Consider the following 57,671-nt stretch of genomic DNA (forward strand, 5'->3'; position numbering starts at 1 on the left):
CGCAGCAGCCGCGCGGGCACTTTCAGTGCTGATACTCAAACGTTCGGGATCAATTTGATAGATCGCCATCTTCTTTTCCTATTTTAACAATAACGAAACTCTAATTACCGGCCAGCCGCTGCTGTTACAGAGCAAGGTAGGGATCGAAGTCTTCTACCAGAAATATGAGGGGATGCCCCCCTATTCCGCAATGTGACATATCCATCCGACGCTGACAAATACATGATTTGGATCAATGACCCAGTCTCCGACCAAAAGTTTCGCATTGCGCGACAATTGAATTTACCTCTCTAGATCGCTGAAATCCCTGATTCCGCGCTGAGGAACATGGAGATAACGAACCATCTTGGACCCAATTGCGATCTGTTACCTAATTTACAGTGGTGCAACCCTATTTCTGCCAATATTACTGGGTTAATCGTTTGTGAGTTCTTGTCCGTCGACTAAGAGTTATTCCTGTTTATGCCCAGTTTGTTCATTGTTGGTACTGGTTACGTCGCGGATTTGTATCTGCGCTCACTCAGGCTCTACCCTGAAATCGAAATTGCAGGATGTTATGACCGTGACCCCAGTCGTCTGGCCGCGTTTTGTGAACATTGGTCTTTGCCGGCAATCGACAGCCTGTCTGCTTTGATGGAGCAGGGCGAACAGGGTGATGTGTTGCTGAACCTGACCAACCCGTCCTCGCATTACGAGGTTTCCTCCGCAGCGCTGAAGGCCGGTTTTCACGTCTATTCTGAAAAACCATTGGCGATGCAAATGGAGCAGGCGCATGCACTGACCGAATTGGCAGAAAGCCTAAATCTGCGCCTGGCATCGGCACCCTGCAGTTTTTTGGGGGAAGCTCCGCAAACAATCTGGGCCGGGCTGCGCGCTGATTTGCTTGGACCCGTCCGGTTGATTTATGCTGAGATGGATGACGATTTCATTTCGCAGGCTCCCTACGGGAAGTGGATGTCTGAAAGTGGAGCTCCCTGGCCCGCGAAGGACGAGTTTGAGACCGGATGCACGTTGGAACATGCCGGTTACTACCTTGCCTGGCTGCTACCGATGTTCGGGCCTGTCAGAACCGTTGTGGCGGCCTCGGCCGGGTTGGCTGATGTTTCGGATGTCACGACAAATGCGGCACCGGACTTTTCCGTGGGAACGTTGTTTTTCGAGAGTGGAGTGGTCGCGCGACTGACATGCTCGATCTTGGCCGTGCACAACCACGAACTCAGGATCATAGGCGACAAGGGCGTGATCGAGATGGACGAATGCTGGAACAACTCCGCCCCTGTCCGCTTAAGGAAACGGTTCAATTTGCGTCGGCGGCTAGTAAATGCGCCGGTGGCGCGGCGGCTCAAGCTCAAGGGCCCAACTCATGCCAAATTGGGTCGCAAGGGAGCCGCAACGATGAATTTCGCCCTGGGTGTTGTTGAACTGTTTGATGCCATCCTCGAAAATCGCCCCTGCCGGCTTTCCTCCGATCTATCGCTGCATATGAATGAGGTTACTCTGGCCCTACAAAACGCGGGAGAGCACGCCGGGTCGGTCACAATGAAAACCCGCTTCGATCCAGTGGCCCCGATGCCCTGGGCCGAAAGTCTGGCAAGCTAAACTATGTACGATATCTCGGTCATTATTCCTGCCAATAACGAGGAGGCCTACATCAGTAACTGTCTTGAGGCCGTTTTGGCACAAGTGACTGAACAGGCAGCTGAAGTGATCGTATCGGCAAACGCCTGCACCGACGCAACGACCGAAATCGCCATCAGCTATAGCCAACGTTTCGCTGACCGGGGCTGGCATCTAACTGTACTGGACTCGGAAATCGGTGGAAAGCCGGGGGCGCTGAATAGAGCAGATGAAGTCGCGACCGGGGACATCAAGGTCTATCTTGATGCTGATGTCGTCATGTCTCCGCAGCTTCTGGACGAATTGGCGAAAGTGCTCAATCGTCCCGATCCCGCCTATGCCAGCGGAGCGCTGACCGTGACACGAGCCAAAAGCTGGATTACCCGCGCCTATGGGCGTATTTGGACCCGCCTTCCGTTCATGACAAACGGCGTGCCAGGGGCCGGTCTGTTTGCCGTCAACGCTGCGGGCCGCAAGCGTTGGGACCAGTTTCCTCAGATAATCTCCGACGACACCTTTGTGCGATTGCAGTTCACACCGAAAGAACGCTTGCCAGCGGAGGCGCCTTATTACTGGCCCCTAGTTGAAGGATTCACCGCGCTGGTGCGTGTGCGAAGGCGACAGGATGCGGGTGTGTCCGAACTTGCTCGGCTTTATCCCGGCATTTTGGACCGTGAGGGCAAGGACCGGTTGACAGCGGGTTATCTTGCGCGTCTCGCCCTGACTGACCCGGTCGGCTTCGGGGTCTATGTTGCAGTCAGCCTTGCGGTGCGCCGTCGGAACAGTGGCGAATGGAGCCGGGGCCGATGAAACCAAAACAAGCCCTTTCGCAAGCTTGGGATGTAATCATCATCGGCGCTGGCATGGGCGGCGGGCTGGCAGGGCGTCGCCTGACCGAGCGCGGCCTGTCGGTTCTGTTTCTGGAAAAAGGCGTGGCCGGCTATCGCAATGAACGCCAATCCTATTCTGATGGTGGCGATCCACTGGCCCGGCGGTTGCGCGGTTACTGGCCCAAACCGGTGGAGGCGCATGACGGTTCTAAAGTCTCACACTATTTCGCTCCGCTAGGCAGTGGAGTTGGTGGATCTTCTGTCTTTTACGCTGCGGCGCTCGAGCGACCGGAACCGCATGATCTGGACGCAATGCCCGGCTTGGACCACCCCACCGGAGGATGGCCTGTCGGGTTCCAGTCCTTTCTACCTTATTTCGATCAGGCTGAAGACATCCTTTATGTGCGCGGTGGCGTTGATCCCTTGTCGTCTGTCCCATCTGTCAAACTGCATCCAGCACCCGAATTCACCCCCGAAGAACAGGCGATGATCGAAGATTTTTGTAGTCGTGGGATGCACCCCTATTATTCGCACATTGCCCGGAAGGCCCTTGAGGGGTGCACCAATTGTCTTGCGGGTAAATGCCCGCGCGCCTGCAAGATGGACGGCCGTTCGGCCGGAGTCGAACCCGCTCTTGCCAGCGGCCACGCGGCCTTGATCACGGAATGCGATGTCGAGGAGTTTTGTGAAGATCAACCCGGCCAGATCACCAGCGTACGCGTTCGTCATGAAGGTGAAAGCTATATGCTGAGGGCTCGCACTTATGTTCTGGCCGCCGGTTCCTTTGGCTCGCCCACCCTTTTGTTACGCTCGACCGGACGCGATGCGGCGGGATGCGCCAATTCAAGTGATTGGGTCGGACGCGGCCTGATGTTTCACATCGATAACTTCTTTGCCGTCTGGCCCCGGCGCGGCGCAAAACCCATCGGCAACAGCCGGGCTGTGTCCACCCGAGATTTTTATGTCGTGAATGGCGAGCGTAACGGTCTTGTTCAATCTATGGGCTATGAAGCAAATTACGGCACTATCCTGCGGTTTTTGCTGATGCAATATGAACGCTCCCGCTTTGCCAAATACAAGAAATTGCGCCGTCTTTTGAACTTCCCCGCCTTGCTGGCGGAAAAACTGTTCGGAAATGCGGATGTCTTTGTTGCCCAGATGGAGGACTTTCCGGTTCGCGAAAATCGCGTGATACTGAACGCCAAAGACCCCGAGGTTTTCACTTTCGAATACAAGGTCGCGCGGGATGTGTTTACGCGACAGGTCGGTTTACGCCGTGCCATCCGTCGGGCGGTTGGCTGGTGGCGGATGATGTTTCTGTCCATCAAGCCCATCGTCAATGTTGGTCATCCGCTTGGCACGTTGCGCTTTGGAAATGATCCGGCAACATCGGTGCTAGACCCCGATTGCAAAGCCCATGACCTGCAAAACCTGTATGTAGCGGATGGGTCGTTCATGCCGACATCCATGGGAGTGAATCCTAGCCTGACAATCGCCGCGAATGCCTTGCGGGTGGCGGACATCATCGCGGACCGGGCCGAGCAGGCGAAACACAAAACGGAGGCTACATGACAGATACAAGCGACCGTATTCGCGAAGGAATTGCCGTTGTCACTGGCGCAGGTGCGGGGCTGGGCCGCGAGCTGAGCCGAAGGCTTGTTGCCGAAGACGTCCGCGTTGCTGGGATCGGGCGCAACCCTGACCCCTTGTCCGATCTTGCGGCCGAATTGGGCGACGCGTTCATGCCGGTCACCGCAGATGTCGCGGACCCAGAAGCCGTTGCGCATGCGTTCAAGGACATTGAGGCCGCTGCGGGGGTTCCCACTATCCTGATCAACAACGCCGCCGTCTATCCCCGCCGGGACCTTCTGGACGAGACACCTGAAAGCTTCATGCAATCGGTGAACATTAATCTCGGCGGTGTATTCTACTGCTGCCATGCAGTCCTGCCTGGAATGGTCGAGCGCGGATACGGGCGTATCGTCAACCTCAGCACCTTTGCACATATCGCACCTGCCCCAACAGCGGCGGCTTATTCTGTGACCAAAGGGGCAGCGCAGACTTTGACCAAGTCGCTCGTGGCCGATCTTTCGGATCGCTTCCCCGATATCGTCATCAACGACTGGATTCCCGGAGCACTTAAAACGCGCATGGGCATTCCCGACGGGATCGAACCGGCAGACGCGGCCAAATGGGGTGTCAGGCTCGCCCTGTGGCACGATCCCATGCTCACCGGACGACTGTTTGACCGGGATATCGAATTCCTCGAACCGATTTCATTAAAACGAAAAATTTTGAACAAGGTCACAGGCAAAAAGCGTGTACCCCTGCGCCTGTCATGACCTCTAATTAAACGGCTGCATTCGCGGACCGTTGGAAAGGGATTAGAATGCGCATTGGACTAGTCACGCCCTCTTGGCCTGCCAGCGTTGCTGCAAATGGCATCGCCACCGCCGTTGCGCATATTGCTGATGGCCTGAAACATCACGGCCATCAGATCACGGTAATTCCCCACACGGGTGCGGCCCCTGATGACCCGGATGTGATCAATCTTCCTGAGCCGCGCGCGTGGACATGGTCCGAGAAACTGATTGGCCGATTTGGCCGCAATACCGCCTCGATCCCCATTCGGGCCGAACAGATCGCGCAGGCCGTGAATCAGGCCATCAAGACACGCGGAATCGAAGCCCTGATCATGGAAGAAACCAACGGCATCGCTGGCATGGTGCAAAAACATGTGCCGATCCCTGTGATCGTTACTCTGCATGGGCCTATTGAGCTATACACCGACTTTCTGCCGGAAAAACCGGACGGATGCGTCATACGAACCCGGGTCAAACGTGAGGCTGAGACGTTTCGAACCTGCAGAGGAATTACCTCGCCCTCCAAAGCCGTGCTGGACCAGATGATCGCGCGCTATGGTGAGCCTGCCTGTCCCACCGCAATTGTCCCCAACCCAATGCCAATGGCCGCCCCAATCCCAGAAAAGGCGATCCGCGAGACGATCCGCAATATCCTGTTCATCGGCCGCTATGACTCGATCAAGGGCGGGGATACAGTGCTAGAGGCATTTCAACAGATCGCCGAACAGGACCCAAACGTTCGGCTGACCTTCGTTGGATCAGACCCCGGTGTCCCCCTGCCCGGGCAGGTGCTGCAGCACATGGATCAGGCCTTGTTGGCCTATCCCGAGGCCATTCGAAACCGTATCGACTATCGAGGGCAGTTGGACCGGGACGCGATCGACACCCTGCGGATGCAACACGGCATCACGCTCATTGCGTCTCGGTATGAGAACTTCCCCTATGCTGCACTCGAGGCATTGTCCTGCGGTGCGCCAACGGTGGCGACGGCAGTGGGCGGCGTTCCCGAGATCGTTGAAGACGAGATATCTGGTCTGTTGGTGCCTTCCGGTGATCCCGAGGCTATGGCAAAAGCCTGTCTTCGCCTGATCGCAAATCCGGATCTAGCCGTTCGGCTAGGCGCCAAGGGCCGAACCGAAGTTGTGGACCGGTTCCAGCCTGAAACAATCGCGAAAGACGTCGAGGCCCTTGTCCAACAGGTTTTGAACGACGTGTAACCCGCGTTCAGGTCAAAGCCTGCACAGCCCAGGCCATACCCCAACCCACCAACGCGCCCGCTGGAACCAATGGGATCAACCTGACCTCGTGCAGGAGTGACACCCAGTTTTCGCGTCCCCCCTTGATGAGTAACAGGATGATCTCGGGGATGCGGTGCAAGGCAACCACGAACAGCGCTGCGGTGATCGAGTTAAAGCCCCAAATCGCAACCGACAGACCGATCCAAACGGTCGCGGCGCTGACAAGGCTCAGCATCGTCATTTCCCGGAACCGGCGCTGCGCGCTATATGCCTCGCGCAACAGGCCCGGTCCGATCAAAATTAAACCAATGGCGAGGATCTGAATCATACCGGCCACATCGGCGTATCGGTCATCGTAGAGAATACGCACAAGTGTCGGCGAAAACGTCATTAACGCACCGGCACCGAACATCGCCAGACCGTCAAAAAGAATGCGATAGCGGTAATACCGACGACGCAACTCCTCAGCCGCATTGTCCTTCTGCAAGGCGGTAAAAACCTGCAGCCCCATCTGCGCGTGGATGGAATTCAAAAAGGTCTGAACCATATCCACGATCTGACGCGCGATGTAGTAAAATCCGAAAGAACTGGCGGACATGGCAAAGCCAAGAACAAAACGATCCGCCATAGTCATCACTGCCGTCAGGGCGGAATGGCCGATAATCCACTTGCCGCGGTCAATGATCACGCGAAAGTCTTTCCTGTTCCAGCGCATCCGCATCGCCGGGCCTTTGAACATTATGTAGCTGAGCGAAACCGTGATCAGGGCATTCGCGAAGTTGCCAAGGACCAAGGCCCAAATGTTTTTTAGCCAAAAGGCAAAGGCAATGGTCAGTACGGTTGTGCAAACCACAGTAATCAGCATGGCAATGCTGACCTCGCGGAATTTCATCTCGCGCTCATAGACAAACTTTGCGGGCGAAGCGAATCCGTTGATGATCGAAAACCCGCCAATCGCGGCTATCGCGTATGGCAGTATCGGGTCGCCATAGCTGGATTGGATATCAAACAGCTGTGCATCTTGGCCCCACGCGACACAAAAACCCAGAAGGACGCACACCAGAAGTATTAGAACCCCACGCAAAATTTGTGCAGTCCAGCATGAACGCAGGAACCCATCATCCAACTCGCCTTCGCGAGTCAGGATAAGCGACCTAACCCCAAGATCGGAAAACATCTCAAGCACAAAGATAAAGGTCATCACTACCGCGAAGACCCCAAAAATCTCAGGCGTCAATATCCGCGTCAGAATAACGGTCGAAATGATCCGCGCCAGCACCTGCATAGCGAACACCATCGTTGACAGCGCTGCTGAGGCCAGAATCTTGTGCCTCAGACTTTCGCGGTCGGGCAACAGCCCGGATATGCGCTGGCTAATGAACTTCATTCCTAAACCCGCAGCACGCTAGAACCCGAATAGGTTGGCATCAGTGATGCCTTTGCGGACAAAGGCATCGCGGTCCGACTCGGGAGCCCAGCCCAACACCTCTTTGGTGTGCTCATTGCTGAAAGGTGACAGATGTCCCCGCGATTTCCAGTCGCTGTAAGACTGATTTTTCAGATCGCGCAGACCCACCACATATCGTTTGAGAAGGTATTTGACGCTGCCGGACAGATAAAAGGTCCAGAACGCCCCTTTCTTGACCTCGATCCGCGCGCCCAAGGCCTGATGGATCGCGTCAAAATAGTCTCGCGCGCTCATCATTGGTTCGCCGATGAGGTTGAACGACTGACCCACGGCCTCGTCCTTGTCGATCATCGCGATCAACGCGTCTGAGATGTCGTCGATCAACACGAAAGGTAGGATGTTGTGCCCATCACCCCAGATCCGCACAGCACCGGCCCCGTGCCAGCGCCCAATACCCCAATGTTGCAGCGGCCCGCCTTCGCCGATCACAATTCCGGGGCGCGCGATCACCAGCGGCAACCCTTGCGTTCTGTGCATCTCCAAAAGCCGCTTTTCGCACTCAGCTTTTGACCGGGCATAGAGGTTACGGTCGCTCATATCGTCACCAAAGCTGGTCTGTTCGGTGATTGTTTTTGCCGGATCGGACATGTCATAGGACGCAATGGTCCCGGTATAAATCAGCCTTTTGACACCGGCCTTCTGCGCCGCTTCGGCCACACGAACGGCCACACCGACATCGTTTTCCAGACAGCCCTCCCATGTGCTATCCAGCGACTTGGCAAGGTTGTAGACAACTTCGATCCCATCCATCGCGGCGACCAAGCCATCTTTGTCGCGCAAAGAAACCGCAACGGTTTCAACCTGATCCGCAATGTCTTCAAAAGGTCCGTGGCGACCCCGGCTGAGCACCCGCACCTGACGGCCGGTTCTTACCAACGCACGTGTCAGATGCCGTCCGATGAAACCGGTGCCGCCTATCACCATGACAGTGGGTTTCAAAGGAACTGTTGGAACAACCGGGTCTGGGAAAGCGGTATATTCATCAGGGATCAATGCCGCAGTTTTCTCGATAGCCCCGATGACGGCACCGGCGGCCTCGGCCGAAAACCGGGCATCCACCGGTGTTTTGGACCGGATCGCTTCGTAGAACCGATCGAACGCTCCAATAAAGCTCAGCGCGTATGGGGATTTTCGGTTCAGCGAACTCAGTTGCTTGGCACCATTGACTATGCCTTCGCGCAGATGCTGACCTGCTAGACCCATTTGCTGACGAAATGGATTGATGACAATGTCCGATGTGTTCTCGCGCCGGATGGTTAATGTGTCGCTAGCATAGTCAAGCCGCGCCATCGCCGAAGACCCATGCACCACAACCGACCGGTCGTCCATAGTCTCGACCAATTCCAAATTGATCGTCAGATCGACATGCCCGGCCCGCGCTTGGATTTGCAGGCTTTGCGGCCGCACCTGACCGCCTTGCAAAGCCACTGGCTTTCCGACCTGCAACCGAAGATCCTGAAGCTCACCAAATAGATCAACCGCAAAAGCATAGAGGTGCGGGCCTAGTTCGAACAACAAATTTCGTGTTTCTTGCAGCATCCAAAGGCCATAAGGGCCGGATCGCAAAGGCGCTAAGGGAAAACGCCAGTTGAACTCGGCACTGTTGATGCGGCCCAGCGCGCCCGATCGACAGGTTTGTTTTAACCTCTCATACGAAGGCACGCCCAGGAAGTTATGACAGACGGCGGCCACACGCGCGGCCTCCTCGGCTGCCGACGCAACCACCTGGCAATCGGCTTGTGACAACGCAAAGGGTTTTTCGACCATAACGTGAAACCCCAGCTCAAGGCAGCGCTGCGCCAAATCAGCGTGGATATGCGGTGGGGTCAGGATATGGACCGCGTCACAAACATCGGCAGCGGCCATCTCCTCAATCGAAGTGAACGACTGCAAACCATAGGTGCCTGCGAAATCTGATGCCGCGCTAGGTGAGACATCACAGATCGCTGTGAGGGCAATACCTTTGCAGGCCCGCAATGCATTTGCGTGCCAGGTTGCGATATATCCGGCCCCGATCAGGCCGACACGAATTTGGTTAAGAGACATATTCTTTTTCAACATAAATAACTATTTATACTCTATTATTTTCATGGGCGCCGCCCGTTTTCGGCGCCACAGATAGGTCAGCATTCCAATTACATTGGGCAGTTTGGACAAGGTAAGTAGAACGGACTGGCGCAGCGCGGACTGGCGCGTTAGCCCGTCACGCATGAGCCCCTTTGAGGTTCGCAGGTACGAAAGGATATAAACGACCAACACCGCCAGCGTGATCCAGATGGAGAGGGCAAGCCCGAGCAAGGCGACGATTGGAAGGAACGCACCAAAGAACCAGACGCGCTTGCGTTCGCGCGTGAAATACTCACGATGCAGATCGCCGACCTGCGCGAACCCGTGCCCGGTGCGCACCGCGCGCTTCCACCATTGCGAAAACCGGGTCATCTCGGCGTCATGGCGGGTCATATTCAGCGGCAGGCGCTCGATTTTCCAGCCGGCCTTGCGAATGCGCAAACAGAATTCGTCATCCTCGGCCGCAATAACTGTATCATCAAATCCACCCACGCCGTCAAAGGCCTGAACCCGCACCATCATGTCGCCGCCGCAGGTCAGAATCGAACCCGCAGGGCGGTGCCATTCGAAATCACACAGCGCATTGTAGACGCTCGCGTCAGGATGGATTTCCGCCCTCCAACCGGTCACAATCCCCAAGTCAGGGTTGGCAACCAACGCTTCGGATGCCGCCTGGACCCACCCGGTTACAATTGCGCAGTCTCCGTCGATGAACTGAACAAAATCCAGCGGCTTGCGCAGCTCCTTCAACGCCGCATAGCCCGCGTTGCGGGCCCGTGCCGCGGTGAATGGGCGGGACAGGTCAAGCTCGACCACTTGTGCGCCTGCTTTGGTCGCCTGGTACACGCTGTCATCCGAAGAATTCGAATCCACATAGACAACAGCGGCTACACCTTCAGGCACCGACGCCAGACAACGAACCAGTCGTTCGCCCTCATTGCGACCAATCAGTACCAGACCAATTGAAGGTTTTTCACCGTTCATCTGGAAGCTCCTGATCTGTCGTGTTGATAAGCTTAGCCAAACGGCTGGCTTCGGTCTTCTGATTGAACTCTGCAGTTACCTTGGCCCGGCCTTCCTGTCCCATTCGAGCACGCAAATCAGCATCGCTCAAAAGGTCTCGCAGCCGCGCAGTAAGTGCATCGGCGTTGCCAGGCGGCACAAGGTAGCCGCTGACCCCATCCTCGACCAATTCCGAAATGCCGCCAACGCGGGTGGCAAGCACAGGCAGACCGCTGGCCATCGCCTCCATCAGCGTCACCGGAACACCTTCGGCGAAACTAGGCAGAACCAGAACATCGGCTTCAGACAGCATATCGGCCACCTTGCTTTGCGAAAGGTATCCCGCAAACTTCACAACCGAACTGAGCCCGAGCGCATGTGTCCGCGCCTCAAGATCGCCGCGCTCTGGCCCATCACCAATCAACGTGACGCGCAGGTCCGGGACGTCCGGCGCTAAACGCGACAGCGCTTCCAGAAGAACCGGAACGCCTTTTACGCCCGCCAACCGGCCAATAAAGAGAAGATGCGGGCGCGAGCGTTCAGACGTGCCTTGGCTTAAGTATTTCTCAGGGGTTATGCCGCAGTGAACAATTTTCAACTTATCCCAATGCTGCGGATCTGAAAAAACCATGCACTGACTGCGGCAGAAATCGCTAATACAGGCAATAAACTTAGCCTCTTCGATTTTTGCGTCGATCCGCCAGTGTTTTGGCTCGAAAAAAACGTCCGGCCCATGGATTGTGAAGCTGAACGGTATGCCACTGACGCGGCTGGTCAGCATGGCCACCGTACAAGTCGCCGTAGCGATGTGATTGTGAAGGTGACGCACGTTCCGGCGAGCCAAATGGTCCGCCAGCACAGCGGCTTCGGCAAAATAGAAGAGCTGATACAAAAGACCTTTCAAACCGGCGGGACGCGTCCTAAGGGCCAGCCCTAGGGAAGCAAAATACCGCCCCGGGGCCTTCACAAGCGCCTTTAGATGGCACCCGATCAGGCGCAGCGGTGATTTCGCAGCAGCAATGACGTAAAACGTTTTCTCGAACTCTGCTTGTTGTTCAAGGCCTACATGATGCTCGACGCCCGTTTTGCGGATCGAGCAGGTTTCAACCTCGATCCCTTGATCCCGCAACGCAAAAATCTCTCGCTGAATGAACGTGTCGGTGGCACGCGGATACTCTCCAGTCAAATAGGCGATGGGTTGAGACGTGCTCATTGCTTCGACCCTTCGGGCAGCGATTGTGTCATCAGCTCAGCAAACGGTTTTTGTTTTGCGATATCAAAATGCTCATGCAGGCGGGTCGTCTCAAACCGCAGCGGTTTCATGCGCGCATGCAATGTGGCCGAGCGCAATAGCCCGGGCAATTTTGTACCAACGACGGGTACCTTCTCCAACACTCTGCCAAAGGCGTCCAACAGACGCCAACTGACCGGAACCACGAAGCGCGGCCATCCTCCTTTGCGCAGCGCAGCAATATATCCGGCTCGATCAGGTCGGTCATCATCGATCACATTAATCACCTCGACACCGTCGGCAGGGGTTGCCGCGGCTTGCACCAAAACTTGCGCAGTATGACTGACGTAGCTAACCGGAACCTCCCCGCGGCGTTCCATTTCCAGCAGCACAGGCCCGACCGGATACCCAAGATGCCCGTTCCAAAGATGCCCCGGTCCAAACACCGCCCCGGGGCGTAAGACCCACAAGTCAAATCCTGCGGCCTTAGCAGCTGTACGTACCTGCTGTTCCTGTTGCAATTTCAGCCAGCAATAGGCATCACGCGACTGTGGCGCGGATTCAAGCGGGCTTTCTTCGTTCAGCACAGCCCCCGGAGGCAACTGTTTACCATCATAGACTGATAGCGAACTGACCAATACCAAACGCGGCGCAGGCGTGCATGCCGCCATCGCAGAGAGTACCGATCCGGTAATGGCCTTGGTTTCCACGACCTGGCGATCAGCCGGCCCACTCATTATCGCCGCCGCGTGAATAATCGCGACACAACCCGACAACTGTTTCGCCAAAACGTCAGCCGCGTCTGGTCCGGCAAGATTCACCTCGACGACCTTAATGCCATGATCACTATCCCAGAATTGAGGAGCAGTTGCTGTATTGCGGACTACGGCGATCACTTCATAACCCGCTGCGCGGGCCGACTCGACGGTTTGACGACCGATGAAACCCCCTGCACCGGTTATACAAATCTTAAGACTTTTCATGACGCTATCACCAGACGTATGCCCTTGTGGCGTCTTTGCCTCAATTCAATTCCAATATCCACGTCACCAATCAACCTGACAAAATCAAAACAACTCAACCCTCTGCCTAAACGGGGAATTTGTCTATTTCGAGGGTTTTATAGAGTGAATCTACATTTATTCGAATGGCCGCGACCAGATTTTCCCTCGCCTCTGAAAAATGCGCTTCAATGCCAAAAAGTTGTGCTCTTGCAGTCGCAAGCGACTCTTTTACATAGAGACATTGAGCGCGGACCGAGTTGAAACGTTGATCCAGACTAATCCCATGCTGCCGCAGCGGTACTTGATTGGAGTTGTTTCGCCTAGGTGTCGGTAGTGGAAGAGGCGATGCTGAGACGCCTTATCAGGATGCCGCGTTGATTGCCCTATGCCACGCTGAAAGTCTAATGGCGTGAGACTTCGAAAAATTGGCCTGATCGCTACCATCAATCCGCGCTACATTTGTTTGAGAACTGTGCCGCAATCCGCGTTTATTCTGAGTTGCGCTGACGCAGAACAAGACTGTCCGCCCAAGGGCGCACATCAACGTGTGTCCAGAAATCTCGCTGATCCAAATACGGATTCCGAGGCTTGCAATTAGATGCTTCACCTTACTGAGCAAAACCCGAACGACGTCAAACTCGGCTCTCCCCAATAGGATTTTCTTTGAATCAGAACAGTTGAGAGGATTTACGGCGTCACTAGGGTGGGCACAGCAACTCCAGCAGCAAGGAAACGACGACGGTACGTCCGTCGCGAATAGATCAAACCTTGCGAAGTATTCTGGTAAACCGGTTTCTGCCCACACTCTGGCCAGCTTGGTGGTCACCTTTCTCAGCGGTACAGATGGGCAGCCAAGCCTCTTTTCAGATGCGAGCGTGGCTTATGTCTCTGCCAAAACGATATATCGGGAATCAATTTGCTTGGATAGAGTGTCGGTAGAAACATTCGTCCTATACACAATCCGCAGAAACTCACCGCGGCCGCGTAGGTGGCAACGGCAGCTCCCAATGAAGCGCGGGAAATAATCGCAACAACACTCAATGCGCCTCCTGTCATCGAAACAGCCAGTATTGATCAGACGATCATCGCACTTTTGGTCTCCCTAAACGTAAGAATACGCATAGAGTCATGCGGCAGGATGAGATAAAAATTAAGTTGTGGTTCGAAAGATTCCCTCCGCCGGGAACGTTAAAACCAGCACCCCTGGCGGAACGTGGAGTCGCCCTGAAAAAACGGGGTAACTTCGACACAGTCGGTAAGAAATCATCGTGGTCATAAAGAAATTTCAGCAATGTGCCGCCAAAAGAGGGTACTCGTTTCTACAGCTACGACATTCAGTATCCTTCAGCAGGGATGAAAGAGTTTGGATATGAAATCAATCTACACGTTGCTTGCTTCGGTCTTGATTAGCCTTCTGGCCATACCAGCAATTGCACAGGAATACCGGTTTCAACCGGGGGACACATTGCGAATTGAAGTGTTGGAAGACGAGACTCTGAATCGTGACATCCTTGTAGCTCCAGATGGACAGATCAACCTGCCACTGGCTGGTAGCTTGCGGGCTGGTGGTCGGACGGCCGAACAAGTGCGCTCCGAATTGGCCGGCCGGCTGGCACCAAATTTCGCTTCACCCCCAAATGTCTTTGTTTCACTAGCCACGCTTAACGTTCCGGTACCACCACTGCCTGACGAAACTATCAACGTTTATGTAATTGGCGAGGCAGGCTCACCCGGCCGTCATTCACCTGTTCGAGGTACGACCCTTTTGCAATTTTTTGGCGAAATGGGCGGCTTCTCTCCCTTTGCTGCGACCAAGAGGGTTATGCTCCGTCGGACTGACAATTCGGGACAGGAAAGGGTGTATCAGTTCAACTATGATGCGATGCTGGACGGAACAGGGACCGGCGGGGCCACAAGACTGGTGGATGGCGATGTCATCGTGATCCCGCAACGTCGTCTGTTCGAATAAACCGGAAAGTATCTGACTCTTGAACTGCAATCATGTCCAACATGCCCTGCTAGTCGGTGCCACATGTGTCGTGGCACTTTCAAGCAATAGAGCTATTGCACAATCTGTTGAATTGGACCCGGGCGGCACGCAGTACGAATTAGGCATCGGCCAACGGGTTGAATCCGGTCGAAACCTTGGCCTGGATGTACCTGAAGAAGGACAGGGTACAATCCTATCGACCCTTTTGTCCTTTGGCATATCTAGCGAAACCCCGATCCAAAGTTTCAGTTTAGACGCGGTCACCGCTCTACGTTGGTCCGACCTTCCGGACCGGGGCAGCGAATTCGACATCGGCGATTCGATATTTGATCTCGACTACGGCCGCGAAAGTGCCAATTCTGGATTAAATCTTGGTTTGGATTTCTCAAGCTATGATATTGGATTTTTGAGATCTTTACGAGATTTTGTCGATGAGGACGGTGTCATTGACCTCCCTTCGGATTTCGACGACCTGACAGGTGACGGGACACGGAGAGAATACGCGCTTTCCTTCCAAATGGACTTCGGACGTCAGGACTTGGTAAGTTACTTTTTTAGATTTGATACGTCGAATCTGGATTACATCGATCAGACCAATCCCGACCTATTCGATGAATCCAACGTCAGCGCTAACGCTGGAATTGGTTTTCTCCTTTCACCCAGCACCACTGCTAGCCTGGACTTTTTTGCCGAGCAGTATGACCAAGACGATCCTGATGAAACCGATCGACGGACTTGGGAGGTAGTTTTTGGACTCTCACAGGAAATTGACGAAGCAAATCGATTTGGCGTTACACTGGGCTACACGGATATCGACGAACGAAATGAAATCTCGGACGACATTCTGGTAAGTGGCATTATTGGTAGCATCAATGCAGAAAGAGATTTGCCCAATGGCAACGTCTTTTTCACGGCTGAATCCGAAGTCGGCACCGCTGGACGACTGAACCGCGCGCGTGTCGGGCGCAGTCGCGACGTGGCAAATGGAAGCTTTAGCGCCAGTTTGGGCGTCGCTGTTGCCGGCGATGGAAAAACCGAACCGATTGGCAGCCTTTCCTATATGCAAGAATTTGGTGAGGATGAGGTGCGAGTGTACTTTGATCGCAACGTCGTCAATACAGCTGATGACGTTTTTCGTGACGAATACATCTTGGACGTCGGCTACATCTTCGGACTTGGGCCGTCTTCACGCCTTGGGCTCGGAGCGACGCATATCCTCACCGACGATACGGCGGTTGACCCGCGCACCCAGCGAACGGACTTAAATGCTGTGTACAGTTATGAACTGGAGTCTCAATGGATTATCAATACCGGAATCAATTATAGAGTCCGTGACGAAGACGGGCTTGGGCGAGCCGAGAGCCCTCTTGCTTTTTTCGCGATTGGACGCAACTTTGCGTGGCGCCCATAAGTCGGCAAATTCCTTTCTGAGTTTCGGTTAAAAATCTGGCGCTAGACCTAGGCGCAGAATTTGTAACTGGTGTGGCGCACGCTACCGCTAGACCCAAAGCGAGACATCGCAACAATTTGGAATTTGCCGCTTTCAGACCGATTTGGCGACCTCAAAGCCATCCATAGTTGGTACGGCGGATCTGAACGATTTGACCCCACCAATGTACCGGATGCGACGTTTGACGAAGCGATAGTTGTCAATCCAGGAACAAAAAAGGAGACATGTGCCAGTTAAATATGGGGCAATTGGGGTTGTGCCGTGCCGCGCCTTGGCCATGCCCCTCACGAATCTCCCGGGCACTAGGTTGCACTGGCCGTAGGCCGGTTCTTTGAGTTGGATTTGCGGCTTTCACGCAGGCGGAAACCTTCGTCGTTCATCTCAATAGTATGGCATGGTGATTGAGCCTATGGAGGATGGCCCCCGTTTGGCCCTAAGTTCCCAAAGTTTCCGTCCATTCCTCGAATGGCAGGATTGATGTGATGACTATCGAACCACGTTCATAGCGTTGGCTAATGACCTCGAACAGCAATTCGGTCTAGCGTGCTGCACAAGTCGTTGCCTATACGTGACCAATACTTCGAATTGGCTGCGGGGTGCTGGGCTGCCTTTCAAATTCAACGCGTCGCGGCAGGATAGGTTGGCGAATGCAAAGTCCCGCGCGACGAACCGGGCGGAATACAACGAGGCGCTCCGCCTTCGTGGCGATGTGCGGTCTCGTTTGCCGAGGGCACGATGTCTGGATGGTACGCCGCACGCAACGCCCATATCGACATAATCGCCGAGAAAGGTCGTAGAACTGGAAGAAGGCCGCCGGCTATGGCCAACGGCCACGCGGCGAGGCCCATACCGGGCGCTAAAAACAAGTTAACGGATCAGAGCTGCGCAGCCGCAATTTGGAGACAAAGACAACCGAAACTGAGATCGCTGTCAAAATTCTCAACCGCATGGCTCATCTCGGTCATGCCACCTATAAACGTGTCGCACAACGAACCGGAGAAAGGAGCAAATGCAGCCCTAGCGCTATTCGGTCAACGCGGTCCTGACCCACCTAAATTTTTGCGTCAGAATCTCTCAGAGGATAGTGGTTGAAATGTTAGTATTTTGGCTAGGCTTTGTTCATTGATTTGACTTAAATATTTTCGCCACAGGTCTAAGGAGGCGCAATTGTGACGACACGACGCAACGTGCTTGCAGGTAGTCTGGCAACGGTCGCGTTGTCCGGATGCGGCTGGCGCGGACCCGATCGTGATGTCAGCGCCGAGGGCTTACCCGCAGTTCCGGTGGATATCCACAATCACATTTTCAATGCCACCGACGTACCTATCCCCGGATTTCTGGAACAGGTGTTGCTCCGTGACCCTGAAACCCCAGTCCCGGGGAGACCCTCAGTGGTGCGATCGATGGTTGGTTTGATTGTCGACATCGTGTTGGCCGCGCAGCGTACACCAACTGCGTCGCAGGAGCTTGAGGACATCGAAGGGCTGGAACGCCTAGTGATGCGCGATGGCGGCGATCTGTTGATAGAAGACCGAAGCGCCGTTGAAACCGGCTTACGCATACTCGAGGACAAAGTGGATGCGGCCGGGCGCAGGCGACTGGGTGCGTTTACTACCACGGGTACAATGCCAGACGAAACCGGTGATGAAGAGTTGTTTTCACTGTTGGCGGCGGAAACGAATGTCGCCGTGAACCCGGTTGGACTGGCTGGCAACATTCGCGAGGCTGGGCGCGAAGGAGAACAGGCGCGCCAGATGGCCGATGCGATCTATCGCGACGAGACCATCCGCGAAGCACCCACTTTCAAAACGCTTTCAAAACGCACCAATCCGGATCAGAGTTTGGCGCAGACACTGCTTTGGGCAGGGCTGCTGACGCGCAGTCGCGTGGATATACTTGGTGAATTAATCCGCCTCTACGCACATCAAAGCGTCAATGCTGATCCCAACGATCCCACTGGGTCAAACGGGATCAAACTGTTCTCTCCATCGCTTGTTGATTTCACATATTGGTTGCGTTCGGGGCAAGACAGCGATGCCGATCTCACTGGGCGCGACATTACTGACCAGATCACGCTTTTGTCGAAAATGTCGAAACTGGAACGCGGTGCCCTTTTGCTGCCGTTTGCTCCTTTTTGCCCACTGCGGGCCGCTTATTACAAGAGAAACGGCAACCCGAACTGGTTGGGGACCATACAGAACGCCGTCGAGAGTCAGGGTTTCGCGGGCGTCAAGCTTTATCCACCCATGGGATTTCTTCCACTGGGCAACGAAGAATTTGACAAGCCAGGCGCACGAAGGCCTCGAGCCATGACAGACCTTGGTATCAAGGGCGCTGAGATCGATACCGAATTGCGTGCTCTTTACGATTGGTGCGCCGCCGAAGATGTTCCGATCAAGACGCATGGCAACAACTCGTTGGGGGCGGATGCTTGCACCGGGCAGAATGCCTCGGCTGCAAACTGGCGCCCAGTATTGGAGACCTGGGCTTGGCGCAATCTTCGCATCAACATTGCCCATTTCGGCGGGTTTGACGAGGAAAGGTTCGAGGGTGATGACGGTTGCCCGACCGAAACAGAGGCTTACGAACGGCAGGCTGCCGCACTGATCGCGAAACATGAAAATCTCTATGTTGATCTGGGCTATTGGACCGACGTGACTGGTAGTAACCGGGACAGATCCACGGCGGTCACAAGATTACTGGATGCACTTCTGCGGCAGGAAGGTAAGCTGAAGCACCGGCTGATGTATGGCTCTGACTGGACGATGCTGGGCCGCGAGGACCAACATGCAAGCTATTACGACGATGTGCGAATTGCATTGAGCAAAACCATTCTGAGTGAAGATGAAAAGGTCGCAATTCTGGGGTCCAACGCATTGAGGTATCTGGGGCTGGACCGCCGGGGCAAACAGTATGATCGGCTGACGCAATTCTTCAAAAATGCCCCACAATACGCGACGGTCATCTCGCTGATACGACCATCTTCGAACCTGGCGGCACTGGCCCGCGACGCATTCGGACAGCGCTGACCATTCGGTTGGTGTTGACGGATACGGCACCTTTTTTTGGAATTTTCCAGATCAGCAGAAGAATGTGCTAGGATAGGACAATTTTTCGGTGTCTGCACTTCCTGTCTTGATCCGGGCCGCACGCATAGCGCCGAACGCTAGAGTGTGACCCGCGTGCAGTCTCAGGTCAGGTCGACGTTTCCCGAGCTAAGACATTTTCGCCTTTTTACAGAAATAAATTGGAGTAATTGAAATGAAACTCAGTCTGCTCAAACAATTTCTCTGCACCGCGCTGCCTTGTCTCGCTTTGTCGCTACCTGTCAATGCGCAAACAGTTTTTCTGGACCAGGGAGCTGACTGGACACCGGAAAGCCGAGAGAAATTCTATACTCAGGATCAAGGATCGCGCCTAATTCCACTGGCCTGGATCGACGCGCTGACTATTCCGAGCGGAGAACCCTTCTTGCACGACGGCCTGGCGCGCTATGGTTATCTTACCAATCCCAACGGGATCGATCCGCGCATTCCCGTGGGCTTTACAGTCGCCGGATCGCCAGATCATCTTGGCATGACATGCTCAGCCTGCCACACGCGTCAAATCGAGGTCAACGGGACCCCCTACCGTGTCGATGGCGGGCCGGGGATCGTCGACTTCCAGAGCTTTCTTGCCGACCTCAATGCAGCGATGGCCGCCGCGGTTGCAAATGACAGCTCGTTCACCGCCTTTGCAGATGCAGTTCTTGGCGCAGGCGCGACAGACACTGCCAAGGCCGAACTGCGTGTCGCTGCCGAGCTGTGGCACCTGAGGTTTGACACGATCATAAGCCGGTCGCTACCGGACCCGGCCTGGGGTCCATCGCGGCTGGACGCGGTGTCGATGATTTTCAACCGCGTTGCCGGTTTGGATATGGGCGAGCCGCCAGATTATATCATCGCCGATAATATAGCTGTCGCGGATGCGCCCACTCGCTATCCGTTTCTGTGGAACGCGGCGCGGCAGGATCGGACTCAATGGCCTGGTTTTGCCGAGAATGGAACCGACCTGCTGGGGTTGGCGCGTAATCTTGGTGAAGTTTACGGCGTGTTTGGAATTTTTCACCCCGAAGTTCAATCCGGAGCATTTCGACTTAATCGGAACTACGTGAAGGTTAATTCTGCCAATTTCGACGGCCTGCGCCGGCTTGAAGATCTTATCTGGAAAATTGGCCCGCCCAAATGGCCTTGGGAGTTGAACCGTGGTCTTGCAGAACAAGGCAAAGAGGTTTTCGACCGCGACCCCGAAAACGGAGGGTGCAAGGAATGTCACGGGATTAAACGCGGCGACCGGCTGTGGACATGGGCGACGCCGGTTCAAGATGTGGGCACCGATACGGCCGAGTGTCGCATTCTGGCGCGTACCGTGGATACTGGTGTAATGAACGGGGCACGAATTCCGGTACTCGGCGTGGACCTTGGCGCGCGCGCAAGCGCTTTCGATCTGCTGAGCGCTTCGGTAATCGGCGCGATCATTCAAGATATCCTTAGCGTCGGAGATCAGTCGACGGTAGCACTGACGGCGGAACCTGAGTTGCCATCAGGCGTCGTGGATGAGCTAAAAGGCGCGTTCCGTCTGGACAATCCTAACGCTTTGACCGCCGGAGGCTGCGCCTATGAGGCCCGCGTTCTCGAAGGTATCTGGGCCGCCGCGCCTTACCTTCACAATGGCTCTGTCGCCACGCTGGATGATCTTCTGAAACCGGCTGACCAACGGCGGGCGTCGTTCAAGATTGGCCCCAATTACGATATTGAGGCAGTGGGTCTGTCGGTCGAGCAGGATCGTTTCGACTATGAGCTTCAAACCACCGATTGCAACGATCTTGGCAGCGGCAACAGCAATTGCGGCCATGAATACGGCACCGATCTGACTGATGATGATCGCCGCGCACTGCTGGAATACTTGAAGTCGCTGTAGCGTGTACCTAATCGCCAAGTGTTGAGTTTGTCCCTTCCGATGTCGCGCCATCGGAAGGTGATTGGACTATGCCCTGTTGCTGCAGCCAATCGGTTATACCGCTCATCCGCACGGCGCGGTTTTCGGTCCATTCCTCAATCTGACCATCGTTGAACCCATAGTGATGCAGGCCGACCAATACTCCGTTCGCATTGAACACCGGCGAGCCGGATGAACCGCCTGCGGTATCGCATGTATGGCTGAAATCCGTTTCGTTTGCCCGACCATCAACCGGTAGTGCCATCACAGTGCAGTTGATGAAGGAAATCTGTTTTTCGTTGCCGCCGGGATGCTGGATGATCGCCAATTCCTCGGATATCACCGCATCGGTGGCCACCGGATCGATTTTGTGAAAGCCGAACGTGTCGCCGGGAGTGCCATCCAGCCGGATCAGGCTGGCATCGAGCTCAAAATTCACCAGCACTTCCTTCACTTCGGCACAGTCGAATTGCTGACCGAGTCGAAGGCGGTTATCAGCGGTTCGTTCGTATCCGAAAACCGCAATTGCGCTGCGGCAGGTAGCGGCGTCCGCCACGCAGTGCTGGTTTGTCAGAAGGTGGTCCCGGTTGATCAGGGTCCCGGTACAGCTGCGTGGTTTGCCACCCAAGAAAAAGGAAAGTTTGGCCACTGGTGCGCCCAAGTCGCGAATAGACTGCGGCACGGCCGCGTCATTAATATGCGCGGTTTCATCCTCACCGCCCCATATCGAATAAAGCGTGCCTGTTTCTGTCTCGATCGCCATTTCCTCAATCATCAATGACAGACCGTCAGGCCGTGTGTCCGAAAGCAACGAGATGACGACCCGCCCGCCGGGGAACATGCCGGTCCAACGCCCATCGGTTCCGATATCGGCAATGTCGTAGGACCGCGCGACGCCGTCCTCGCCTTCCAATTCGATTACCGCCGGCAACTCTGTGCCTTCGACCACGCGAAGAAACAACCGTATCGATTTCGCACCGACTTTGGAAAAGTCACTGCGCCACCAAATCGGACCATTGTCCCGAAAATCGTCACCGGTGATGTTTACAGACAGATCAAGTATGCGGCCATCCACATGTGGCTCAATTGCCTGTTCCTGCGCCGCAGCAGAGCTGCACATTAGCGCCAGACTGATAGCCGCCAGTCGTCTCACTCTAACAGTGCCGAAGTGTAGTCCACGACATCTCCTAAGCGGAATTCGATCTCATCTCCACCACGCGGCTTGATCTTCCCCTGATGACTCAGAGTGTTCAGGTTGCAGCCGTCGACCCGCCGGAGTGGCTGATACCTGTTGTCCAAAGTGTCGCCCACATAATTGTCGTTCACGTACAGGATATATCTGTCGCGATTGGGCACATAGATCATTCGCCGGATCGAACCCCAGGCGTATTTCGTGACATCGCCGCTGGCTTGTAGGCATTGGATATGATCAACCGGAATCGCCTTGAGGCTGCCCTTGTAGGAGACCGGCCCGTTTTCTTGCTCGACAACGATCTGAGTGTCCACAACGTTGATGGCCCGACTTACGTTCAGGCGACCGGATTTCAGCTTGCTCTGCAGGCCAAGAAAATGATCGGCGGTGTATATCAACCGATCCTTGACGATCTTGGGGGCAAGCTTTTGCTCAATCAGATCAGGATAAAGGAATTCAGCCGCCGAAAAAATAAGCGACGCGGCTGCCGTTACCTGAGGAGCAGCCTGGGAGGTTCCGGACATGCGGCCCAATCTGTCGCCGGGAATGGTGCTGAGTACGTTGTCGGCGATTGCACCAATGTGAAACTCGCTGTTGTAATTTGAGCCTTTGGTCTGATCCCGCTGCCAAAGGGAAGGGTTGCTTGGATCGCGGTCAAGCCCAACAACTGTAAGAACGTTGTCGAGCTGATGCATGCAAGCCGGAAAAATCCGGCAATCTTCGCTGACATCTTTGTTTTCATTCCCGGCCGCTGCCACCACAAGCATCGTACTGTCCAACGTGGCGATTTGGTCGCGCAGAAAGTCACTGCTGCCGACTTCTCGATCAAAACCCCAGCTCATATTGGCGATGCGCACGCCCTGGAATGCGTTGCTCTGTAGTTGTTGGATTACATTCAGGATGTCCGCGGGCGACGTGAACTCGCGGTTAATCGACCCAAAAATAACATTGGCTTCCGGATTGAGACCGACGATACCACGCTGGTTCATAGGCGCGGAAATCAGGCCTACCACATGCAAACTGTGATCTCGGATTGGATGTGGGGCAGCCTCGATCTCGCCGCAAGTGTTGGTCCCCTCTGGCAGAGCGTCCAACGTCAGATCGCAGTGAGTCCCCGCGCCGTCGGCATCCAGCACCAGAATACCGACATTGCCGCGATACTCTTCTGGTAGTTCCTCCTGTTCGGCGAATGGATGCTGGATAAGACGGAACAGTTCAACCTGCTGATCAAACAGCGGCTCATCTCGCACACCAAAATCGCTGGCTCCGCCGATGCTGACGATGTTGCGTTCTAGCGATTGGATCGCCAAATCCGTGCGTGAAATGTCCGGCGCATGGCTTTCAAGTGTCAACCCGGACTGTTTTGCACTGGGACCAGCGAATTCCGTTTCATTCTTGGGTTGCTCATCTCCCATTTTGCTGAGCAGATCATAATATTGCGACTGCTCTTCTGGGCGCAACGGAACTTGAACTGAAAGCCCTGCCACCGGCAAGACCACTGTCTGTGATGTTGATCGGGTTTTTTTACCATAGAGTTGCGGATTCAATCGCTCGACCAGTGATTGGCAATCCGTCTCCCAGGCCGAGCAATCCACCATGTGACTTGGCGTATATTGCTTGGGCACCCAGTCCGAGGGCACTTGGGTTTTGGTCAGTAAGGTGTAGGATGAGAAGTCATAGTCCGGAATACGCACTTTCAAATCCGGATGCCCTCTGAACCGCCATCTTGATGGCGAGCTTTCCAAACCGCCTACATGGGCTGACAAGTCGAGTAGCTGTTTTTCACTGACCGGATAGCGTTCGCGGCTGCAGATATGTGTATTGAGATCGCACAACACGTTGTCCAGATTTTGCGGGAAGTATGCACCAAAAAACACGCCTTCCTGCCGCATCAAACGTTCTAAAAACAACCCTTCTGGGTTTGGAACCTCACGTGTGGCCAGGTTCCCCGTGTTGTAAAGTGTCTGATAAAGAAGTGAAATTTCGGCTGCTATTTTTACTTCGTCACCTGGCGACGAACGCCAGTCAAGTTCTGCCAAAGGACGAGCCGTGACGATTTCTGCTAGTGCCGGCGTTCCTGCACTGGCCAAAGCAATCATCAGAACACGTAACATTTTCTACCTCCTCAAGGAGCAACAAAACTCAGGTCCAGCGAGAAGCGAGCATCGGCAAAGCCATGCACCATGACGGATGCGACGCTGGCATTTATCGGAACATCAACGTCGCAAACTTCTTCAGGCCCGTCGGCGAACGGTCGACAGTCAAACTCGCTGAGCGCCGCAAGCGCGTCGAATTTAAGATAGAGATCGGGATCTCCTTCGCCCGACTGGCGCACGACAAAGCGTGTCCCTCCCACAACGTCAAATGGGCCAAACCTGACACTTTCGTCTCGCGCAACCGTTACCGGCCCCTCAGTGAGCGTCGTGGGCTGTCCTGACCCGCCCAGCACGGCAGGTGTGCAAATCGTGGTGTCGATGACAAATCCAGGCGCGGGTCCGTAGAGGCAGGCAATCCCGTTCATGTCAGAATGTGTGAGCGTTAGCGAGAAATCCCCCTGACCGTTGCAATGCGGGTAATGCATAACCGACAACGCGTCGTAGTCTGTAACTTCGCGCCAGTCCTGATCTTCGAAACAGGTTCCGGCATCGGGGCGTGTATGTTCGTGCCGGAAGCCCAACACATGACCAAGCTCGTGTCGCAGAATGCCTCGTAGTGTCAGTGCTCCGTTGGGATCGAGCGTAAACGAGCTTGGATCCATTGCGACCGTGCGTCCCGACCTCACCTCGTTCGGGAAGAAGGCGACGGCCAAAAACTGACCGCCGAAATCGAACGGGCTCACGTCGAACACGACATTGTTGTTCGAGGGCGTACAGGAACTGTCTTCGGTAGCCACGTGAATGAAGTCGATATCCGCCGCTGCTTCCCAAGCAGCTGTAGCACCTGCCATTTCCGCGACCATCGCGGAATAGTTGGGGCCGAAACCTGTATCTACACAGTAGGTCAGCGCCCGTTTCTGCGCATTACTCCACAGCAGATCAAGCCCGCCTTCTTGCGCCACGATAAGCTCTGGCACTTGGTCCCCTGTTGGTGGCACGACCAGAACATTTGCTTCGAAAAATTCACGCAGACGCTTTTCCCCTCGGATCGGAACATCGCCGTTAACGACCCACAGGTTGAGATTCTCGAAATACGGAATCTGCGCCTTGAACTCTTCAAAACTCATTCCTGCAAATTGCTGGCGCGCTTGTTCGGCCAACTCACCCGAGGTGGCCCTTCCCTCTTCGGGTGAAACCGCTTGCGCATAGGCAGGTCCAACAATCAGGCAGGATAAAACAGAATATAAAAATACACGCATACTTAGCCTCCGCAAATAGTAGAGGATGACTTGCCTGGATGAATAATAATAGTGCAGGCCTCTTTCTACAGTATATCACAAACCTTGGGTTGAGTCGTCCTTTGCCATGAATCCTCAGCCCCACCACTGGCTACCTACGCTCTGTGATGCGTTGAAATGGAAGTTAATTGCTAAATGCTCCCGAGGTTTCCAGGGAAATCAATACGGTCCCGTCTTCCGCATCAAACCGGATTTCATAGCAATACTGATCCTCAACCGGAGCCTGACGGGGCAGAAAAAACCTGCGCGGCGCATCTCCTGCCTGGCTGTTGAACGGTGTAGCAGGAAAGAACCCTATTCGATTGCGCACTTGGTTCTCTAGCGCGACGACCGAGAGATTTGCGTTTTGAGACCTTTGCGGATCAAACATGTCGACAACCAAAACTGCCCGCGCTGATGGATCGGGCGGGGCTTGGACACAGATCTCGGTCGTGTCACCCGGCCCCAACCGCAGTTTCTCGGCTTTATCGCCTTGCGCGAGCCAAAGCGCGGTTCCTGCAAGCAACAATCCAATCGCAGTAATCATCAGGCGCATTCAGGGTCAGACAATCGCAAGCTCCACTTCTTGCACCGAGACAGCCGACGCCTCGGCTGAGCCTTGCAGGGGCACCGGAACAAGTTGCACCGAAATACTGTCACCCGACAACGCTCCTTCGGCGTCAAGTCGGCGCAATGCGCTGGTCAGGTCAACGGCAACCGATCTGTTCATGTCCATGCCATCATGGGTCTTGGTCGGCCCGAAGAACCCAACAGATGTCACGAAGTTGGGGTTGCCCACGGCCTGCGTATCGGCGCCAGCCTCTGGCAGATTCACGAAGACCCGCAATTGCGTGCCATCATTGGTCGGCAGGAGTCCTCGCAGAAACGCGTAGACCCGCTTTTCTTGTGCGCCAGCTGCTGTCAGAGCGTTGCTTGCATTCGGGTCGATCGCGGCGTTGAGCCGTTGCACATTTGCACTAAGCTGAACGTTGGCAGATTGGCCGGGGTCAATTGTGGCTTCAACCTCCTGCACCTCGCGCTGTACCAGTCCGGTCGCCGATCCCGGTGCACCATAGAGGTTGGCAAGATAGAGGTACCGCCCCGGATCGATGGGATCGACAACAGGTGGCGGCTCCAAACCGTAGGTATAACCCAGTGGAACCACCTCAAGCAGTTCATTGACCGTATCGGTATAGCTGTTGCCGTCAGGATCAAAGAAATTGTCTGTAAAAGGCATGTCCAACCAAAGTTGATCGCTGCTGTTGGCATTGCCGTTTGCGTTCCATTGATCCCAGATTCGGTCAATGTTGCAGTGATGCATTTGGAATATCGGGTCCTGTGGTGAAGCGCCAGAACACATGAACGGCCCCAAAACGATGCAATGCACGTTGTTGTGTGGGTTACTCTCCAACTCGCCCTGCGTTCCATTCATCATGATCCACATTGGCGAGGTATCGACTTGGCCGGCCGGACGAGATGAGCCGAATTCCTCGAAGGTCTGGCTTCCATAGATTGTGTCCATGACGTCTTGTCCGGTGATATCCTCACCGAGTTCATCTCCGGTGCCAAGATTCCGGCCTTCCACGAACAATGGGTTAGGCTGACCATCAAATTCGGCGTCACCAAAGGCAGCCGGGAATCCGGGGTTCGCGGTCCAGTCCCAATAGGGCATCGCGAAATCGGTGTTTCCGGTCAATGCCCGAGCGGCCTGTTCGTACATGCGGATGTAACTGCGATGCCATGGAAGGAAATACCAGTTCCCGTGCGGACACAGGTTGAACCCCACTGTGAAATCTCCGTGGATATTGGCAAAACCTTCCCAACTCACATTTTGACTGTCCCGCGTTGGGTCCTTCATCATGGTTACGAAACTGCGCAGGGTAACTAGGTCGGGATCATCAAGATCCATATCGGCTAGGCTGCGCCGTAAAGGTGTCCCGGTCTGCGCCGCTGCCCGCAAGCCGGGCAAAGTACCCGAGAAAACTACCGCGCCATAGGCGGTGGTGCGTGCTAGAAAAACTCTGCGCTTCATGGTCAATCTCCTCGTTGAAAATTCTCTATTCTTCCCTCGCGTTTTTTCCGGCCGCATCGGCTCTGAAATAGCATTGGGTAGATCGCCGACTGAGGCGGTGCCTGACGAGATAGAATTTGAACAATTCAACTGTCTGGACGGAACGGGTCAGCCCCGATCTTACTTGTGAAAAACGCGTAAATTACGCGGCCACTAGTTTCTTGCCGCCGACGAACTCAAAGATTTATCAATCTCAATCGGCTGCAACCGGCAGTTACTCATTGATATGATACCACACGCACCAGTTACCTGGCCAAGGTTTTCTCATTGCACGGTTTGTCGGGTCAGTTGGGCAGTGGCCCGAGCCAGCTTACGTCATTGTGTGAAATGGAAGGCCGATATGCAGCTATTCGTTAAGGGGACTGCAACTTTGCGAGCGCCCCGCAGTCCAATCGAAGGACCAGCCACGCGCCGGAAACGATTTGTGCGACACGCTCGACCGGATCATCGCTCAATAACCTGATGGGTTCTTCGTTTGCCAGTTCCAAGCTGTTCTACAAACGTCGACTAGATCTTTCTCAGCCCTCCATCCCAGCAATTTTTGTGCTTTGGTTACTTTGGCAAAACTGCGCGCCACGTCACCTTCGCGTTTTCCTTTGATTTGGAAGGGGATTTCTCTGTTTGATGCTTCTTCGAACGCTTTCACCATTTCAAGAACCGTAACGCCTTTTCCGGTCCCGACGTTGATTGCTTCACATCCCCGGTTATCGAGAGCAAACTTAACTGCTTGAATATGGGCTGCCGCCAGATCATCGATATGGATGTAATCACGTTCGCCCGTGCCATCCCGCGTTTCATAGTCGTTGCCAAAAATGCTGAGTTCCTTGAGGCGGCCAACGGCAACCTGAGAAATGTAGGGCAGGAGATTATTGGGAATGGTGCGCGGATCTTCCCCGATTTCGCCGGATTCATCCGCTCCAACCGGATTAAAGTAACGCAATAGAACAGCGCTCGCGTCTGATTGTGAAGCAACCCAGTCGCGTATGATTTCCTCAATAAAGTACTTTGTACGACCATATGGGTTGGTGGGGTTTAGTGGATGATCTTCATCATAGGGGAGGTACTGTGCCTCGCCATAAACAGTAGCTGAGGATGAGAAGACAATTTTTTTGCAACCGAAACGCTGCATGCAATCAAGAAGGCCGATGCTGCCGGAAACATTCTGGTCGTAGTAAAGGAGTGGTTTTTCGTTGGATTCTCCAACCGCCTTCAATCCTGCAAAGTGAATGACCGCATCGGGGCGAAACGAGTCAAAGACCGAGTCAAGCACGTTGGGCTCGCGATAGTCGCCGACATGGGTCTCAAAGTTCGAATTGCTAAGTTTTTGAACCCGGCGCAACGCTTCAGGAGAGCTGTTGGAGAAGTTATCTAATGCCATTACGGAATTTCTGCCATCTTGCAGCAGCTTTAACAGAGTATGGCTTCCGATATACCCAGCGCCGCCGGTCAAAAGTACACGCATTCTACCTGCTTCCTTGTCGCTTTGTCTTGCCAGAGCGGTTCCTGAGCCCCAAACGTCCATACACTAACGTTTTTGTATCCGCCACAAATTGGTTTGAGCTGGGAGCGGACGACATGTCCATTGTCATCGCACTAGAGGTTTATTGTCTGACGTCTGCGCCACTGAGACAGTTTAGGTCGATCTGATAAGAAAGGGTTTCTGGCACATCGCGACCGCCCAAGTTGCTATCAATCAAACTGGCCAGCTCATCCCGCGCGGTGGCATCCTGCGCGTGGATATCCGCCCCGTCCAGCATGTACAGAGAAACACTGCTTAGCATGATGGTCTGGTTTTTGGAGGGAACTGCTAAAACCACTGAACCGCTCGCCTCAGTGATCTCAAGCGCGTCGGCACCGATCCAGACGAAGAAAATCGGGTCGCTGGTCGGGTCGAAATCATTGATGACAATGTTGCTGCCCGAAGCCCATGTCACCACGACATCGGCGTTTTCCTTGGTAATGGCCGGATTGTCGAACCCACCCCCAGACCCGTGCGTGGGAGGCGTCGGATCAGGCCCTTTCTGGGGTTCGAACCTTTCGATTCAGTAGTTTCTCCAGCTGGCGGGACAATTGCCTTGCCAATTCCATTCACACATTTCTGAGAGAAATTTGCGGCAGAACCGTCAACAGGCAAAGGTTTGCAAGAGTACCTGGCTACCCAACGCAAAATAGCCATCCAGAATGCAGTGCTCATTATTTTGATATTTTGCATACTTCTAAAAAATCGCTTTTCTTCCCTCCTCTCTACCAGCCTCCTGCACCACAACTATTGCCTATTCAAATTGCTCACAAAGTTGGTTCACCAAGTCTTCCGCATCTGCCAGCGCCAGTTCACGTCCTTTGATTTTCAACCGCAATTCACCGGATGCGACTTCTGCCCAAACCTCTCCTCCACCCTTCAATGGTCTCTTTGGGAGGCGTAGAACTTCTGTGGGTCGACCGCCTCGGCTTTTGCTCTGAGACGCATCCGACGAGTCACTCATTGCTTTCTCAAGGATACCCCATTCGGCCTTTGCATCCAGCGGACCGACTCCTGCCAAAGCGTCGCGAAGCACCGCTTGCGCACCATTTCGAATGGCCGATGCCAGCTTTAAACCCGCCTTCTCTGACAAGGCAACCGGGTGCTGGAGAAGATCGCCTAGGCTTTCATGAACCATTGCAAAGCTGCGGACCTTTGATCGCTTTGCTTTTGACGCAGCAGCGAACAGCACATCAACAGCCGCTTCAGTCGACGGGAAAACCCCCTGCCCTGCCGCCAGTACGGCTATGCGTCCTCTCTCATACGGCGTGAGATTGGCGCGCAGCTCGTTCTCTTCGACCATGGAGACATAGGCCCCTTGCCCCGCCCCCGCGTTGCGAACAAAAGCTGGGATTTCGGCGAACCGAGGATCCGTGCCCGACAGCCGTCGGAACGCTTCAAGCCGCCGAAATCCGGAAATCAGACCGAAGCCGTCCCCTTCGGGAGTGACTTCGATCGGTGTTCTCAGCCCATTGAGGCGAAGAGATTCCAGAAGCTCAGCCATGGCTTCTTCGTCTTCGACCATTCGGTCTCGCCGAATGAAATCGGCGTCGATCTGGTCAAGTGGCAGCATCTGAGCCACCAACCCCGCCTCTTGCGCATCGCGCCAACGCGCGGCGTCGCCCTGATCCTGAGCCAGCGCAACACGGTCTGTAACAGCTGCCATTCCCCCAAGCGATGCTGCTTCGGCCGCGACTTGGGCGATGGGTGGCGGGGCGGAGTTGGTCTCAAACGGGCTGAGCGAGGGTTTCGCGGCGAAACCGGCCTCCAACTGTTCAAGCTCCTCTGTACCTGGTGCAATCAGTCTTCTGCGTTTAGCCATCTGCCTGTCCTCCCATCTGCGCATCGCGCCACCAGCAACCGATCAGAACTTCTTTGAATTCGGCATAGGTTCTGTCAAAAGTCTCACGTCCGCGCACATATGTCTCGCGGTTGAAATCGCGATAATCCGCTTCGTAGATGCCGTTCACTTGTTCACCCGCCTGCCCGACCAGCGCCGTATAGTCCTGCCTGTAGGCGTTCATGAAATCCCCGAAATACGCCTGAATGACATTGGCCATATCGGTCTGCTGGCTCGCGTCAAACCGCGTGATTATCGCGCGTACTACATCCCATTCGAACTTCAGTTCGGGTAAACCCGCCGCACGTTGCGCTGCGTTCTCACCATCTTCGATACTGGCGAATGTCGTATAGAGCATATCGAAGAAACGACCGGTGGAATCGAATTCCAGGAACGAAGCCCCCAGCGGCACCAACAAAATGTCGGCCGCAGCCAACGCATTGATCGTTAGGTACCCAAGAGCAGGAGGCGTATCTAGGAAGACAACGTCATAGTCATTCAAAACGCCTTCATCCTGAAGGAAGTTCGTCAAGCCATCCCACAAGGGCCAGCTTCTCAGGCCCATACGCCAGACGGGGATCTGGAACTCGGCCCAATACAGGTTAAGCTGCGCCCCGATCAGGTCGATATTGGGCCAATGCGTTTTTTGAATCACGTCCTGAGGCGTAGTTTTCAAAGCTTCCTGCAGGGTTTCATCCAGAGGAATTTCGGGCTGTGCTGCAGCCGAGCGCACCCGGTTCTCCTCCTGCACCGCGCGGGCATAGTCTTTGGCGACCAAAGGGAAGACGGTTTGCCACTCATCAGCAACCTGCCCTCCGAGTATTGATGTCATCGAACCTTGGCTATCAAGGTCGATAACCAACACCTTATACCCATCCAAGGCTGCGGACATCGCCAGATGAGCGGCAGTGGATGTCTTGCCGACACCTCCCTTGAAATTGGCTACTGCCACGACCTTGGCCGGCAGGCCTTCGGGTCGGTAGGGCAGGTATTCCTTCGTGCTTACACCTTCCGCCGCAAAGCGCTTGCGCAGCGTTAATACATCTTCAAGGGTGAACCACTTGGAGCCCGCCTCACCTTCGCCTTGTGGCAAATCTGGGTTCGCTTTTAAAACACGCCGCAGATGAGCCGGAGCAACCGGAATTAGATATTTTGTGATTTCCCAAATTGAAAATCGGCGCAGTCGCTTTTCGCCATCCGGCGCATAGCCTCTACGGGCAAGGTCCTCGCGTCCTTTTGCACAGAAAGCCGCTGCTTTTGCGAATCGAGATGTGCCGATAGGATTGGGCAACTTCTTCGCTGCGATTTCCGGGTCGAGGTTAAGATATGGGGGCAGGGGAGGTTGGTTGGTTTTACTCACTGTCGATGCCTCAGAAAATGTTCGTCTTAGCGACGTATATCGGGAAATGTAGCGAACATTGTTGGAGATGACTATCCTCTTCCGGTGTTTTTTCCACAGTTGATTGTGGCTAGAAGCGGTTTCGTGGCGAAACCAGTCAAAATCAAAGAAAATCGACACAAAAAACGTTTTAGTATTTTAGAAGTTTTAGAATCTTTACTTAGTAGAAATGTAGTGAAAACAAAGAAATAGATGTACTTGAGTACCCTCTTACGGTTCCAAAGGAACCATTTTACGGGATCAAAGGTATCTGTTTACGGTACATCAGGTGCCAAGGATCAGGAAGTAGGGGACTGATTCTCGGGATACTGAAAATCTTCGGAAAAGAGACACTAATTCGATGGGTTTTCTCGCAGAGTACCGGGGACGAAGTCGGGATCGGACTCGGATTGATTCAATTTCTGTGGATAACTTGCTTGCGTGATTCTTAAGGTACCTGAATACGGGATTGCCTTCATCCCGTGTTTGGGTACCCAAAAACTATTGAAGCAAAGGTACCTTTTGTGTCAGGGTTTTTGCAAAATGAGCAGCCGGGCAGAATCATGCCGGATACACAATTGAACATGGATCAGCTTTCGGGCGCATTGCGTCGAGAGACTGTTAAGAAGAATGTCGCAGCGATACACATCAGCGGCAAACTTTCTCTGCTGCAGAGAAAGCTTTCTAATGTTTTGTTGATGAACGCCTATGATGCACTGACGACCGCGCAGACCCACACGATTGATGCGCGGACGCTTGCTATGATGGTCGGGTACAATTCAAACGACTTTGACACTCTGCGTGCCAGCCTGCGGGCGTTGGCGGAAACAGTCGCGGAATGGGACATGCTGGATGAGCAGGGGCGTCAGGAATGGGGCGTCTCATCCCTGCTGAGTTTTGCCAAACTGAAAGGGGGAGTTTGCGAGTATTCATACTCACCCGCCTTGGCGCAAAAACTGTACGATCCGAAGATCTATGCGCTGATCAATGTTCAGATACAGCGAAATTTCAGTTCAGGGCATGGGCTTGCTTTGTATGAAAACTGCTACCGATTTGTGCGGACAGGGTCGACTGGTTGGTGGCCCCTGGACGTGTTCCGAAAGCTGATGGGTGTTGATGGCAGCGACTACTACGCCAGTTTCAAACATCTCAACGCGAAGATCATCAAACCAGCAGTCACGGAGGTGAACAAAAGCTCGGATATTTTGATCGAGCCCGAGTTTCAAAAGAAGGGTCGAACCGTCACTGACATTCGTTTTCTGATCAAAGGCAATCCGCAAAAGGCGATGTTTGAGATCGACGATAGTGATGGGGTACGCAATCTCACCGTGTACAAAACTCTGAGGAAGCAGGGTGTGTCTGACCGCTTGGCGCGGCAATGGATCGCGGAGCACGGCGAGGACTATGTCCAGAAGAAGCTCGATTACGTAAAAGGGCAGGGCGGTGTAAAATCCACTGTCGGATATTTATCCGCTGCTCTGCGGGATGACTACGAAGACCCGAAGGAAATTCCAACACCTGAGCCTAGCCCCGAAGCCATCGAAGCTGCGCGTAAGCGGGTCGCGGAAAAAGCCTCAGAAGAAAAGGCATATGCTGTCCGGACAGCCGAAAGGCAGGCAAGGGCGCGCAAGCTAGCCATCGTTGAAGACCTGGTTTCGCGGCGAAACCCTACACAGCGAGATGCAGACAAGCGGTTGTTCTTAGCGGGTTTGGACAATGATCTCGACCGAGAGCATTTTCGATCTCATGGCTGGCGCTCGGGCTTGAACGCCACTGCTATCTTCGAGTTTTGGGAAGACTTGGAGCCAGAAGCGTTCGCCGTTTGACGCGCTGTCGTGAAGTTCCTGACTGAAAGAAAAGCTGACGCCGAACTCGCGGCTCATGCCTTCAGTACTGTAAACTAACGGAAGTGAAAGTATCTGGGCGTGAATTCAACTTTGCAGATCATGAGTACCACCTCGCTTCCTTCTGGTGTTGTTGTCACTGACGCGAATGTCTCCAACCACAATTTCTGTATAGTGTGTCTTTTGTTGGAGCGATGGTTCTTTCCCTCGACCTCGCTCAGATGTTTCCCCGTGACCCTCTTGTTTGGGATTGGGCCGCCTAAGCCAATCAGCAAGTTTTCTTTTGCTTTGATACCTGCTGTGTTCGCTCCGCTCATATCGACACAAACTGTCGCGCAAGATCACTGCGTTCAAACAATTGAGCGAAGAATTCTAGAGCGGAAGGCTTGTTCCGACGCTCTGAAAACATGAAGCTCAGCGTATTGCCGTGTTTGTCCATAGCTCTGTATAGAATGACCCGCGCACCTTTCACGCTTGTTTAAGTTTCGTCTATCCGCAAGGAACGGCAACTCGATCCATTGAACCTGCGCGCGGCGTTGGCGATTTCACTAGTGTATTTTTTGTCACCCAACGCTTCAGCGTCGTGTGATTCACCCCAACGCCAGGCTAGGACGTGATTTCTTTTAAACCATGGTACGGCACGCCGAATAGAACACAAAAAAAGTAAATAGGTTCACATCCTCGGGATGTTGCGTGCCTTCGAAGGAGAACACGAGTTGGCTTTCGACCAGTTGGGACTGAAAGCCCACCACACACTAAACCCAAGCCCGTCAAAAACCAGAACTTTGCAGTAAAGCCTCAAAACACTGGCAGAATCTGGGTCTCCGTTGTAATATGCAAAAAAAACAAAAAAGTATCATAAGAGTGGATGCCATCCTAATTTCGAACATTCGGAGGTTCTGTTGCAAAGTTTCTGGCTGAGCCAAGTAGGTTCTTTGGATGGGTTTTGTCGCATACTCCGAATGTACCTGTTGAGTCTATTGAAGTTTTGATAGACGCTTGCCCAAGACAGATCGGGGCAGGCCGTGAAAATTTCGCTCAAGGGAGCGCATTTTCCAAAAGACGTGATCTTGCACGAGTTCTTCTTCCATCTTCGGTATTCGGTGTGGCACCGGGATCTGGAAAAAATCCTGGCTGAGCGAGGCGTTTCGGTCGAGCATGCGACCTTGAACCGTTGGATCGTGAAGTATGCACCACTGGTCGCCGACCAGGCGCGTCATCAGAAGCGCTTCTTCGATCGATCTTGGCGAATGTACGAAACTTATGTGCGAGTCAAAGGTAAATGGGTTTACCTGTATCGCGCGGTCGACAAACACGGAAAGACCCTTGATTTCATGCTGTCCGAGCGCCGGAATAAAGCTGCAGCGACAAAATTCTTAGCTCGTGCACTCGAGCTGAATGGGCTCCAGAGAAGGATAGTGATCGACAAAAGCGGAGCCAACACGGCTGCTATCAAAACCATCAAGAAGATTCTGAAGGGCTATGGTTGTCCAGTTCCGATTGAGATGGTCAGGCGAAAATTCCTCAACAATATCGAGGAACCGGACCACCGATCCATCAAACGTCGAATCCGCCCTAGGCTCGGGTTCAAATCGTTTGCGTCCGCCTCCGCAACGCTTGACGGAATTGAAGTTGCGCAGATGATCCGAAAGGACGAGTTCGGAGTCGGAATCTACCCATTCAAGCAGTTCGCCAAGTTAGTCGCCTAAACACAGAAATTCCTAAACCACCTTCATTCTTCAGAGAAGTTTGCGACAAAGCCCTTTGGATATTTCTCAGACATTTGGGACGGCCAAACTCAGCGACTTACTGGATACGCTTATCCTGCGATCTCGGCGAATAGCTGAAAGCCGGAAGTCATATCGCTTGAGAATTGCTGCTTCCGGCTCATATAAGCGACTTCGACGCCGTCCAAAGCGGCTGATGCTGATCTGAACGATTTGAACCCACACATGTGACGTACGCGACGCTTGATAAACCGTTGATCCTGTTCGATCAGGTTATTCAGATACTTGGACCTGACTGTTTGGGTTTAGGCTATTCAGCCTCCACAATTAGTTAAATTTCTCGCGTCTAGACGCACATCATTGTCGTTTCAATCGGCCGTTTGTCAAAACTTGCCAAGTGTTTCCAGTATCAAATTCCGCGTAGCGTTGTCGTTGTTGAATATCCTGTCAGCGAGAAACTCAGACTGAAAATCGGGCCACGTTTTGCGCATTTGAACAACGAGCCGTTGTGCGTCTTCCGTGTTTCCCAACTGATCTTGCGCGACGGCTTGGAATAAGAGCGAAGGGGCACTAACCGGCGCTCCGGCAGCTGGCGCCCCCTGAAAGGCTTCGACAACACTCTCGTAATTCCCGAGCATGAGTTGTGACACGCCCCAGATGTTTCTCGCACCAAACCTACCCGATCCAGACCTGGTTCTTTCCGGGTTGCTGACTTCGGCAGCAAGTTCCGGGGCATTGGCAACTATGGCAGTGATACCAACAAGATCGAGAATATGGCCGTCCTTCGGCCCCAATTCGACGGACATTCGGGCGTATTTTAAAGCCTCGTTTGGCTGGTTATAGACAGCCAACATCCAACCATTTGCGCCATTTGCCCACGCATCAGCAGGGGACAATTCAAGGGCCTTTTCAGATAGTTCTGAAGCTTGACCTAAGAGATCTTCTCTTTGCGCTTCATCCGGGGACAGCATGGCCAGAGTCGCCAAAACCTGTGCCGATCCCGCATAGCCATCGGAGAGTGCTGGGTCGAGCTCGGCTGCATGCTGGAACATTCCCAGCGCTATTTGCTGGCGCTTGACGTCAAAAACGGGAAAAAACATGCCTCGGGCTTGATCTGCAAGGTTGGCCGCCTGAAGTCTTGTCAAAGATTGCTCACCAAGTGCTGCACGTTCAGCTTGTTCAATGGATTGAGCCGTTGGCGGTACTTCTGTGTTTTTTTGGCTCGTCCAGATGCCAAGCACAACGACTACTGCGAGGACCCCCAATCCAACTGGCAGCAGTCGCAGCGAACGCCGACGCCCGGCGGGCTCATCGCCGTTCCATGCATTTGATACGCCGTCTTCAATTGTAGGCTCGTATGAAAACCGCGGCTTGTATCCGCCAGGATCAACAAAAATGCGAACCCCTTCGCCGTCCCATTGATCTTCGTAAAATTCGCGCAATAGCCGACGCAGCCGCCTGGCTTCGACGCGAACGAGGTTTTGGCCGCCACTGCCATCAATGCGTCGTCCATAGACCTCTACGGCAATAGCTTTGCCTCGGATCTGGGGACCACGACCCGCGATAGCTTCCTCGACTACGTATGTAAGAAATTGTTGGAGGCGGGGTGAAGCTTGGAACTCGTCGCTCGATACAACGCGCTCGAGCGCTTCCCGGACAAGATCCGGCGACGGCTGCTCAACATGTTGATCTATCGGCAATTCATTAGCTTTGTTCAAGGCAAACTCACCCCCAACTCACGGTGACTCACTTGGCCTGCACGGTCAACCACACTCATCTCGATGTGAGAATAGATAGTGGGAGCCGGGATTTATCCAGTGGCAGTGGACCTGACAGAAGAGATTCCAGAACTGTCCGATGCGCTGTCAGGGCGTATCGAGACGGATGCGTTGCTCAAAGAGGTTGTCGAAGACCTGAAGAAAGCTTCCGAGTTGCTGGATGATGTATCGATCACAGCCTCAGAGCGCGCGGAGTGGGCCCACATAAAATCTGAACTCGTGAACGAGCTTCGCCGAATGGTGAAGCGCGATCTTCGCAACATTTCCAATTGAGGGCATGGCCATGACAAAAGAAGACAACGGCAAAGATCTTAAAAACGAACCGAACCAGCAATCTGATGACATCGAAAACCCTTCCCGGCGACACGTTATGCAGGGGCTGGCAGCAGGTGCGGTCGCAACCGGTGCCGTTAGCTACGGTGCAGGAACCGCACAGGCGCACCCCGGAGAAGGACCACTAGGCGAAAGCCTAAAGAACCCTTACGGAGGCAGACCTGCGGGCGGTATCACGCTGCCGGAGTACTTCCGCCCCACAAAATACATGACTGGTTCGAACGCGAACTACTTCCCGCTGTCCGAAGAGCTCGGCCCCGACGAAATGCGGATATCGTTTTGTGGTTCCACCCCGTTTCCGCCCCGCGAAGATCAGGCTGGCACCTGTATCATGGTCGAGCTGGGGAATGGAAAGAGGTTCTTCTTCGACTTCGGATCCGGTTGTGTCCGCAACATTATCGGGATGCAGGTTCCGGGTCAGTTGATCAACGACATCTTCATTACGCACCTGCATGTCGATCATTATGCCGACATCCCTTACATCTACCCGTTCCGGGCTTGGTCTGGTGGATACACACCGCTTCGCATTCACGGTCCATCAGGTCGGACACCCGAGCTTGGCACAGCCGGAATGGTTAAAGGCATGCAGCAAATGCTCAAATGGCATCTGGAGGCCTTTGATGTATTCCCGATTGGGGACGGCTATGAGATTGAGGTCAACGAATTCGATTTCCGCCAGGAAGGTGGCATCGTTTATGACGAAGATGGCGTGACTGTTCGGTCCTGGCCTCGTAGCCACGCCAAGGACGGAGCTGTGGGGTATCGGCTGGATTGGAATGGCCTGAGCTTTGTTTGGACCGGCGATGGCCGCCCTGATGAACTGAGCCTTGAATACGGAAAAGGCGTCGATGTGTTTGTGACCGAAATGTCCGGACAGGATATCGGTCAGTTGATGACCTACAAATACGGTTTGCCGCAAGAGTTGTTCAACTACACAATCGATACGCATCATACATCGCACTATGCGGTCGGTAAGATGATGGCTGAGGCGCGCCCACGGCTTGCAATGGTAACCCACTATACGCAAGACGAGGATATCGATGCTGAGATGTTGGCGGGAATCCGAGCGCACTATGATGGGTTGTTCGCCTGGGGTTTGGATGTCGCCGTCGTCAACGTCACAAAGGATGCAATCTGGTATCGGAAGGCTACTCTTCCCGGAAAGTCTGGATCTGTCGCCCCCTTCCGCGAATTGGGCAAGATGGAAGCAGAAGGCAAAATCACGTTGCCGGACGAAATCAAGCCGCCAGCGCCGCGGTCATCACGTGCCGAACAGCAAGATCAGAAGTACCGAGACATGGAGATCGATCCCAAAGAATACTACCCAGCTGATGTATTCCGGGCTCCTGATCCAGAATGGCCCAGCGATTTCGTCATCAAGGTCGATGACGTCATCCCGAACCGAAAAAAGAAAGCGGAGTAACGACATGATCGAATTCGGTTCGACTTCCGCGATCCCCGTAACGATCCTTACCGGCTTTCTAGGAGCCGGTAAGACAACGCTTCTGAACCGCATCCTCACCGGCAATCACGGATTGCGAGTGGCAGTCCTGGTGAATGACTTTGGATCCATCAACGTCGATGCCGACTTGGTGGTCGGCCTCGAAGATGATGTGATGAGTTTAGCGAATGGCTGCGTTTGCTGCTCAATCCGAGATGACCTGATCGAAACGGTAGAAGCTGTTCTCGCCCGGCCTGAGAAACCGGAATACATCGTTCTTGAAGCAAGTGGAGTGTCAGACCCATCGTCAATCGCGATGACATTCACAGATCAGAAGTTTCGGGACATGATCCGCTTGGACAGTCTTATGTGTCTTGTCGATGCGGAACAGCTATTTTCTGCGCCGGAACAAATGGAACTGAAGCTCCGTCAAATCGCGTTCTCGGATATGGTTATTTTGAACAAGGTTGATCTTGTCGATAGGGCCACTGTTCAGAAGGTGCATGATTGGCTTGGCTCTCGCTTCCGTCGCTATCGTTTGGTCGAAGCTGTCAATGCGAACGTCCCTCTGGACATACTTCTGTCAGTCGGCCGCTTTGCCTCAGAACAACTAGAAACAGAAGTACCTGACCATCATGAACATGGCCCCGACTGCGGCTGTCACCAAGCTGATCATTCAGACAGCTTTTCGACAACTATGATGAAAGCTGATCGCCCGATAAGCCTCTCTTCTCTCCGAAGCGCTATTCGGACGCTTCCCGGTGATGTCTATCGCCTCAAGGGTTTTGTCTTCAGTGAGGAGGATCCGGATCATCGTATTCTTGTTCAGGTCGTCGGAAAACGCATGGACATCGCGCGGGATGAAGTGTGGGGTGAGCGTAAACCCGAAACCAGGCTTGTTGCAATTGGTGCACCAGGAGCCCTTTCAGAGCACACTCTTTCAGATACGCTACTTGAGACTGTATAATGGCCAAATCGGCCGAACCTGGTCTTGTGCGTTTTTAGTAAGCCCAGATACTTCGGTTCCTGGTCCAATGAATTCAGTGGAGTATCTGATATGCTAATCGTTCTGGCGCTGTATTTTGGCCTGGCATGGTTGGTGTTTTCCAAACTCCGCCTGTTGCCTTGGAACGCGGTTTCAAAGACCTTCATCTATGGCGGTGGTGTCGTGATTGCATTGGTGGTTATCGGCGCGCTGAACCACACGACGCCAAGCGGGACGGTTTCGGTCCAAGGTGCAGTGATCAGCATTGCCCCAAACGTTGCGGGACCAGTGACAGAAGTCGCAGCAGAGCCCAATGAGCTAGTATCAAAGGGGGATGTTCTTTTCCGGATAGATGATACGGAATTCGCAGCCGAGGTCGCTCGACTTGAAGCGTCACTGGCCTCAGCCCAATCTGAGGCGGATCAACTGGGTCACGACCTTGAGGCGGCTGAGGCTGACATTGCCTCACTGTCCGCGCAACTGGATTTTGGCGTGGCGCGTCGCGATGACATTATCCGTCTCACCGAACGGGGAGCGTCCACTGAGTTCCAGCTTCAGGAAGCCGTTTCAACGATAGAGCAACTTGAGGCGGGCTTGCGCGCCGCAAACGCGCGGAAGGCGGGTCTTGAAAGGCGTATTGCCGCCCAAGTGGATGGGGTCGATGTTGGCGTTGCCGAGGTAGAGAATTTGTTGATCCAAGCGCGGTGGGCATTGGAGCAAACAGTTGTACGCGCACCTGCAGATGGCATGGTCACAGGCTTGACCCTGCGCCCTGGGAACCGGGTATCGACTCTACAAGGCGCAATCAATTTTGTTGTACCGGGCGACAGGGTTCTGGTTGCGACACTTCCTTTGAGTAGTCTGCAAAACATATCCATTGGCGATACTATTCGTGTTGCCCTGCGCAGTATGCCTGGAGCGGAGTTTGTTACCACGATTTCGGACATACCACCCGCTACCAGCGAAGGGGCGTTGGATGCCAGAAGTGGGCTTCCTTCACTGCGTGAGTTGATTGGCGCGGCGGACTTCATTGTTGTTGCAGAAATCCCGGGTGATCTGAGTGCAAAGGTGACCAAATTGGGTGCATCAGGTACAGGCTTGGTTGTCACCGAGGAAGCAGGCGCAATTTCGGTGTTGGCAGAAATTTTATTCTGGGTCACCAAGAAACTGAATTACCTTTGATTTAACTGAATTGCGCAAGGAACGACCTATGTCGCTACCTGCAAAATCATACTTTTGCTTTGAGCTTCACTAACTGAGCCGTTCGCACCTCTGGACTTGCTGAGCTCACCTTTGAAAGTCTGCTTTAGCCTTAGTAAGACCATTTATTGCTCAGCATCCGTTGACAATTTATCCCGCTTTGTCGTTATCAGCACGTTTGAAATGCTGCGCCGTGTCGGGGGTCCGGACGGAGCCTATTTCGACCAATGCGGTCCGTTCAACGAAGGTCAGCTTGACGAGGCTAAGCGCCAATCGTTTGCCCGACGAAACTTGAACATAGGCGCGAAGCCAGCCTCATGCTATTTTTAAGAAGGATTCGTAGGACGGGAAGCTGTTGGATCGCCAGCACACAAAAGAGATTGACCGTGTCTTAAGCGGGTTCGATACGGGGCGGGACCGACTTGTCGCGGATAGCTGGCAGCGATGTGTTGAAACCTACGGTATGGATCCCTCACGACAGGAACCTGCGCACATCCTCCCTGACACCAAATTCCGAGAACACCTGGAACAATCCGAACGTCTGATCGCAACCGCGCGTTCGGGGCTGCAATCGCTGTTTGCGCAGGTGGCAGGGCAGAACTACGTCCTGCTGCTTGCGGATGCAGATGGCGTCTGCGTCGATTTCTTTGGCGACCGGAACTTCGAGGACGAGCTCAGAACTGCGGGTCTTCATCTGGGGTTCAAGTGGACGGAAGAGTTGGCAGGAACCAACGGAGTGGGGTCGTGTATCGTTACGGGTCAGCCGGTGACTATCCATCAGGGAGATCATTTTTCGATCACGCATACGCCGCTGTCTTGCACGGCAGCGCCTATTTTTGACACCAAAGGTGCTCTTGCGGCTGTTCTGGATGTGTCCTTGTTGCGTGGACCCTCTCCCAAAGCGTCGCAGAATCTGGCCATGACATTGGTGACGAACTCCGCCCGACGCGTCGAGATGGCAAACCTGATGGCATCGACGCGGCGCGATTGGGTCCTGCGCTTTTCAGCCAGCCCCGAATTTCTTGAGGTCGATCCCGAAGCGGCGGTTGCAGTGGACGGAAGCGGCAAGATCATCGGTATGACCTCGGGGGCCCGACGTGCGCTGGACCCTGACGGTTCGGGCCACCTGATTGGGTCGCAATTGCAGGACTGGCTTGAAATCAGCGTTGATGACATGCCCGAATTCATGCGCGGCAGACCGTCTGAAGACCGCGTTTTACACCTCAAGGACGGGCGCGCGCTCTATGGTCATGCCGTTGCTCCGCAGACGCCTCAGATGACGGCAGCTCTGCGCAAACGGGAACAGGTTCTGCCTGGTGCCCTTGGCAGCTTTGCAGGGCCGGATGCGGGCCTTCAGCAACTTTTGAACAAAGCGGCCCGTCTTGCGCCGACCAATCTGCCGCTTTTGCTGACCGGCGAAAGCGGGACAGGCAAAACTAAACTGGCGCGCGCTATCCATATGGCCGATCCTGCGACACAGGATTTCCACACCGTGATCTGTTGCGACACTCCGACATTCAATTTCTGCCGTGCTATCGAACCCGGCACACTGTTTCTGCGCGGCGTTGAAGACCTGAGTGAGCCTGCGCAGGCCTCTCTTTTGGCAGTGCTTGAGCGGCGGGCTGATCTGCGGATCATCGCGTCATGTCGGCAACCCCCGGCAGGATTGCAGGGCGGTCTTCGTGAAGATCTTCTGCACCGGATTGCGGGGGCCACATTGTCTTTGCCGCCTTTGCGCCACCGTGCGGATCTGGATTGGCTGATTGATCGTCTGCTCCGACGGTTTGCCAGCCATGATATTCGCCTCTCGACCGCTGCCCGCGCCGACCTGAAATCACGATTGTGGCGCGGCAATATTCGTGAACTGGAACACCTGCTGCAAAGTTCGGTCGCCCTGTGTCAGGACAACATCATCGACTTAACGGATTTGCCCGCCCCGGCGCTCGCCCCTACGCAAAAGCAGGACTCAGATGATCTGGAAGCACTTCTGCGTGCTTGCGATTGGAACATGTCCCAACTGGCAAGGCGCCTTGGTGTGAACCGATCGACGATCCTGCGCCGTATGCGAAAAGCCGGGCTTAGACCGCCCGCTTAAACGCATATGTACCCGTGTTGCGCCCTTGTTGCGCGCGCAACAAGCATTGGCGTATTTGGACCGAACCAAGTGTTGATGCGCCAAATCCGCTTGCCCGAAGGGTCGCGGATTTGCCAGCCTTCTGCTCCGTGGAGATAGGGAGGATAACATGCTCGACACAACACTCTCGGATCAGGTGCAGGGATTTCTGGATGACTTCGGTGCGGCGTTGTCCCAAGGTGATATCGATGCCGCCTGCGATATGTTCCAGGACGATTGCTATTGGCGCGATCTGGTAAGCTTTACCTGGAATATTAAAACGGTCGAAGGCAAGGCGCAGGTAGCAGATATGCTCGCGCTTCAGTTGGCTACAACCAAGCCGAATGGTTGGAAAATAGCCGAAGGTGAGGTTCCCACTGAAGACGGCGGAATAACCACCGCATGGATCGAGTTCGAAACCGAAGTGGCACGCGGCTACGGGTTGATCCGCCTCAAGGATGGCAAGATATGGACCCTGCTGACCACGATGGTCGAGCTGAAAGGTCATGAAGAGCCCAAAGGGTTCAACCGCCCACTTGGGGCCAAGCATGGTGCGGGTAAACACAGGACCACATGGGCAGAAGAACGGGCGCAGGAAGAGGCTGAACTGGGCTACGAAACACAGCCCTACTGCGTCATCATCGGCGGTGGTCAGGGTGGGATCGCCATGGGCGCGCGGCTGCGTCAGCTGGGTGTGCCGACGATCATCGTCGAACGGAATGACCGGCCCGGCGACAGTTGGCGCAATCGCTACAAATCCCTCTGCCTGCACGACCCGGTCTGGTACGACCATCTGCCCTATATCAAGTTCCCGGAAAACTGGCCCGTGTTCTCGCCCAAGGACAAGATCGGTGACTGGCTAGAGATGTACACCAAGGTGATGGAGTTGAACTATTGGACGCGCACGACGGCCAAATCCGCCACGTTCGATGAAGACAAGGGCGAATGGACCATCACTGTCGACCGGGACGGTGAAGAGGTTGTACTGCGGCCCAAGCAACTGATCATGGCGACAGGGATGTCCGGCAAGAAACGCATGCCTGATTTTCCGGGTATGGATGTTTTCAAAGGCGAACAGGTGCATTCGTCGGAACATGAAGGTCCCGACAAATGGGCTGGTAAAAAGGTCGTTGTGGTGGGGTCCAACAACTCGGCCCACGACATCTGCGCGGCGCTTTGGGAAAACGATGCCGATGTGACAATGGTGCAGCGGTCCTCAACCCATATTGTCCGCTCTGACACCCTCATGGAAATCGGACTGGGCGATCTCTATTCTGAACGTGCGGTACAGTCTGGCATGACGACTGAAAAGGCCGATCTGATCTTTGCTTCGCTGCCCTATCGCATTCTTCATGAATTCCAGATTCCAGCCTATGCCGCGATGAAAGAACAGGACAAAGCGTTCTATGACGGGTTGGAAAAGGCCGGGTTCTGGCTGGATTGGGGCGATGATGACAGCGGGCTGTTTATGAAATACCTGCGTCGCGGATCGGGCTACTACATCGATATAGGGGCCAGCCAGTTGATCATTGATGGCGAGATCAAGCTGAAACGGGGTCAGGTCACCGCGCTTGATGAAACCGGAGTTATCCTTGATGACGGCACGCATCTGGATGCCGATCTGGTGGTCTATGCGACGGGGTATAATTCGATGAACGGCTGGGTGGCGGACCTGATGGGTCAGGAAATGGCGGATCGGCTTGGGAAATGCTGGGGTCTGGGCTCTGACACAACCAAGGACCCGGGGCCTTGGGAAGGCGAGCAACGCAATATGTGGAAGCCGACACAGGTTCCAAACCTCTGGATGCATGGTGGAAACCTGCATCAGTCCCGGCATTATTCACAGTTCCTGTCGCTGCAAATAAAGGCCCGGATGGAGGGTATCCCGACGCCGGTCTACGGCCTTCAAGATGTGCATCACCTCAGTTAATGCGTGCGCCACAACCAAGAAGTGGACTTTCAATTTACCCGATTGAAAGTCTGCTTTATCCGTTCTGTCGGTCTCCGAATGTAACCCAACTTTGCGCTTGTAGCGAATGGCTAGTTCGACGGCCACATCGCTGCCCGTGCTACCCAACCGTTCAGCGTCGTTTGATCGACCGACACGCCGCGCTCTGCCATGATCTCTTCCAGATCCCGATATGAAACGCCGTATCTGACATAGAAAAACACGGCGAACAGGAAAACGTCCTTCGGATAATACGTACCCATGAAGGAGAACGTGAGAAGACTTCCAGCTGAATAATGTTATTTGCGAATCAGGTGCCAACTCCGTGAAGGTCAATCGGCAAAAGTTTGCAACAGATCCTTCCATCGAAGCCAATGAAAAGCCGTCAATTGAAAGAAGTGTGCTTCTCGCCTAAAGCTTTCGAATGCCGTGGACCGTCAGTGTGCTGACCAGATCAGCGTAGTCTTCACGCGCCTTGGTTCCGGCTCCTGTATTCCACATGTAATACCAGTTCAGCATGCCGAAGACTGACATTGTAGCGCCGCGCAGCTTGGTCTTGTCATCACCCAACGTCTCTGGAGACAACTCCTTTAGGATATTGTTAATGAAGTTGACCATATCACGCTGGTACTCACGCAGTTTCTTTTGCTGGTCGTCGGCGAGGGCGTTCATACCGCTGATCTGAACCCGGTGCTCGTCATCAGCACCTTGATAGGCGAACAAGATTTCGCGGACAGCCTTTCGAAGTTTCTCTTCAGGCTCAAGCCCTTCGAAATCAACGTTGCAAATGCGGTCACGTAAATCCCGAAGATAGGTCTCAAGGATGTCATACAAGATGGCATCCTTACTGTCGTAATAATGGTATATGTTCGCCTTGGAGATCCCGCACTCTTTTGCCAACAGGGTCATTGAGGCGCGGTCGAACCCCTGGTCCGCAAAGATTTTCGCAGCTCTTTTGAGTATCTGTTCCCGCTTCTGGTCGTGGTCTTTGGCGATTGTCCTGGCCACGGCTTATTCCTTATCGCGGTTGTCGATGACGCGCTTCGCCTTGCCCTGAGAGCGTTCGACGTCGCCCGGATCACCTACAACAATTTCCGTTGAAACGCCAACAACGTCCTTAATGCGCTTAGTAAGCATTCGGGCTGCGGCAGTCTTTGACATCTCGTCGGTCGAGTCTGCTGATGCTTCGACAAACACCCGCATCGCGTCCATTCGGCCGGATTTGTAAAGTTCGATCTGATAGTAGGGGGCCAGACCGCCTGTCGCCATGACCTGTTCTTCGATCTGGCTGGGGAAAACATTCACGCCCCTTAGGATCATCATGTCGTCACTGCGGCCAGTAATCTTTGCCATCCGGCGCATCGAACGCGCGGTTCCGGGCAACAGGCAGGTTAGATCGCGCGTGCGGTAGCGGATCATTGGCAAACCTTCTTTGGTCAAAGTGGTGAACACCAACTCGCCGGTTTCGCCGTCGGGCAGTACTTCGCCTGTGGCCGGGTCAATGATCTCTGGTAGGAAGTGATCCTCCCAGATCACGGGACCATCTTTTGTTTCGACGCACTCGCTCGCGACGCCGGGGCCCATGATTTCAGACAGGCCGTAGATATCGACCGCGTGCATGTCGAATGCAGATTCAACCTCCGTTCGCATTGCATCTGTCCAAGGCTCTGCTCCGAAAATGCCGACCTTGAGAGAGCTTTTTCTGGGGTCGAGCCCGGATTTGTGGAACTGTTCAAGGATGTTGAGCATGTATGACGGCGTCACCATGATCCCGTCGGGCTGAAAATCATTTATCAAGCCGACCTGTTTCTCGGTCTGCCCGCCGCTCATGGGGACAACGGTTGCACCCAAACGTTCGATCCCGTAGTGGGCGCCCAGGCCGCCGGTGAAAAGGCCGTAGCCATAGGCGTTGTGGACCAAATCGCCCTTACGCAAACCTGCCGCCCGCAACGACCGCGCACCCAAATCTGCCCAGTTGTCGATATCAGCTTTGGTATAGCCAACCACAGTTGGTTTGCCGGTTGTCCCGGAAGACGCGTGCAGTCGAATAATCTCACTGCGTGGGACCGCGAAAAGGCCGAAAGGGTAGTTGTCGCGCAGATCGTTTTTATACGTGAACGGGAACTTCGAAATATCCGAAAGCTGTTGCAAATCATCCGGATGGACACCCGCCTCATCAAAGCGCTGTTTGTACATCGCCACGTTTTCGTAGGCATGTCGGACCGACCATTTGAGGCGTTCAAGCTGTGTCGCACGGATTTCGTCGATCGATGCGATTTCGATCGGGTCCAATTCAGCTTTGTTGGGGGACAGGGCGTCCATTGCGTTGCTCCTCCAGCGTATTTCTATTCGACAAAATTCTGACCACCAACCGCGCGGGACATGCCCCGGAATTCGGCGACAGTCATGCCATCTTGATTTGTGATGCGTACGTCATAGACGCCGCTACGACCTGCGACAGCGGTTTCTGTCGCGGTTGCGGTCAGGCGGTCTCCCAGGCGGCCAGGTGCGAGATAGCTCATCATTGTATGCTGGCCGACGGTCGCGACGTTGCGACTGTTGCAGGCAAAGGCAAAGGCGCTGTCTGCCAGGGCATGGGTGACGCCGCCGTGGCATATGCCATGGCCGTTGCAGTGATGAGTTGCGACGGTCAGTGCCAGAATAGCGCGGCCTTCGTCGACGTTAACGAGTTCCATGCCGAACCATTTGCTGGCCTCATCATTGGCCCACATAGCAGCGGCAGATTTAGCGGCGCGTTCTTGCGGGGTCATCGTCATTTGCCCTGAAAACTTGGCGCGCGTTTTTCGAGGAAGCTGGACACGCCTTCGGCATAGTCCGCACTTTCCCCGCAGATCTTCATATCGTCCGCTTCAATTTCAAGATGATCAGAAAGAGTGGTGGTCGCCGCGGTCTGAATGCACTGCTTTGTCTTACCCAGCCCAACGGTCGGACCGTTGGCAAATTGGTTCGCCAATGCGCGACTTTCGGTCATCAACTGATCATCGGGCAGGGCTTTCCAGATCAGGCCCCAGTCTTCAGCTTGTTTTGCTGGTAAAGGTTGTGCCGTAAGCGCCAGTCCTTTTGCTCTGGCCTCTCCCAATAGGCGGGGCAGGTGCCAACTGCCGCCAGTATCAGGGATCAGACCGACCTTGGCAAAACTCTGAATGAACTTGGCGCTTTCACCGGCCAAAACCATGTCACAGGCCAGTGCCAGATTTGCCCCGGCTCCGGCAGCAACACCGTTCACAGCACAAATAACCGGGAAGTTCAGCGACCGGATCAATCGCACTAAAGGCGCATAAAAGGTCCGCACGGTTTTGCTCAGATCAGGCGGGCCGTCCATTTTCGATGGATCGCGGTCACCAAGATCCTGTCCGGCGCAAAATCCGCGACCTGCACCGGTCAAAAGGACGGCGCGCGCGCCGTTGTCTCGGGCGGATTTCAGCGCGTCTTGCAGCGCGTAATGCATCTCATCATTGAATGAGTTCAGTTTGTCGGGACGATTCAGTGTAATCTCAACCCAGGTCCCGTGATCTTCTACAAGAATCGTATCGCTCATGACTGCTCTGCCAGATGTCGTTTCATTTTTATCATTGCATTAACCGAACGGTTGGTCAATATATAAACAAGACTCGAATCCAGAGCGCTTGAAGGGCACACCCATGTCTCAGACCTCACTTGTGAATGTTGAACTCAAAGGCGATGTCGCCTGGGTCACCATTGACAACCCGCCGGTCAATGCGACCTCGCAAGCGGTCCGGCAGGGGCTTGCAGATGCTGTGGATGCGGTCAAAGGCGCGCGGGTGGCCGTGTTGCGATGCGCTGGCCGGACTTTCGTCGCGGGCGGGGACATGTCCGAATTCGACAAGCCGCCGGTCGAGCCGCATTTGCCCGATGTCGTCCAAATGATCGAAGACAGCGATGTCCCTTTCGTCGCCTGTATGCACGGGAATGTTCTGGGTGGGGGACTCGAAATTGCGATGGCCTGCGCATGGCGGATTGCAGCGCCCGAAACGGGATTTGGTCTGCCAGAGGTCAATGTTGGATTGATCCCCGGCGCCGGCGGCACGCAGCGTCTGCCACGCCTTGTGGGGATGGAAGCGGCAATTGATCTGGCCTGCACAGGCAAAGTGCTGAAGGCCGAGGAGATGCTGCAGCTTGGTGCCGTCGATTTGGTGGCCGACGATCTTGAAAAGGCGGTCGAGAGATTTGTGGCCGATCTGCCGGACCGTCCTGTGCCGGTCAGCCAACGTATTGTCGCTGATTTTGCGCCGGATCTGATCGAGACCTCTCGGGCATCGCTGAAAAAGCGTGCCAAGGGGCAGCAGTCGCCGTTGGAGAACCTGACCGCGCTAACCTGGTCGCAGGAACCGTTTTCCGAAGGGCAGCCGATGGAGCGGGCGCGCCATCTGGCGCTTCGCCAAACCGCGGAAAGCCGTGCGCTGCGTTATGCGTTCTTTGCGGAACGCAGCGTATCAAAGCCCGCGCTGATCAAGGATGTCCAGCCGCGCGATATCAGCCGTATTGCTGTGGTGGGTGGCGGCTTGATGGGGGCCGGAATTGCAACCGCCGCTCTGACGGCTGGCCTGTCTGTCACGTTGATCGAGCGCGACTCCGAGGCCGCATTGGCAGCCCATGATAGGGTTGAAGGCCTGTTGAAGGGCGCGATCAAACGCGGAAAGATGACCGAGGCGCAATGCAAGGCTTGCCTGTCCCGATTTCGCGCCGTTGACAGCTATGCCGAAGCAGCCGACGCGGAATTGGCGATAGAAGCCGTGTTCGAGGACTTATCGGTCAAACAGCAGGTCTTTGCCGAATTGGCCAAGAACATGAACGCCAGTGCAATTCTTGCCACCAATACATCTTATCTGGACCCTGCAGAAATCTTTGCGGGCATCGAAAACCAGACACGGTGCATAGGGTTGCATTTCTTCAGCCCGGCTCATGTCATGAAATTGCTCGAGATCGTGCACACCCCCCAAACCGCCCCCGAAGTGGTGGCCACGGGGTTTGCACTGGGCAAGAAGCTGCGCAAGGTTTCGGTTCTGTCAGGCGTTTGCGACGGGTTCATTGGCAACCGCATGCTGGCCGCTTATCGGCGCGCAGCAGATTATCTGCTGGCAGACGGGGCGCTGCCCCATGAAATTGACCAGGCGATGCGGGATTTCGGTATGCCGATGGGGCCCTACGAGCTGCAGGATCTGACCGGGTTGCAGATCGCCTGGGCAAACCGAAAACGCAACGCTGCCACGCGCGACCCGAACGAACGCTATGTCATCATTGCCGACCAGCTATGTGAGATGGAGCGGTTTGGGCAGCGATCCGGCAAGGGCTGGTACCGGTACGAAGACGGAAATCGCAAACCGATCCGCGACCCCGAGGTTGAGGCTTTGATCGAAGGGTATTCCGCTGCGCAGGGCATTACCCGCCGGACCTTTACGGCCCAGGATATATCGTCTCGCCTTCTGGCGGTCATGGCGAATGAGGGAGCCTTGATCATCCAAGAAGGGATCGCCGAAAACGCAGAAGTCGTCGATATAGTTCAAATCCATGGCTATGGCTTTCCGCGTTGGCGCGGGGGGCCGATGAACTATCGCAAGGAAATTGGGAGTGACGTGTCCCAGTCGGTTATGCTGGCTGTGGCTAAGGAAAGTCCGGCGTCTTGGGCCATCGCGGCCCAAACTATAGCGCTTTAAAAGTGTTGATGGTTACAAAAGCAACCATTAACGCATTCAGAATGCATGTTTCACAGGGAGGAGACAGAACATGAAACTCAGCAACTTGAGCACCTTGCTGGCTTCGGCGGCACTTGCCATTTCGGGTACCGTTGCGATGGCGGCAGACTATACGCTGACTATTTCCAGCTGGGCGCCGCCGACCCATGGCATCAACGCCAAGATGTGGCCGAAATTCGTCGAAATGGTTGAAGAAGCCACCGATGGCCAAGTCACCGCCGAACTGAAACTTGGCATCGCACCGCCGCCGGCTCAGATGGACCTGATCATGGATGGGGCGGCGGATGCCTCGATCATTTTCCACGGCTACCAGCCCGGCCGTTTTGTCACCACCAAGATGATCGAACTGCCTGGATATGAGGGCTCGGCCGAGGCCGCATCGGTGGCCTATTGGCGGGCCTATGACACGCACCTGAAGGCGGCCGACGAACATCGCGGCGTCAAGGTGATCGCGTTGCATACGCATGGACCGGCCCAACTACATTCCAGCAGCCCTGTTACAACGCTGGACGAGGTGTCAGGCCTCAAGGTTCGCATCCCCGGCGGTGTTGGTGGCGATGTTGGTACAGCACTGGGCGCAACCGGTATCCAGGTGCCCGCTCCGAAAGTGTACGAAACGCTGGCTTCGAAAGCAGCCGATGGAGTCGTGATGCCATTTGAATCCCGCAAGGGCTTCAAGCTGACCGAAGTGGCGCAGAACGTGTACGAAGTTCCGGGCGGTCTGTATCGCGGTTCTTTCGCCTTCATCATGAACGAAGACACATTTGCCGATCTGCCTGCCGAGCTGCAGCAAGCGCTGGAAGAGCAAGTCTTTGGCGAGCCGCTGAGCCGTGAAATCGGTAAAATCTGGGACGAAATTGATGCCATCGGGCGCGAAGCCACCGAAGGCACAGACGGCAACGCGATCAACACCGCATCTGCCGAAGACCTGGAGAAGTTCAACGCAATTGCTGTCGATGTCCGCGCCAAGGTCATTGACGAAGTCAACGGTGCCGGGGTCGATGCTCAGGCCGCCTATGACATGATCGTCAGTGAAATGGCCGCGCAATAACGTGAGCTGGTTGGCGGTCTCGCACCGCCAACCGTTTCGAACTGGCGGGAATTCCTCATGCAATCTCTGGTATCCTTCGCGCGCCGCATCAGTGTTTTTCCGACAGTGATGGCCTGTGTGGCGCTGTTTATCCTTATGGTTATGACGTTTTGCGACGTCATTCTTCGGTCCATGTTCAACGCGCCGATCGAAGCGGCGACCGAGTTGACACGTATTCTGATGGCGATCCTTGTATTCTCGGTTCTTCCGATGATCTCGGCTGGAAAAGGTCAGATTGCAGTGGACCTGACGGACGGTTTGTTTGCGCGACTGCGCCTAAGCCGCGCCAGGGATGCGATTGTCTATCTGGTCTCGGGCATCATGCTCTTCTGGCCGATACAGCGGGTCTGGATCTTGGCTGAACGGGCGCGGGACTATGGTGATGTGACCGAGTACCTGTCGATCCCCGTGTTCTATATCGGCTGGTTCATTGCCGCGTCCGCAGCGATCACCGCCGTCGCGATGATCACGACCGGCCTTCTGCACATCTTCGCCCCCCATACTTTGTCGGAGCACCCTCAATGACTGCCGCACTGATCGGCTTTGGCCTTGTTCTTGTTCTTGTGCTTCTGCGCCTGCCGATTGTCTTTGCAATGGGCCTCGTCGGAACGCTGGGTTTTGCATACGAACGCGGAGGCAGTATTCTGTCCGAACGCGGCTTGAAAGCAGCGATGTCGATGGTGGGTCGTCAGATCACCGACACGGCGCAGGACTACGGCCTTTCGGTTATACCACTGTTTATCCTGATGGGTTTGTTCGTGAACAAAGGCGGGCTGGCGCGCGAGCTTTACGCCGTATCAAACGCGTTTCTGGGCCATTTCAAAGGCGGGATCGCAATGGCTACGGTGGCGGCCTGTGGCGGGTTTTCGGCCATCTGTGGCTCGTCCCTGGCAACGGCGGCAACGATGTCCAAGGTCGCCATGCCGGAAATGCGCCGCTATCGCTATTCGGATGAGCTGTCGACAGCCTCGATTGCGGCAGGCGGCACGCTCGGCATTCTAATCCCGCCCTCCGTGATCCTTGTTATCTATGGCCTGTTGACCGAGACATCCATCGGCAAGCTGTTTGTGGCCGGTATCATTCCCGGCGTGCTGGGTATCCTTCTGTACCTGTTTGCCGTTCGCTGGACCGTCTGGCGCAAACCCGACTCCGGACCCGCAGGAGAAAAACACGGCTGGGGCGAGAAGCTGACGGCGTTACGGTCGGTTTGGGCGGTGTTGCTGTTGTTCTTTCTGGTCATCGGCGGGCTTTACGGCGCGTTTGATTTCCATCCGCTGAACCTGACCTTCAGCCCGACCGAAGCCGCCGGCATGGGCGCCATGGGGGCGTTTCTGATCGCCTTGTCCCGCGGTGGGTTGACACTGAGTTCGACCTTCGAGGTGTTGAAAGAAACAACTTTTACCGCCGCGGCCTTGTTCTCGGTCCTGATCGGGGCTCAAATCTTTTCGAACTTCATCAACCTCGCTGGCCTGCCCGAGGCGCTGATCGGTCTGGTCACGGCTTATGACGTGGAACCGTTCGTGGTGATCCTGATGATCCTGGGCATCTACATCATCTTGGGCTGCGTGTTTGAATCCCTATCGATGCTCTTGCTAACTGTGCCGATCTTTTTCCCGCTGGTGACGTCGCTGGGCTATGATCCGATCTGGTTTGGAATCGTGGTTGTTGTCGTGACCGAGATCAGCCTGATCACCCCGCCGGTTGGTCTGAACGTATTCATCCTGAAAGGGGTGGTCGGGGACGTTTCGACCGCAACGATTTTCAGGGGTGTTACTCCATTTTGGGTCGCCGACATTTTCCGTCTGGCCCTGATCGTTCTGGTGCCCTGGCTGGTACTGGTGCTGCCCGAACATATGGGGGCGATGGGTCACTGATGTTTTCCCTGACGGCGCTTCCCGACGGGTTTCACGAGGACCCTTATCCAGCCTATGCCGCGCTGCGCGAGGATATGCCGGTTTGCCCCCAGTCCGACGGCTCGGTGATCCTGTCGCGATACGAGGATCTGGATCTAGTCTATCGGGATACGACGCGGTTTATCTCGGACAAAAAGGCGGTGTTTGAGCCCAAATACGGGGTCGACAGCCCCCTATACGAACACCACACCACAAGTCTGGTGTTCAACGATCCGCCCCTGCACACCCGCGTCCGCAAGGTGATGGTCGGAGCGATGAACCCGCGTGCCTTGGCGCAGATGGAGCCGGGATTGATCCAACTCGTCGACAGTTTGCTGGATCAGATGCAAGCCAAAGGCACAGTCGAGTTGATCGAGGATTTTGCCGGGGCGATCCCCATCGAAGTGATCGGCAACCTGTTGGGCATTCCCAGGTCCGAACGCGAACCACTTCGGGACTGGTCTCTGGCTATTCTTGGGGCTTTGGAACCACAATTGACGCCTGAGCAGGAAGAGTGGGGCAACCGCGCCGTCTCCGAATTCAAAGAATTTCTGCGCCATATCATTGAGGATCGAAAAGCCAACCTGGGCAATCCGGAAACGGATGTTCTGACACGGCTGATGCAAGACGATGCGGATGGAGGCCTAACCGACGTTGAACTGTATCAGAACTGTATCTTTATCCTGAATGCCGGGCACGAGACCACGACAAACCTGATCGGCAACGCGCTGGATCTGCTGGATCGGCACCGAGATAAACGTTCGGAATTGCTGAACAATCCCGACCTGATTGCCACGGCAGTGGACGAATTCTTGCGCCTCGAAAGCCCAAACCAGTTTGGCAATCGCCTGACCACCGAAGACGTGACACTCCACGGCCATACCATTCCGGCAGGCACGGATGTTCACCTGTGTATCGGCGCCGCCAACCGCGACCCAAGGCAGTTTGACCGGCCCGACGAAATGCTGCTGGACCGCCGCCCGAACAAGCACCACGCCTTTGCCGGTGGCCCGCACACCTGCGTCGGTCTGACTCTTGCTCGGATGGAGGGCAAGATTGCGGTCATTCGGTTTTTGAACCGCTTTTCCAACTATCAGGTCACAGAGGGCGCAAAGCGTGGTGGGCGAATTCGCTTTCGCGGGTTCGCCCAGCTTCCTGCACAGGTTTGACGTGACCGAACAAGAAAATGAGTCAGTCTTTTTATTGACCGACCGTACGGTAAATATTATAGCTACCATAACCGCGTACATAGGTCCGCGTAGATCATCTCAGGACTGAGGAGAGGCACATGACGATCCAACAGATTTCAAGTTTCGCGGCAGGTGAGTGGATCGCGCCGGGCGAAGGGGCCCGCAACATTGCCAGTGCTGTGACCGGAGAGGTGATCGCGACCGCTGGCAACACTGGCTTAGATGTACAGGGCATGTTGGACTATGCGCGCAACGTTGGTGGTCCGGCACTGCGGCAGATGACCTTTCATGAGCGCGCCAAGATGCTCAAGGCATTGTCGGTGCATTTGGGGCAGCACAAGCAGGCCCTGTACGACCTGTCATTCAACACGGGCGCGACCCAATCGGATCATCTGATCGATATCGATGGTGGGATCGGTACGATGTTCGTATTTGCCTCGAAAGGCCGCCGCGAAATGCCCGATGGTCACGTTTATCTGGATGGCGACGTCGAACAGCTGTCGCGGAATGGGACCTTTGTCGGTCAGCACATCTGCAACCCGCTGCAGGGTGTGGCGGTTCATATCAACGCGTTCAACTTTCCGGTTTGGGGCATGTTGGAGAAGCTGGCTCCGACCTTGCTGGCCGGTGTTCCAGCTATCGTCAAACCGGCGACGAATTCCTGCTACGTAACCGAATTGTGCGTGCGGTTGATGCTGGAGTCTGGCATTTTGCCTGCCGGGGCGCTCCAGCTTGTGTCGGGTGGTCTGGGTGACATGTTGGATCGCCTGACCATGCAAGACGTGGTCAGTTTTACCGGCTCGGCCGATACTGCGCTGAAACTACGGTCTAACCCCGTCATTCTGCAAAACTCCGTCCGTTTCGTGGCGGAACAGGACAGTCTGAACTGTTCGGTACTGGGCACTGACGCCCAACCGGGGACACCGGAATTTGACCTTTTCATCAAGGAAGTTCTGCGCGAGATGACCACAAAAGCGGGTCAGAAATGTACCGCGATCCGCCGGATCATTGCGCCCGAGCCGCATGTGCAGGCGGTGATCGAAGCGCTTTCCGCGCGGCTGGCAAAAACGGTTATCGGCGACCCTAGGCTTGAGACAACGCGCATGGGCGCGCTGGTCTCGAATGATCAAAAACTGGATGTACTGGAAAAGGCTGCGATCATTTGCCAAGAGGCAGAGCGTGTGTTCGGCAACCCGGATAATTTTGCCGTTGATGGCGCAGATGCCGATAAAGGGGCTTTCCTGCCGCCGATGCTGTTCCATTGCGCCGACCCGGACGCGGCACAGCGCGTTCACGACACCGAAGCTTTCGGCCCGGTCAGTACGATCATGGGGTATCGCGACACCGACCACGCGATTGAGCTGGCGAACCGGGGGCAGGGGTCTCTGGTCGCGTCGATCATTACCCACGACCCGGTTGTAGCGCGAAAATTCGCCATGGGGGCCGGGGCGTATCACGGGCGGCTCTATTTCAACAACCGCGACTCGATGAAAGAGGCCACGGGCCACGGCTCTCCCCTGCCGCATATGGTCCACGGCGGCCCCGGTCGCGCGGGTGGCGGCGAGGAGATGGGCGGTGTGCGGGGCGTGAAACACTACATGCAGCGCACCGCCATTCAGGGCTCACCTGACCTGTTGACGGCGATTGGCTCGAAATGGGTCTCGGGCGCGACCGAGATCGAAGGCCCGGCGCATCCCTTCACGCGCCGCTACCACGATCTGGCTATCGGTGAGACAATTCACACGGCGCCGCGCACCGTCACGCTCGAAGATATCGAACACTTTG

The 57,671-nt window shown here is 54.8% G+C and carries 44 protein-coding genes and 3 pseudogenes (2 of these 47 only partly in view); 23 read left to right on the forward strand and 24 right to left on the reverse strand.

Annotated elements, in window-relative coordinates; genetic code table 11:
* Window positions 1-69, reverse strand: partial view of a 2OG-Fe(II) oxygenase gene (locus tag ACP15L_RS14335; RefSeq protein WP_170380734.1) — the beginning only. The gene continues 771 nt to the left of window position 1, outside the view; the window shows 69 of its 840 coding nt (coding positions 1-69); it begins with the start codon at window positions 67-69; its stop codon lies off the left edge, out of view.
* A gap of 393 nt (window positions 70-462) precedes the next feature.
* Between ACP15L_RS14335 and ACP15L_RS14340 the strand changes: the two genes are divergently transcribed.
* From ACP15L_RS14340 to ACP15L_RS14360, 5 genes are read left to right on the forward strand one after another with little or no spacing between them, the layout of a single operon-like run.
* Window positions 463-1,599, forward strand: a complete 1,137-nt coding sequence (locus ACP15L_RS14340; RefSeq protein ID WP_425084694.1) for a Gfo/Idh/MocA family protein — start codon at window positions 463-465, stop codon at window positions 1,597-1,599.
* Between the two features lie 3 nt (window positions 1,600-1,602).
* Complete coding sequence (locus tag ACP15L_RS14345; RefSeq protein WP_425084695.1) at window positions 1,603-2,427, forward strand: glycosyltransferase family 2 protein; 825 nt, start codon at window positions 1,603-1,605, stop codon at window positions 2,425-2,427.
* A complete protein-coding gene (locus ACP15L_RS14350; RefSeq protein WP_425084696.1) occupies window positions 2,424-4,019 on the forward strand; it encodes a GMC oxidoreductase in 1,596 nt (531 codons plus the stop codon). The genes ACP15L_RS14345 and ACP15L_RS14350 overlap by 4 nt, the downstream gene beginning before the upstream one ends.
* The gene (locus ACP15L_RS14355) at window positions 4,016-4,789 is read left to right on the forward strand and encodes an SDR family oxidoreductase (RefSeq protein ID WP_425084697.1); all 774 of its coding nucleotides are present in this window, start codon (window positions 4,016-4,018) and stop codon (window positions 4,787-4,789) included. The genes ACP15L_RS14350 and ACP15L_RS14355 overlap by 4 nt, the downstream gene beginning before the upstream one ends.
* A 47-nt stretch (window positions 4,790-4,836) precedes the next feature.
* The gene (locus ACP15L_RS14360) at window positions 4,837-6,027 is read left to right on the forward strand and encodes a glycosyltransferase family 4 protein (RefSeq protein WP_425084698.1); all 1,191 of its coding nucleotides are present in this window, start codon (window positions 4,837-4,839) and stop codon (window positions 6,025-6,027) included.
* Window positions 6,028-6,034: 7 nt separating this feature from the next.
* On the opposite strand, the gene ACP15L_RS14365 is transcribed toward ACP15L_RS14360, so the two are convergent.
* Genes ACP15L_RS14365 through ACP15L_RS14385 form a run of 5 tightly spaced genes read right to left on the reverse strand, consistent with a single transcriptional unit; the run spans window position 6,035 to window position 12,799 of the window.
* A complete protein-coding gene (locus ACP15L_RS14365; protein WP_425084699.1) occupies window positions 6,035-7,435 on the reverse strand; it encodes an oligosaccharide flippase family protein in 1,401 nt (466 codons plus the stop codon).
* An 18-nt stretch (window positions 7,436-7,453) separates the two neighbouring features.
* Window positions 7,454-9,562: an NAD-dependent epimerase/dehydratase family protein gene (locus ACP15L_RS14370; protein WP_425084700.1), complete on the reverse strand. Its 2,109-nt coding sequence runs from the start codon at window positions 9,560-9,562 to the stop codon at window positions 7,454-7,456.
* A 21-nt stretch (window positions 9,563-9,583) separates the two neighbouring features.
* Complete coding sequence (locus ACP15L_RS14375; protein ID WP_425084701.1) at window positions 9,584-10,567, reverse strand: glycosyltransferase; 984 nt, start codon at window positions 10,565-10,567, stop codon at window positions 9,584-9,586.
* Window positions 10,557-11,798: a glycosyltransferase family 4 protein gene (locus ACP15L_RS14380; RefSeq protein WP_425084702.1), complete on the reverse strand. Its 1,242-nt coding sequence runs from the start codon at window positions 11,796-11,798 to the stop codon at window positions 10,557-10,559. Before ACP15L_RS14380 ends, ACP15L_RS14375 begins: the two co-directional genes overlap by 11 nt.
* Window positions 11,795-12,799, reverse strand: coding sequence for an NAD-dependent epimerase/dehydratase family protein (locus tag ACP15L_RS14385; protein WP_425084703.1), 1,005 nt, complete (start codon window positions 12,797-12,799; stop codon window positions 11,795-11,797). The genes ACP15L_RS14380 and ACP15L_RS14385 overlap by 4 nt, the downstream gene beginning before the upstream one ends.
* 1,390 nt (window positions 12,800-14,189) lie before the next feature.
* Between ACP15L_RS14385 and ACP15L_RS14390 the strand changes: the two genes are divergently transcribed.
* Both ACP15L_RS14390 and ACP15L_RS14395 read left to right on the forward strand, forming a co-directional pair.
* On the forward strand, window positions 14,190-14,789 hold the full coding sequence (locus ACP15L_RS14390; protein WP_425084704.1) for a polysaccharide biosynthesis/export family protein: 600 nt from the start codon (window positions 14,190-14,192) through the stop codon (window positions 14,787-14,789).
* A gap of 70 nt (window positions 14,790-14,859) precedes the next feature.
* Window positions 14,860-16,221, forward strand: a complete 1,362-nt coding sequence (locus ACP15L_RS14395; RefSeq protein WP_425084705.1) for a hypothetical protein — start codon at window positions 14,860-14,862, stop codon at window positions 16,219-16,221.
* Between the two features lie 341 nt (window positions 16,222-16,562).
* Here the strand turns inward: ACP15L_RS14395 and ACP15L_RS14400 are convergent.
* Window positions 16,563-16,795, reverse strand: a pseudogene (locus tag ACP15L_RS14400) (ATP-binding protein); the annotation flags it as partial.
* A 634-nt stretch (window positions 16,796-17,429) separates the two neighbouring features.
* Here ACP15L_RS14400 and ACP15L_RS14405 point away from each other — a divergent pair.
* Together ACP15L_RS14405 and ACP15L_RS14410 are read left to right on the forward strand one after the other, a co-directional pair.
* Window positions 17,430-19,289, forward strand: coding sequence for an amidohydrolase family protein (locus ACP15L_RS14405; RefSeq protein WP_425084706.1), 1,860 nt, complete (start codon window positions 17,430-17,432; stop codon window positions 19,287-19,289).
* Between the two features lie 232 nt (window positions 19,290-19,521).
* Window positions 19,522-21,219, forward strand: a complete 1,698-nt coding sequence (locus tag ACP15L_RS14410; RefSeq protein ID WP_425084707.1) for a di-heme-cytochrome C peroxidase — start codon at window positions 19,522-19,524, stop codon at window positions 21,217-21,219.
* A 7-nt stretch (window positions 21,220-21,226) separates the two neighbouring features.
* Here the strand turns inward: ACP15L_RS14410 and ACP15L_RS14415 are convergent, their stop codons facing one another.
* From ACP15L_RS14415 to ACP15L_RS14455, 9 genes are all read right to left on the reverse strand, one after another.
* Window positions 21,227-22,390, reverse strand: a complete 1,164-nt coding sequence (locus tag ACP15L_RS14415) for a trypsin-like serine peptidase (protein ID WP_425084708.1) — start codon at window positions 22,388-22,390, stop codon at window positions 21,227-21,229.
* Window positions 22,387-24,543, reverse strand: a complete 2,157-nt coding sequence (locus tag ACP15L_RS14420; protein ID WP_425084709.1) for a S8 family serine peptidase — start codon at window positions 24,541-24,543, stop codon at window positions 22,387-22,389. The genes ACP15L_RS14415 and ACP15L_RS14420 overlap by 4 nt, the downstream gene beginning before the upstream one ends.
* A gap of 11 nt (window positions 24,544-24,554) precedes the next feature.
* Window positions 24,555-25,784 carry a matrixin family metalloprotease gene (locus tag ACP15L_RS14425; RefSeq protein ID WP_425084710.1) on the reverse strand — a complete coding sequence of 410 codons (1,230 nt, stop codon included), beginning with the start codon at window positions 25,782-25,784 and terminating at the stop codon, window positions 24,555-24,557.
* A gap of 163 nt (window positions 25,785-25,947) precedes the next feature.
* The gene (locus ACP15L_RS14430) at window positions 25,948-26,358 is read right to left on the reverse strand and encodes a hypothetical protein (protein WP_425084711.1); all 411 of its coding nucleotides are present in this window, start codon (window positions 26,356-26,358) and stop codon (window positions 25,948-25,950) included.
* Between the two features lie 6 nt (window positions 26,359-26,364).
* On the reverse strand, window positions 26,365-27,834 hold the full coding sequence (locus tag ACP15L_RS14435; protein ID WP_425084712.1) for a tyrosinase family protein: 1,470 nt from the start codon (window positions 27,832-27,834) through the stop codon (window positions 26,365-26,367).
* 490 nt (window positions 27,835-28,324) lie between these two features.
* Window positions 28,325-29,335, reverse strand: a complete 1,011-nt coding sequence (gene galE, locus ACP15L_RS14440; protein ID WP_425084713.1) for a UDP-glucose 4-epimerase GalE — start codon at window positions 29,333-29,335, stop codon at window positions 28,325-28,327.
* Between the two features lie 139 nt (window positions 29,336-29,474).
* Window positions 29,475-29,810 (reverse strand): hypothetical protein, encoded by a 336-nt coding sequence (locus ACP15L_RS14445; protein ID WP_425084714.1) that lies wholly within the window; start codon window positions 29,808-29,810, stop codon window positions 29,475-29,477.
* 336 nt (window positions 29,811-30,146) lie between these two features.
* A complete protein-coding gene (locus ACP15L_RS14450) occupies window positions 30,147-31,214 on the reverse strand; it encodes a ParB/RepB/Spo0J family partition protein (RefSeq protein WP_425084715.1) in 1,068 nt (355 codons plus the stop codon).
* Window positions 31,207-32,592: an AAA family ATPase gene (locus ACP15L_RS14455; RefSeq protein ID WP_425084748.1), complete on the reverse strand. Its 1,386-nt coding sequence runs from the start codon at window positions 32,590-32,592 to the stop codon at window positions 31,207-31,209. Before ACP15L_RS14455 ends, ACP15L_RS14450 begins: the two co-directional genes overlap by 8 nt.
* 581 nt (window positions 32,593-33,173) lie before the next feature.
* Here ACP15L_RS14455 and ACP15L_RS14460 point away from each other — a divergent pair.
* A complete protein-coding gene (locus ACP15L_RS14460) occupies window positions 33,174-34,436 on the forward strand; it encodes a replication initiation protein (protein WP_425084749.1) in 1,263 nt (420 codons plus the stop codon).
* A gap of 331 nt (window positions 34,437-34,767) precedes the next feature.
* On the opposite strand, the gene ACP15L_RS14465 is transcribed toward ACP15L_RS14460, so the two are convergent.
* Complete coding sequence (locus ACP15L_RS14465; protein WP_425084716.1) at window positions 34,768-34,893, reverse strand: hypothetical protein; 126 nt, start codon at window positions 34,891-34,893, stop codon at window positions 34,768-34,770.
* A gap of 586 nt (window positions 34,894-35,479) precedes the next feature.
* On the opposite strand from ACP15L_RS14465, the gene ACP15L_RS14470 reads away from it, so the two are divergent.
* Window positions 35,480-36,163, forward strand: a complete 684-nt coding sequence (locus tag ACP15L_RS14470) for an IS6 family transposase (protein WP_425084717.1) — start codon at window positions 35,480-35,482, stop codon at window positions 36,161-36,163.
* Between the two features lie 110 nt (window positions 36,164-36,273).
* On the opposite strand, the pseudogene ACP15L_RS14475 reads toward ACP15L_RS14470, so the two are convergent.
* Window positions 36,274-36,486 (reverse strand): annotated as a pseudogene (locus ACP15L_RS14475) (DDE-type integrase/transposase/recombinase); the annotation flags it as partial.
* A gap of 78 nt (window positions 36,487-36,564) precedes the next feature.
* Window positions 36,565-37,899 carry a hypothetical protein gene (locus tag ACP15L_RS14480; protein WP_425084718.1) on the reverse strand — a complete coding sequence of 445 codons (1,335 nt, stop codon included), beginning with the start codon at window positions 37,897-37,899 and terminating at the stop codon, window positions 36,565-36,567.
* 99 nt (window positions 37,900-37,998) lie between these two features.
* Here ACP15L_RS14480 and ACP15L_RS14485 point away from each other — a divergent pair, with 99 nt between their 5' ends.
* The 6 genes from ACP15L_RS14485 to ACP15L_RS14510 all read left to right on the forward strand — a co-directional run bounded on the left by ACP15L_RS14485 (window position 37,999) and on the right by ACP15L_RS14510 (window position 45,961).
* Window positions 37,999-38,232, forward strand: coding sequence for a hypothetical protein (locus ACP15L_RS14485; RefSeq protein ID WP_425084719.1), 234 nt, complete (start codon window positions 37,999-38,001; stop codon window positions 38,230-38,232).
* Window positions 38,233-38,242: 10 nt separating this feature from the next.
* On the forward strand, window positions 38,243-39,715 hold the full coding sequence (gene gntH / locus ACP15L_RS14490) for a guanitoxin biosynthesis MBL fold metallo-hydrolase GntH (protein ID WP_170471680.1): 1,473 nt from the start codon (window positions 38,243-38,245) through the stop codon (window positions 39,713-39,715).
* Window positions 39,716-39,719: 4 nt separating this feature from the next.
* A complete protein-coding gene (locus ACP15L_RS14495) occupies window positions 39,720-40,700 on the forward strand; it encodes a CobW family GTP-binding protein (protein ID WP_425084720.1) in 981 nt (326 codons plus the stop codon).
* Between the two features lie 90 nt (window positions 40,701-40,790).
* On the forward strand, window positions 40,791-41,900 hold the full coding sequence (locus tag ACP15L_RS14500; RefSeq protein ID WP_425084721.1) for an HlyD family secretion protein: 1,110 nt from the start codon (window positions 40,791-40,793) through the stop codon (window positions 41,898-41,900).
* 373 nt (window positions 41,901-42,273) lie between these two features.
* Window positions 42,274-44,013, forward strand: a complete 1,740-nt coding sequence (locus tag ACP15L_RS14505) for a sigma-54-dependent Fis family transcriptional regulator (RefSeq protein ID WP_425084722.1) — start codon at window positions 42,274-42,276, stop codon at window positions 44,011-44,013.
* Between the two features lie 148 nt (window positions 44,014-44,161).
* Complete coding sequence (locus ACP15L_RS14510) at window positions 44,162-45,961, forward strand: NAD(P)-binding domain-containing protein (RefSeq protein WP_425084723.1); 1,800 nt, start codon at window positions 44,162-44,164, stop codon at window positions 45,959-45,961.
* A gap of 128 nt (window positions 45,962-46,089) precedes the next feature.
* Here ACP15L_RS14510 and ACP15L_RS14515 read toward each other — a convergent pair.
* From ACP15L_RS14515 to paaG, 5 genes and pseudogenes are all read right to left on the reverse strand, one after another.
* Window positions 46,090-46,242: pseudogene (locus ACP15L_RS14515) on the reverse strand (IS6 family transposase); the annotation flags it as partial.
* Between the two features lie 148 nt (window positions 46,243-46,390).
* Window positions 46,391-46,987 carry a TetR/AcrR family transcriptional regulator gene (locus ACP15L_RS14520; RefSeq protein WP_425084724.1) on the reverse strand — a complete coding sequence of 199 codons (597 nt, stop codon included), beginning with the start codon at window positions 46,985-46,987 and terminating at the stop codon, window positions 46,391-46,393.
* 3 nt (window positions 46,988-46,990) lie between these two features.
* The gene (gene paaK, locus ACP15L_RS14525; protein ID WP_170375277.1) at window positions 46,991-48,301 is read right to left on the reverse strand and encodes a phenylacetate--CoA ligase PaaK; all 1,311 of its coding nucleotides are present in this window, start codon (window positions 48,299-48,301) and stop codon (window positions 46,991-46,993) included.
* 23 nt (window positions 48,302-48,324) lie between these two features.
* Entirely contained in the window at window positions 48,325-48,750 is a 426-nt protein-coding gene (gene paaI / locus ACP15L_RS14530; RefSeq protein ID WP_425084725.1) for a hydroxyphenylacetyl-CoA thioesterase PaaI, read from the reverse strand.
* A 2-nt stretch (window positions 48,751-48,752) separates the two neighbouring features.
* Entirely contained in the window at window positions 48,753-49,538 is a 786-nt protein-coding gene (gene paaG / locus ACP15L_RS14535) for a 2-(1,2-epoxy-1,2-dihydrophenyl)acetyl-CoA isomerase PaaG (RefSeq protein WP_425084726.1), read from the reverse strand.
* Between the two features lie 103 nt (window positions 49,539-49,641).
* Here paaG and ACP15L_RS14540 point away from each other — a divergent pair, with 103 nt between their 5' ends.
* The 6 genes from ACP15L_RS14540 to paaZ form a co-directional block, all read left to right on the forward strand.
* On the forward strand, window positions 49,642-51,675 hold the full coding sequence (locus ACP15L_RS14540; RefSeq protein ID WP_425084727.1) for an FAD-dependent oxidoreductase: 2,034 nt from the start codon (window positions 49,642-49,644) through the stop codon (window positions 51,673-51,675).
* 70 nt (window positions 51,676-51,745) lie between these two features.
* Complete coding sequence (locus ACP15L_RS14545; protein ID WP_170681187.1) at window positions 51,746-52,765, forward strand: TRAP transporter substrate-binding protein; 1,020 nt, start codon at window positions 51,746-51,748, stop codon at window positions 52,763-52,765.
* A gap of 57 nt (window positions 52,766-52,822) precedes the next feature.
* Entirely contained in the window at window positions 52,823-53,329 is a 507-nt protein-coding gene (locus ACP15L_RS14550; RefSeq protein WP_170375287.1) for a TRAP transporter small permease subunit, read from the forward strand.
* Window positions 53,326-54,678: a TRAP transporter large permease gene (locus ACP15L_RS14555; RefSeq protein WP_425084728.1), complete on the forward strand. Its 1,353-nt coding sequence runs from the start codon at window positions 53,326-53,328 to the stop codon at window positions 54,676-54,678. Before ACP15L_RS14550 ends, ACP15L_RS14555 begins: the two co-directional genes overlap by 4 nt.
* Complete coding sequence (locus ACP15L_RS14560; protein ID WP_425084729.1) at window positions 54,678-55,865, forward strand: cytochrome P450; 1,188 nt, start codon at window positions 54,678-54,680, stop codon at window positions 55,863-55,865. The genes ACP15L_RS14555 and ACP15L_RS14560 overlap by 1 nt, the downstream gene beginning before the upstream one ends.
* Window positions 55,866-55,984: 119 nt before the next feature.
* Window positions 55,985-57,671, forward strand: the 5' portion of a protein-coding gene (gene paaZ / locus ACP15L_RS14565; protein ID WP_425084730.1) for a phenylacetic acid degradation bifunctional protein PaaZ. It continues 344 nt past the right edge of the window; only the first 1,687 of its 2,031 coding nucleotides appear in the window; it begins with the start codon at window positions 55,985-55,987; its stop codon lies off the right edge, out of view.

It is taken from the genome of Ruegeria profundi (assembly GCF_049800715.1).
Lineage (GTDB): Bacteria > Pseudomonadota > Alphaproteobacteria > Rhodobacterales > Rhodobacteraceae > Ruegeria > Ruegeria profundi_A.

Bases quoted from the DNA above. Each gene is read 5' to 3' on its own strand.
- ACP15L_RS14340 (WP_425084694.1), top strand. From the start codon at position 463: ATGCCCAGTTTGTTCATTGTTGGTACTGGTTACGTCGCGGATTTGTAT.
- ACP15L_RS14345 (WP_425084695.1), top strand. From the start codon at position 1,603: ATGTACGATATCTCGGTCATTATTCCTGCCAATAACGAGGAGGCCTAC.
- ACP15L_RS14350 (WP_425084696.1), top strand. From the start codon at position 2,424: ATGAAACCAAAACAAGCCCTTTCGCAAGCTTGGGATGTAATCATCATC.
- ACP15L_RS14355 (WP_425084697.1), top strand. From the start codon at position 4,016: ATGACAGATACAAGCGACCGTATTCGCGAAGGAATTGCCGTTGTCACT.
- ACP15L_RS14360 (WP_425084698.1), top strand. From the start codon at position 4,837: ATGCGCATTGGACTAGTCACGCCCTCTTGGCCTGCCAGCGTTGCTGCA.
- ACP15L_RS14365 (WP_425084699.1), bottom strand. From the start codon at position 7,435: ATGAAGTTCATTAGCCAGCGCATATCCGGGCTGTTGCCCGACCGCGAA.
- ACP15L_RS14370 (WP_425084700.1), bottom strand. From the start codon at position 9,562: ATGTCTCTTAACCAAATTCGTGTCGGCCTGATCGGGGCCGGATATATC.
- ACP15L_RS14375 (WP_425084701.1), bottom strand. From the start codon at position 10,567: ATGAACGGTGAAAAACCTTCAATTGGTCTGGTACTGATTGGTCGCAAT.
- ACP15L_RS14380 (WP_425084702.1), bottom strand. From the start codon at position 11,798: ATGAGCACGTCTCAACCCATCGCCTATTTGACTGGAGAGTATCCGCGT.
- ACP15L_RS14385 (WP_425084703.1), bottom strand. From the start codon at position 12,799: ATGAAAAGTCTTAAGATTTGTATAACCGGTGCAGGGGGTTTCATCGGT.
- ACP15L_RS14390 (WP_425084704.1), top strand. From the start codon at position 14,190: ATGAAATCAATCTACACGTTGCTTGCTTCGGTCTTGATTAGCCTTCTG.
- ACP15L_RS14410 (WP_425084707.1), top strand. From the start codon at position 19,522: ATGAAACTCAGTCTGCTCAAACAATTTCTCTGCACCGCGCTGCCTTGT.
- ACP15L_RS14420 (WP_425084709.1), bottom strand. From the start codon at position 24,543: ATGTTACGTGTTCTGATGATTGCTTTGGCCAGTGCAGGAACGCCGGCA.
- ACP15L_RS14425 (WP_425084710.1), bottom strand. From the start codon at position 25,784: ATGCGTGTATTTTTATATTCTGTTTTATCCTGCCTGATTGTTGGACCT.
- ACP15L_RS14430 (WP_425084711.1), bottom strand. From the start codon at position 26,358: ATGCGCCTGATGATTACTGCGATTGGATTGTTGCTTGCAGGAACCGCG.
- ACP15L_RS14435 (WP_425084712.1), bottom strand. From the start codon at position 27,834: ATGAAGCGCAGAGTTTTTCTAGCACGCACCACCGCCTATGGCGCGGTA.
- galE (WP_425084713.1), bottom strand. From the start codon at position 29,335: ATGCGTGTACTTTTGACCGGCGGCGCTGGGTATATCGGAAGCCATACT.
- ACP15L_RS14450 (WP_425084715.1), bottom strand. From the start codon at position 31,214: ATGGCTAAACGCAGAAGACTGATTGCACCAGGTACAGAGGAGCTTGAA.
- ACP15L_RS14460 (WP_425084749.1), top strand. From the start codon at position 33,174: ATGCCGGATACACAATTGAACATGGATCAGCTTTCGGGCGCATTGCGT.
- ACP15L_RS14465 (WP_425084716.1), bottom strand. From the start codon at position 34,893: ATGGACAAACACGGCAATACGCTGAGCTTCATGTTTTCAGAGCGTCGG.
- gntH (WP_170471680.1), top strand. From the start codon at position 38,243: ATGACAAAAGAAGACAACGGCAAAGATCTTAAAAACGAACCGAACCAG.
- ACP15L_RS14495 (WP_425084720.1), top strand. From the start codon at position 39,720: ATGATCGAATTCGGTTCGACTTCCGCGATCCCCGTAACGATCCTTACC.
- ACP15L_RS14500 (WP_425084721.1), top strand. From the start codon at position 40,791: ATGCTAATCGTTCTGGCGCTGTATTTTGGCCTGGCATGGTTGGTGTTT.
- ACP15L_RS14510 (WP_425084723.1), top strand. From the start codon at position 44,162: ATGCTCGACACAACACTCTCGGATCAGGTGCAGGGATTTCTGGATGAC.
- paaK (WP_170375277.1), bottom strand. From the start codon at position 48,301: ATGGACGCCCTGTCCCCCAACAAAGCTGAATTGGACCCGATCGAAATC.
- paaI (WP_425084725.1), bottom strand. From the start codon at position 48,750: ATGACCCCGCAAGAACGCGCCGCTAAATCTGCCGCTGCTATGTGGGCC.
- paaG (WP_425084726.1), bottom strand. From the start codon at position 49,538: ATGAGCGATACGATTCTTGTAGAAGATCACGGGACCTGGGTTGAGATT.
- ACP15L_RS14540 (WP_425084727.1), top strand. From the start codon at position 49,642: ATGTCTCAGACCTCACTTGTGAATGTTGAACTCAAAGGCGATGTCGCC.
- ACP15L_RS14545 (WP_170681187.1), top strand. From the start codon at position 51,746: ATGAAACTCAGCAACTTGAGCACCTTGCTGGCTTCGGCGGCACTTGCC.
- ACP15L_RS14550 (WP_170375287.1), top strand. From the start codon at position 52,823: ATGCAATCTCTGGTATCCTTCGCGCGCCGCATCAGTGTTTTTCCGACA.
- ACP15L_RS14555 (WP_425084728.1), top strand. From the start codon at position 53,326: ATGACTGCCGCACTGATCGGCTTTGGCCTTGTTCTTGTTCTTGTGCTT.
- ACP15L_RS14560 (WP_425084729.1), top strand. From the start codon at position 54,678: ATGTTTTCCCTGACGGCGCTTCCCGACGGGTTTCACGAGGACCCTTAT.